The organism is Mesorhizobium sp. M1006 (assembly GCF_040318825.1).
Taxonomy (GTDB): domain Bacteria; phylum Pseudomonadota; class Alphaproteobacteria; order Rhizobiales; family Rhizobiaceae; genus Mesorhizobium.
The window spans coordinates 1-45,199 of sequence record NZ_JAMYMZ010000042.1; the positions used below are offsets into that span (position 1 = coordinate 1).

Below are 45,199 nucleotides of genomic sequence, written 5' to 3' on the forward strand. Positions count from 1 at the left end.
GACCACCAAGACGACCTGCACGGGCGTCGAGATGTTCCGCAAGCTGCTCGACCAGGGCCAGGCCGGCGACAACATCGGCGCGCTGCTGCGCGGTGTCGACCGTGAAGGCGTCGAGCGCGGCCAGGTCCTGGCCAAGCCCGGCACCGTCAAGCCGCACAAGAAGTTCGTCGCCGAAGCCTACATCCTGACCAAGGACGAGGGCGGCCGCCACACGCCGTTCTTCACCAACTACCGTCCGCAGTTCTATTTCCGCACGACGGACGTGACCGGCATCGTGTCGCTGCCGGAAGGCACCGAGATGGTGATGCCGGGCGACAACATCACCGTCGACGTCGAGCTGATCGTGCCGATCGCCATGGAAGAGAAGCTGCGCTTCGCCATCCGTGAAGGCGGCCGCACCGTCGGTGCCGGCATCGTCGTCACCATCACAGAGTAATTTGGACTTAAATCGATCTGTCGCGGGCGCTGCCCGCGCCGCGCCAGAACAAGGAAGTGACGCATGAACGGACAGAATATCCGCATCCGCCTGAAGGCGTTTGATCACCGGGTGCTCGACGCCTCGACACGGGAAATCGTGTCGACCGCCAAGCGCACCGGCGCCAACGTCCGCGGCCCCATTCCGCTGCCGACGCGGATCGAAAAGTTCACGGTCAACCGGTCGCCTCACGTCGACAAGAAGAGCCGCGAGCAGTTCGAGATGCGCACGCACAAGCGTCTGCTCGACATTGTCGACCCGACCCCGCAGACAGTCGATGCTTTGATGAAGCTCGACCTGGCCGCCGGTGTCGACGTCGAGATCAAGCTGTAAGGAACCAGAGGTCAGCGGGGCGACCCGGAACTCTGAAGGAACAAGAGGCGTGGAGGGGCGACAGCCCCGACAGGGAACTCTAAAGGAATTGAACCGATGCGTTCAGGTGTGATTGCAAAGAAGGTGGGAATGACCCGCATCTACAACGATGCCGGGGAACATGTTCCCGTCACTGTTCTCCAGATGGAGAACTGCCAGGTCGTGGCGCAGCGCACGCAGGAGAAGAACGGCTATACCGCCGTCCAGCTCGGCGTTGGCCTTGCCAAGGTGAAGAACACGTCGAAGGCGATGCGCGGCCATTTCGCGACCGCTTCCGTCGAGCCCAAGGCCAAGGTTGCCGAGTTTCGCGTCTCTGCCGACAACATGATCGATGTTGGCGCCGAGATCACCGTCGAGCACTTCGTCGTCGGCCAGAAGGTCGATGTGACGGGCACCACGATCGGCAAGGGTTTCCAGGGCGTCATCAAGCGGCACCACATGGGTGGCGGCCGCGCAACGCACGGCAACTCGGTGTCGCACCGTACACACGGCTCGACCGGCCAGCGCCAGGATCCGGGCAAGGTGTTCAAGGGCAAGCATATGGCCGGCCACATGGGCGACACCCGCGTCACCACGCAGAATGTCGAGGTCGTCTCGACCGACGCCGATCGCGGCCTGATCCTGATCCGCGGTGCGGTCCCGGGTTCGAAGGGTGCATGGATCCTGGTCCGCGACGCGGCCAAGGTGGCGCTTCCGGCCAATGCGCCGAAGCCCGCCGCGATCCGCGCCCTTGCGACTGACGGTGCCGCCACGAACGAGGCCCCGGCCACAGAGGGAGCGGAATAATGGACCTCAAGATTACAACGCTTGGCGGCAAGGACGCCGGCAAGCTGAAGCTCTCCGAAGAGATTTTCGGCCTCGATCCGCGCGAGGACATCCTGCAGCGCGTCGTGCGCTGGCAGCTTGCCAAGAAGCAGCAGGGCACGCACAAGGCCAAGGGTCGCGCGGAAATCGCCCGCACCGGCGCCAAGATGTACAAGCAGAAGGGTACGGGCCGCGCCCGTCACCATTCGGCTCGCGCTCCGCAGTTCCGCGGCGGCGGCAAGGCCCACGGCCCGGTCGTGCGCAGCCACGAGCACGATCTGCCTAAGAAGGTGCGTGCGCTCGGCCTGAAGCATGCGCTTTCGGCCAAGGCCAAGAGCGCGTCGATCATCATCATCGACGAGCTGAAGCTGACCGAGGCCAAGACCAAGGCGCTGATCGCGAATTTCGCGACGCTGGGCCTGAGCAACGCCCTGGTGATTGGCGGCGCCGAGCTTGACAAGAACTTCAAGCTGGCAGCGACCAACATCCCGAACATCGACGTGCTGCCCATCCAGGGCATCAACGTCTACGACATTCTGCGCCGCGGCACGCTGGTCCTTTCCAAGGCCGCCGTCGAGGCTCTCGAGGAGCGCTTCAAATGACCGACCTTCGTCATTACGACGTGATCGTCTCGCCGGCGATCACCGAAAAGTCGACCATGGCTTCCGAGCAGAACCAGGTCGTCTTCAACGTCGCCAAGAAGGCGTCGAAGCCGGAAATCAAGGCCGCCGTCGAAGCGCTGTTCGGCGTCAAGGTGATGGCCGTGAACACGCTTGTCCGCAAGGGCAAGATCAAGCGCTTCCGCGGCACGATCGGCCGCCAGAGCGACGTCAAGAAGGCGGTTGTGACGCTGGCCGAAGGCCAGTCGATCGACGTCGCGACGGGTCTCTGAGCAAGGTCGCGAGGACAGAACAATGGCACTGAAAAAATTCAACCCGGTAACGCCGAGCACCCGTCAGCTGGTCATCGTCGATCGGTCGGGCCTCTACAAGGGCAAGCCCGTCAAGGGCCTGACCGAAGGCCTGACCAAGTCGGGCGGCCGCAACAATTACGGCCGCATCACAGCCCGCTTCATCGGCGGCGGTCACAAGCGCACCTACCGCATCATCGACTTCAAGCGCCGCAAGTTCGACGTCGTCGGCACGGTCGAGCGCATCGAGTACGATCCGAACCGCACCGCCTTCATCGCGCTGATCAAGTATGACGATGGCGAGCTGTCCTACATCATCGCCCCGCAGCGTCTGGCTCCCGGCGACAAGATCGTGGCCGGTGAATCGGTCGACGTGAAGCCGGGCAACGCGATGCCGCTGGCCTCGATGCCGGTCGGTACGATCGTCCACAATATCGAGCTGAAGCCCGGCAAGGGCGCTCAGGTCGCCCGTTCGGCCGGCGGTTATGGCCAGCTCGTCGGCCGCGACCAGGGCATGGCGATCCTGCGCCTCAATTCGGGCGAGCAGCGTGTCGTCCACGGCTCCTGCATGGCCACTGTCGGCGCCGTGTCTAACCCGGACCATGGCAACATCAATGACGGCAAGGCAGGCCGCACCGTGTGGCGCGGCAAACGTCCGCACAATCGCGGCGTGACCATGAACCCGGTCGACCATCCACATGGCGGCGGCGAAGGCCGCACCTCGGGTGGCCGCCATCCGGTTTCGCCCTGGGGCAAGCCGACCAAGGGCAAGAAGACGCGGTCCAACAAGGCGACCGACAAGTTCATCCTGCGCTCGCGCCATCAGCGCAAGAGCTAAGAAGAGGTAACGCCAAGTGACTCGTTCGATTTGGAAAGGCCCCTTCATCGACGGCTACCTTCTGAAGAAGGTGGACAAGGTTCGTGAAGGTGGTCGCAATGAGGTGATCAAGATGTGGAGCCGCCGCTCCACCATCCTGCCGCAGTTCGTCGGCTTCACCTTCGGTGTCTACAACGGCCAGAAGCACGTTCCCGTCTCGGTGAACGAGGACATGGTCGGTCACAAGTTCGGTGAATTCGCTCCGACCCGGACCTATTACGGTCACGGCGCGGATAAGAAGGCGAAGAGGAAATAATCATGGGCAAGGCCAAAGCTCCGCGCAGGCTTGCTGACAACGAAGCGCGCGCCGTGTTGCGCACGATCCGTATCAGCCCGCAGAAGCTGAACCTGGTTGCCGCGCTGATCCGCGGCAAGAAGGTCGCGACAGCGCTTTCCGACCTCGAATTCTCGGCCAAGCGGATTTCCGGCACGGTCAAGAAGACGCTGGAATCGGCGATCGCCAACGCGGAAAACAACCACGACCTCGACGTCGATGCGCTGATCGTGGCGGAAGCCTATGTCGGCAAGTCGATCGTCATGAAGCGGTTCCATGCCCGTGGCCGTGGGCGCGCCAGCCGTATCGAGAAGCCGTTCTCGCACCTCACGATCGTCGTTCGTGAAGTCGAAGAAAAAGGGGAGGCCGCATAATGGGCCAGAAAGTCAATCCGATCGGTCTGCGTCTCGGCATCAACCGCACCTGGGATTCGCGCTGGTTCGCGAACACCGGCGAGTACGGCAAGCTGCTGCACGAGGACATCAAGATCCGCAAATATCTTGAGAAGGAACTCAAGCAGGCTGCAATCTCGAAAGTCGTGATCGAGCGTCCGCACAAGAAGTGCCGCGTCACCATCCATGCGGCGCGTCCGGGCCTGATCATCGGCAAGAAGGGCGCCGACATCGAGAAGCTTCGCAAGAAGCTCATGGAGATGACCAAGTCCGAGACGCATCTGAACATCGTCGAAGTGCGCAAGCCGGAGATCGACGCGACCTTGGTCGCCCAGTCGATCGCCCAGCAGCTCGAGCGCCGCATCGCGTTCCGCCGCGCCATGAAGCGTGCCGTGCAGTCGGCGATGCGCCTCGGTGCCGAAGGCATCCGCATCAACTGCGCCGGCCGTCTCGGCGGCGCCGAGATCGCGCGCATGGAATGGTATCGCGAAGGCCGCGTGCCGCTGCATACGCTGCGTGCCGACGTCGACTACGGCACGGCCGAGGCGAATACGGCCTACGGCATCTGCGGCGTCAAGGTCTGGGTGTTCAAGGGCGAAATCCTCGAGCACGACCCGATGGCTTCGGAGCGCCGCGCCACCGAGGGCGATCATGCGCATGGCGGTGGTGGTGAGCGCGAACGCGGTCGCCGTCGCGAAAACGCGTAAGACATTTAGGAATTTGGAGTTAGAACGATGCTGCAGCCAAAGCGCACAAAGTTCCGCAAGCAGTTCAAGGGCCGCATCCACGGTACCGCCAAGGGCGGCACCAACCTGGATTTCGGCGGTTTCGGGCTGAAGGCGCTTGAGCCGAACCGCGTCACCGCGCGTGAGATCGAGGCGGCCCGCCGCGCGATCACCCGCGAGATGAAGCGTGCCGGCCGCGTGTGGATCCGTATCTTCCCGGACGTGCCGGTGACGTCGAAGCCGACCGAAGTCCGTATGGGTAAGGGCAAGGGCGCGGTCGACTACTGGGCGGCACGCGTCAAGCCGGGCCGCATCATGTTCGAGATCGACGGCGTCAACGAGGAAACCGCCCGTGAGGCGCTGCGTCTCGGCGCGGCCAAGCTCTCGGTCAGGACGCGCTTCGTACAGCGCATCGCAGAATAAGGACGGGCTGATCATGAAAGCCGAAGACATCCGGACCAAGACCCAGGACCAGCTGACCGACGACCTGGCCAGCCTGAAGAAGGAGCAGTTCAACCTGCGCTTCCAGAAGGCCACCGGCCAGCTTGAGAAGACCGCGCGCGTGAGGCAGGTCCGCAAGGACATTGCGCGTATCAAGACCATCGCTGCGGAAAAGTCCGCGGCCAAGAAGGCTTAAGGACGAAAACCATGCCAAAGCGCATTCTGCAGGGCACCGTCGTCAGCGACAAGAACGAGAAGACGGTTGTCGTCAAGGTCGAACGGCGCTTCACGCATCCCGTGATGAAGAAGACCGTGCGCATGACCAAGAAGTACAAGGCGCACGACGAGAACAACGCCCACAAGGTCGGCGATCAGGTGTTCATCCAGGAATCGAAGCCGATTTCCAAGGACAAGCGCTGGGTCGTGGTGTCTTCGGACCAGGCCTGATCAGGGCCAACGAAACGAATTTTGGACAGACCGGGGAGGGGTGAGAAACCCGTCCCGTTAGAAAAGAAGAAGGCGGCCAGTCATGATTCAGATGCAAACAAACCTCGACGTCGCGGATAATTCCGGCGCCCGTCGTGTCATGTGCATCAAGGTGCTGGGCGGCTCGAAGCGGAAATACGCTTCCGTGGGCGACATCATCGTGGTGTCGATCAAGGAAGCCATCCCGCGCGGCCGCGTCAAGAAGGGCGATGTGATGAAGGCGGTCGTGGTTCGCACGGCCAAGGACATCCGCCGCCCGGACGGCAGCGTGATCCGTTTCGACAAGAACGCAGCCGTTCTCGTCGACAACAAGAAAGAGCCGATCGGCACGCGTATCTTCGGACCGGTTCCGCGCGAACTCCGCGCCAAGAACCACATGAAGATCATCTCGCTCGCGCCTGAAGTGCTGTAAGGAGCCGGACCAATGCAGAAGATTAGAAAAGGCGACAAGGTCGTCGTGCTGGCCGGCAAGGACAAGGGCCGTTCGGGCGAAGTCCTCTCGGTACAGCCGAAGGACGACACCGCGCTGGTGCGCGGCGTCAACCTGATCCGTCGTCACCAGAAGCAGTCCCAGTCCCAAGAGGGCGGGATCATCACCAAGGAAGCGCCGATCCAGCTGTCGAACATCGCGCTGGCCGACCCCAAGGATGGCAAGCCGACCCGCGTCGGCTTCATCTTCCAGAAGGACGGCAAGAAGGTGCGCGTCGCCAAGCGCTCGGGAGAAGTCATCAATGGCTAAGGCTCAAACCAAGCAGGCAACTGCCCAGAACACGCCGCGCCTCAAGCAGGTCTACAACGAGACCATCCGCAAGGCGCTGCAGGAGCAGTTCGGCTACGAGAACGAGATGCAGGTTCCGCGCATCGACAAGATCGTGCTGAACATGGGCGTCGGCGAGGCGACCGGCGATTCGAAGAAGCCTTCGATCGCGGCGGAAGACCTTGCGATGATCGCCGGCCAGAAGGCCGTCGTCACCCGCGCCCGCAACTCGATCGCCGGCTTCAAGGTCCGCGAGAAGATGCCGATCGGCGCCAAGGTCACGCTGCGCAAGGAACGCATGTACGAGTTCCTCGACCGCCTCGTGAACATCGCACTGCCGCGCGTCCGCGACTTCCGCGGACTTAATCCGAAGAGCTTCGATGGCCGTGGCAACTATGCCATGGGCATCAAGGAACACATCGTGTTTCCGGAGATCAACTACGACAAGGTTGATCAGATCTGGGGCATGGACGTCATCGTTTGTACGACTGCGAAGACGGACGACGAAGCCAGGGCATTGCTCAAGGCCTTCAACTTCCCCTTCCGCCAGTAACGGCAGCGAGAAAAGGAAAAATCTGAAATGGCAAAGACCAGCTCAGTCGAGAAGAACAACAGGCGCCGCAAGCTTGCGGACCAGTTCGCTGCCAAGCGCGAGGTGCTCAAGGCGATCATCATGGATCAGTCCAAGCCGATGGAAGAGCGCTTCCGCGCCCAGCTGAAGCTTTCGGCGCTGCCGCGCAACTCGGCCAAGACCCGCATCCGCAACCGCTGCGAAGTCACCGGACGTCCGCGTGCCTATTATCGCAAGCTCAAAGTATCGCGTATCGCGCTTCGTGATCTCGGCAATAACGGCCAGATCCCGGGCCTGGTCAAGTCGAGCTGGTAAGGAGGACATAACATGTCATTGAGCGATCCTCTCGGCGATATGCTGACCCGCATCCGCAACGCATATGGCCGCAAGAAGTCGAGCGTTTCGACGCCGGCCTCGCGCCTGCGTACCCGCGTCCTCGACGTGCTGAAGGCGGAAGGCTATATCCGCGACTACAGCCAGACCGACTTCGACAACGGCAAGTCCGAAATCGAGATCGAGCTGAAGTATTTCGATGGTGCGCCGGTGGTGCGCGAAATCGCTCGGGTCTCGAAGCCCGGCCGCCGCGTCTACGTTTCGGCCAAGTCGATACCGCACGTCGCCAACGGCCTCGGCATCGCCATCCTTTCGACGCCGAAGGGCGTGATGGCCGACCACGAAGCGCGTGAACAGAATGTCGGCGGGGAAATCCTCTGCCAGATCTTCTGATCTGGTATGTGACCCGGTTGGAAACAGGTTTTCGGGATCTAGTCCCGAAAGCCGAGACCTGAAACAAGAGAAGTGACGAGGACAACAAAATGTCTCGTATTGGAAAGAAACCCGTTTCGCTGCCGCAGGGCGTGACCGCCACCGTCAACGGCCAGACCGTGACGGCGAAGGGTCCGAAGGGCGAGCTGAAGTTCGTGGTGAACGACGAAGTGCTGGTCAAGATGGAAGGCAGCGAGATCGCTGTCCAGCCGCGCGACCAGACCAAGACTGCCCGTTCCAAGTGGGGCATGTCACGCACGCAGATCGTCAACATCCTGCAGGGCGTCAAGGACGGCTTCGAAAAGAAGCTCGAGATCACCGGCGTCGGCTATCGTGCCGCCATGCAGGGCAAGAACCTGCAGCTGGCGCTCGGCTTCAGCCATGACGTCGTCTACGAGACGCCGCAGGGCGTGACGATTTCGGTGCCGAAGCCGACGGAAATCACGGTGACCGGCATCGATAAGCAGCAGGTCGGCCAGGTTGCCGCCGAGATCCGCGAGTATCGCAGCCCCGAGCCCTACAAGGGCAAGGGTGTCCGCTATGCCGGCGAGAAGATCGTCCGCAAGGAAGGCAAGAAGAAGTAATTTTAACGCCGCGGGGAGCGGTCGCGGGAGGCTCGTCCTACCGCATATGGTTGCCCCCGTTTTTTTGAAGGCAAGGAACTGATATCATGGGCTCGAAAGAATCCACCCAACGCCGCGCCCAGCGCGTCCGCCGCCAGATCAAGAAGGTTGCCGGCGAACGTCCGCGCTTGTCGGTCCATCGCACGTCGAAGAACATCTATGTCCAGGTGATCGACGACGCCAAGGGCCACACCATCGCGGCTGCTTCGACGCTCGAGAAGGAGCTCAAGGGCTCGCTCAAGACCGGCGCCGACACGGCGGCCGCCGCTGCCATCGGCAAGCTGATCGCCGAGCGTGCCTCGAAGGCCGGCGTCAAGGAAGTCGTCTTCGACCGCGGCGCCTACATCTACCACGGCCGTGTCAAGGCGCTTGCCGAGGCTGCCCGTGAAGGTGGTCTGAGCTTCTAAAAACGAAATTCGCCCCCGGCGACCCACAGAGGCGCCGGATATCATCATCAACCGTGCTTCCGGAAAAAAACAAGGAACAGGATATGGCACAGGAACGTAGGGATGGCGGCCGCGGCCGTGATCGCGAAGAGCGCGACGACGGCATGGTCGACAAGCTCGTCCACATCAACCGTGTCGCCAAAGTCGTCAAGGGCGGCCGGCGCTTCGGCTTTGCGGCACTTGTTGTCGTCGGCGACCAGAAGGGCCGCGTCGGCTTCGGCCACGGCAAGGCGCGCGAAGTGCCGGAGGCGATCCGCAAGGCGACCGAATCGGCCAAGCGCGACATGATCTTCGTGCCGCTGCGCTCAGGCCGCACGCTGCACCACGACGTCGAGGGACGCTGGGGTGCGGGACGCGTTCTGCTGCGCGCCGCCAAGCAAGGTACCGGCATCATCGCCGGCGGCCCGATGCGCGCCGTTTTCGAAACGCTCGGCATGCATGACGTGGTCGCCAAGTCGATGGGTTCTTCGAACCCCTACAACATGGTTCGTGCCACGTTCGACGCGCTGAAGAGCCAGATGCATCCGAAGGATGTGGCTGCCGCGCGCGGCATCAAGTATTCGACCCTTCAGGCCCGCCGCGGCACCGCCGTTGCGGCTGAAGAATAGTCGACGCTGACCAGGGATTTGACCATGGCCAAGAAAGCAACCAAGACCATCACCGTCGAGCAGATCGGTTCGCCGATCCGCCGGCCGAAGGAGCAGCGCGCAACGCTGGTCGGCCTCGGCCTCAACAAGATGCACAAGCAGCGCACGCTGGAGGATACGCCCTCGGTGCGCGGCATGATCGCTGCCGTCCAGCATCTCGTCCGCGTCGTGGACGAGGGCTGAACCAGAGCGCAGGAGAACCCAGATGAAACTCAATGATCTGCGTGACAAGGACGGCGCGACGCACTCCAAGAAGCGTCTCGGCCGTGGCATCGGCTCCGGTTCGGGCAAGACCGCCGGTCGCGGCGTCAAGGGCCAGAAGGCGCGCTCCGGCGTCGCCGTCAACGGCTTCGAGGGTGGCCAGATGCCGCTCTACCGCCGCCTGCCGAAGCGCGGCTTCAACAATATCTTCGCCAAGAGCTTCACCGTCGTGTCGCTGGCCCGCATCCAGGCGGCGCTCGATGCCAAGAAGCTCGACGCCAAGACAGTTGTAACGGCCGAGGCGCTGGTTGCGGCTGGCGTCATCCGTCGCGTCAAGGACGGCGTGCGCATCCTTTCAGACGGCGACATCAAGGCCAAGCTTGCCTTCGACGTGGCCGGAGCCTCCAAGGCCGCGATCGAGAAGATCGAAAAGGCCGGCGGCTCGGTGAAGCTGCCTGAGAAGGCAGCCGCCGAGTAACGGCAATTTGAAGCACGGCCGGCAAAGGTGGAATTCGGTTTTGCCTGCGGTTGTGCTTTGATCCGACAGATGTGACGGCCGCATCAACGCGGCCGCTTGCATGTTTGCAGTCCGGAGCTTATCTCGTGAGTTTCGGTGACACGCGCCGCCTGAGCTGCGGGCATCGAGCGTGACCAAGCGGAGAATCAGGCATGGCTTCGGCTGCTGAACAACTAGCCTCGAATCTGAATTTCTCGGCCTTCGCCAAGGCCGAGGATCTGAAGAAGCGCATCTGGTTCACCATCGGCGCGCTGCTCGTCTACCGTCTTGGCACCTATATCCCGCTGCCCGGCATCAATCCGGACGCCTTTGCCCACGCCTTCTCGTCGCAGAGCAAGGGCGTGCTTGGCATGTTCAATATGTTTGCAGGCGGTGCCGTGCAGCGCATGGCGATCTTTGCCCTCGGCATCATGCCCTATATCTCCGCCTCCATCATCATGCAGCTGATGACCTCGGTCATTCCGTCGCTGGAAGCGCTGAAGAAGGAAGGCGAGCAGGGCCGCAAGATTATCAACCAGTATACGCGCTACGGGACCGTGCTTCTGGCGCTGGTCCAGGCCTACGGCATTTCGGTCGGGCTCGAGGGCGGAAACGGCATCGTCAACGATCCCGGCATCTTTTTCCGCATCTCGACCGTCGTCACGCTGGTCGGCGGCACCATGTTCCTGATGTGGCTCGGCGAGCAGATCACCGCCCGCGGCATCGGCAACGGCATTTCGCTGATCATCTTCTCCGGCATTGTCGCCGGCCTGCCGCGCGCCATCTCCGGTACCTTGGAGCTAGGCCGCACCGGAGCGCTGTCGACCGGCCTGATCCTGGCGATCATCGTGCTCGCCATTATCGTTATCGGCCTGATCGTCTTTTTCGAGCGCGCCCAGCGCCGCTTGCTGATTCAGTACCCCAAGCGCCAGGTCGGCAATCGCATGTTCCAGGGCGATACCTCGCATCTGCCGCTGAAGCTCAACACATCCGGCGTCATTCCGCCGATCTTCGCTTCGTCGCTATTGCTGCTGCCGGCGACCGTCGCCGGTTTCTCGCAGACGACGAACATGCCCGCTTGGGCCAGCACCATCCTGGCGTCGCTCGGTCATGGCCAGCCGCTCTACATGGCCTTCTACGCGGCGATGATCGTGTTCTTCGCCTTCTTCTACACGGCGATCGTCTTCAACCCGAAGGACACCGCCGACCAATTGAAGAAGCATTCGGGCTTCATCCCGGGCTATCGCCCGGGCGAGCGCACCGCGGACTATATTGACTATGTGCTCACCCGCATCACCGTCGTCGGCGCCATCTATCTGGTGCTGGTGTGTCTGCTGCCCGAGTTCCTGATTTCAGCGACTGGCGTACCGTTCTACCTTGGTGGCACTTCGCTCCTGATCGTGGTCAGTGTAACGCTCGATACGGTGGCGCAGATTCAGGGTCACCTGATCGCGCACCAGTATGAGGGCCTGATCAAGAAGTCGAAGCTGCGCGGGGGGAAAAAGGCCAGATGAGGTTGATATTGCTTGGACCGCCGGGGGCGGGCAAGGGGACACAAGCACTGAGACTGGTAGAACGACACGGCATCCCACAGCTTTCCACGGGGGACATGCTGCGTGCTGCTGTCCAGGCCGGCACCGAAGTCGGCAAGCGCGCCAAAGCGGTGATGGACGCTGGCGAACTGGTGTCAGACGCTATCGTCAACGCCATCGTAGCAGAGCGCATCGATCAAGCTGATTGCGCAAACGGCTTCATCCTTGACGGGTATCCCCGAACTCTGGTGCAAGCGGACGCCGTTGAGGAAATGCTGTCGGATCGCGGACTGGAGCTAGACGCGGTCATCGAATTTGTCGTCGACGACAAGGCGCTGGTTGGCCGAATCGTCAAGCGAGCCGAAGAAGCCAAGGCCGCAGGCCTGCCGGTGCGCAAAGACGACAGTCCAGCGGTGTTCGAAGAACGCTTGAGGGAATATTACAAGAAAACCTCGCCGCTGATCGGCTACTACTACGCCAAGGGTAAACTCAGGGGCGTCGATGGCATGGCCGACATCGATGCGGTGACGCAGCAGATCGAGGCGGTGCTCAGGGCGACGACCCGGCGGGTTGGCCAGGCGGCCGGCTAGAGAATCGAACGATTGCGCTTGACTGGAGCGGTCCGCTGGGGTATGGCGGCCCGTCTTCCTATCAGGCATGAGGCTTGCTTGTCCGCAAGGGCAAGGCAGGCCGCTTTGAACTGGAAACTCCCGCAAGGGCCGGCCTCCACCGGACGCGGGGCAACTTGAAGCGCCGGCTCGCCCGGCCTATATGGAGAAGAGAAGAACATGGCTCGTATAGCCGGCGTCAACATTCCGACCAACAAGCGCGTTGTCATTGCGCTTCAATACATTCACGGCATTGGCAAGAAGTTCGCCCAGGAGATCGTCGACAAGGTCGGCATCCCGGCCGAGCGCCGCGTCAACCAACTGACCGACGCGGAAGTGCTGCAGATCCGCGAGACCATCGACCGCGACTACCAGGTCGAGGGCGACCTGCGCCGCGAAGTGTCGATGAACATCAAGCGGCTCATGGACCTCGGCTGCTACCGCGGCCTGCGTCACCGCCGCTCGCTGCCGGTTCGTGGTCAGCGCACGCATACCAATGCGCGCACCCGCAAGGGCCCGGCCAAGTCGATTGCCGGAAAGAAGAAGTAATTTAGGGCAGTAAGGGAGTAGGGCAGTAAGGCAATAGGGACGGCAGACATACTGCCCTACTGCCATATTCCCCTACTGCCTTCTCCCTGGTGGAGCCGCTGGCATTACGGCGGTGTAGAGATCAACTGAAAGGACCATCATGGCCAAGGAAGCCGCTCGTGTTCGCCGTCGCGAACGCAAGAACATCTCGTCGGGCGTTGCCCACGTCAATTCGACCTTCAACAACACGATGATCACCATCACCGACGCGCAGGGTAACTCGATTGCCTGGTCGTCGGCCGGAGCCCAGGGCTTCAAGGGATCGCGCAAGTCGACCCCGTTCGCTGCCCAGATGGCCGCAGAAGATGTTGCCAAGAAGGCCCAGGAACACGGCATGCGCATGCTCGAGGTCGAGGTCTGTGGACCCGGCTCCGGTCGTGAATCGGCGCTGCGCGCGCTGCAGGCTGCCGGCTTCACCATCACCTCGATTCGTGATGTGACGCCGATCCCGCACAATGGCTGCCGCCCGCGCAAGAAGCGCCGCGTCTAAAGAATTTACCGAACGCCGCGCGAGCGCCTCAAGGGCGCTCCTCCACGGCATTCCAGGTCGCCCGCCACGATTGGATGGTGGCGGGACAACGGAAGGAAAGCACTATGATCCAGAAAAATTGGCAAGAACTGATCAAGCCGAACAAGATCGAGTTCTCGTCGAAGAAGAAGACGCTGACCACGCTGGTCGCCGAGCCGCTCGAGCGCGGCTTCGGCCTCACCCTAGGCAACGCGCTGCGCCGCGTGCTTCTGTCTTCGCTGCGTGGCGCGGCTGTAACCGCCGTGCAGATCGACGGCGTTCTGCATGAATTCTCGTCCATCGCCGGCGTCCGCGAGGACGTGACCGACATCGTTTTGAACATCAAGGAAATCGCCATCCGCATGGAAGGCGACGGCCCCAAGCGCATGGTCGTCCGCAAGCAGGGACCGGGCGCGGTTCTCGCCGGCGACATCCAGACGGTCGGCGACGTCGAGATCCTCAATCCCGACCACGTCATCTGCACGTTGGACGAAGGCGCTGAAATCCGCATGGAATTCACCGTCGATACCGGCAAGGGCTATGTGCCGGCCGACCGTAACCGCGCCGAGGACGCGCCGATCGGGCTGATCCCCGTCGACAGCCTGTATTCGCCGGTCAAGAAGGTCTCGTACAAGGTCGAGAACACCCGCGAGGGCCAGGTTCTCGACTATGACAAGCTGACCATGACCATCGAGACCGACGGTTCGATTTCGGGCGAGGACGCGGTGGCCTTCGCCGCTCGCATCCTGCAGGACCAGCTCGGCCTGTTCGTCAATTTCGACGAGCCGCAGAAGGAAGTCGCTGCCGAACAGGTTACCGAGCTTGCCTTCAACCCGGCGCTGCTCAAGAAGGTCGACGAACTCGAGCTTTCGGTGCGTTCGGCCAACTGCCTGAAGAACGATAACATCGTCTATATCGGCGATCTGATCCAGAAGACCGAAGCCGAGATGCTGCGCACCCCGAACTTCGGCCGCAAATCGCTGAACGAGATCAAGGAAGTCCTGGCGGCGATGGGCCTTCATCTCGGCATGGAAGTGCCGGACTGGCCGCCGGAAAACATCGAAGACCTCGCCAAGCGTTACGAAGATCAATATTGAGGCTTGAGAGAGCCTCTTGAACCCGCAATGAAGGAGAAGAGCCATGCGCCACGGATTTAAAGGCCGCCGGTTCGCCCGCAGCATAAGCCATCGCAAGTCGATGTTTGCCAACCTTGCCGTGTCGCTTATCGAGCACGAGCAGATTCTCACCACGCTGCCGAAGGCGAAGGATTTGCGTCCGATCGTCGAGAAGCTGGTGACGCTCGGCAAGCGCGGCGACCTGCACGCTCGCCGCCAGGTGATTGCCCAGATCGGCAATGAAGGCGTCGTCAAGCGCCTGTTCGATACCATCGCGCCGCGCTACGCCACCCGCAATGGCGGCTATCTGCGCATCATGAAGGCGGGCTTCCGCCACGGTGACAATGCCGCAATGGCCGTCATCGAATTCGTCGACCGCGACACCTCGGCCAAGGGCGCCGGCGACCGTGCCCGCATCGAGGCCGAAGGCACCGAAGAGGAAGCCGCAGCCGCATAAGGCTCGGTTTTTCTGAGAAGTTCAAAAGGGGCCTCCGGGCCCCTTTTTCTGTTTCCGAAGGTACCGGGCAGGGCTGGTAGGGGTTTTGTCACCGGTTTTTGCGACGACTACCCAAAATAATCGGATTTCAGCGGCTTAGCCTTTCATTTTGCACAATCGTCAGGACAATGGCGCCCGACTTGGAGGATTCGGAATGCGCGTTAAACGGCTGTCCCTTGTTCTGATCTGCGCCTTGATGGCGCTGGCCATCGTGCCGGCGGCCAGGCACGCGCTGGCGGAGGAGAACAAGCCAGACCCCGGTTTGTCCGACGTGCTGACGGATCTATTGCATGGCGTCGAAGGCGAAAACGCCACTTCCGGCCCCGACAAGCGCGTGCCGTTCGGCCGCGAGGAGGTGCAACTGTCCTTCGCGCCGCTGGTCAAGCAGACAGCGCCGGCCGTGGTCAATGTCTACGCCTCGCAAACCGCCAAGGTGACGTCGCCCTTCGACGGCGATCCGTTCTTCGAGGAGTTCTTCGGCCGCTCGCAGCCGCGCGCGCAGTCTTCGCTCGGTTCGGGGGTGCTGGTCGATCCCACCGGCGTCGTGGTCACCAATTTCCACGTCGTCAAGAACGCTGACCAGGTCAAGGTAGCGACCGCCGACGGGCGCGAATTCGACAGCAAGGTGCTGCTCAAGGATGAGACGCTCGACCTCGCCGTGCTCAAGATTTCTTCTGACAAGCCGTTCCCGGTGATCGCTATCGGCGATTCCGACGCGCTCGAGGTCGGCGATCTGGTGCTGGCGATCGGCAATCCGTTCGGTGTCGGCCAGACCACCACCAGCGGCATCATTTCGGCGGTGGCGCGCAGCCATATCGGCGTCTCCGATTCCAGCTTCTTCATCCAGACCGACGCCGCCATCAACCCCGGCAATTCCGGTGGCGCGCTGGTCAACATGGGAGGGCAGCTGATCGGCATCAACACGGCGATCTATAGCCGTAGCGGCGGCTCGATCGGCATCGGCTTTGCCATCCCTTCGAACATGGTTCGCGCCTTCGCCGACGCGGCCAAGGCCGGGCTCGACTTCTTCGAGCGGCCGTATGCCGGTGCCGAGTTCGAGGCGGTGACGCCGCAGATTGCCGAATCGCTCGGCATTGACAAACCGACCGGTGCGCTGGTTTCTTCGGTCGAAGAGGCGGGACCCGCCGCCAAGGCAGGGCTCAAGCCTGGCGACGTGGTGCTGTCGCTCAACGGCAAGCCGGTCGAGAGCGTCGGGGCGCTGGACTACCGCATGGCGACGCTGTCGATTGGTACGAATGCCAGCTTCGGCGTCCTGAGCAAGGGTCAGCAGGCGACGATGGACATCGCCCTGGAACGACCGCCCGAAGGCGCCAAGGCTGCGGAGCTCACATTGCGCGGGCGTAGCCCGTTTTCGGGTGCCAAAGTCGCTGAACTGTCGCCACGGCTTGCCCAACGGCTCGGTCTGCGCACCGATGTCAAAGGCGTCACCGTGGTCGACATCAACCGCGATTCGCCCGCTGCCGATTTTGGCTTCCAGCCAGGGGACATCGTGCGTGAGGTCAATGGCCTGACGATCGACAAGGCGGCGACCTTGGAGCAGGTAGCCCAGCAGGATACGCGCTGGTGGCGCTTTACCGTCGAGCGGGGCGGGCAGATACTGCGCCAGGTGTTGCGTTACTGAGCCCGACCGTCAGCATGATCGGGCTCCAGGCAGAAGAAGTTGCATGGCCGATCTGTTCAGTGTCGATGACCCGGAAAAGACGCCGCCCGGCAGGCCGCTGGCGGATCGTCTGCGCCCGAAGAACCTCGGCGAGGTCGTCGGCCAGGAGCATCTGACCGGACCCGACGGCGCGCTGACGCGGCTGATCGGTTCCGGCTCGCTGGGCTCGATGATCTTCTGGGGCCCGCCCGGCACTGGCAAGACCACGGTCGCACGGCTGCTTGCCGGCGAGACAAGCCTCGCCTTCGAACAGATCTCGGCGGTGTTTTCCGGCGTTGCCGACCTGAAGAAAGTGTTCGAGGCAGCGAAGCTGCGCCGCTCGAACGGCCGCCAGACACTGCTGTTCGTCGACGAGATCCATCGCTTCAACCGCGCCCAGCAGGACAGTTTTCTGCCCGTGATGGAAGACGGCACCGTCGTGCTGGTCGGCGCCACCACGGAGAATCCATCCTTCGAGCTAAACGCCGCGCTTTTGTCGCGCGCGCGTGTGCTGGTCTTTCACTCACTCGGCGAGGACAGTATCGCCAAGCTGCTGGCGCGGGCCGAGGAGGCAGAGGGCAGGGCGCTGCCGCTCGATGAAGACGCGCGGGCGATGCTCATTCGCATGAGCGACGGCGACGGCCGCGCGGCATTGACGCTCGCCGAAGAGGTCTGGCGCGCAGCGAAATCAAAGGAGGTGTTCGGCGCCGAAGCTCTGCAGCGCATCGTCCAGCGCCGCGCGCCGATCTACGACAAGGGACAGGACGGCCACTACAATTTGATCTCCGCCTTGCACAAATCGGTGCGCGGCTCCGACCCCGACGCGGCACTCTACTATCTCGCCCGCATGTTCGACGCCGGCGAAGATCCGCTTTATCTCGGGCGCCGGTTGGTGCGCATGGCGATGGAGGATATCGGGCTGGCCGACCCGCAGGCGCTCGTCGTCGCTAACGCCGCCAAGGACGCCTATGACTATCTGGGCTCGCCCGAGGGCGAACTGGCCTTCGCTGAGGCGACCGTCTATCTCGCCACCGCGCCGAAATCCAATGCAGTTTATACCGCGTTCAAGGCCGCCACACAGGCGGCGAAGGAATTCGGTTCGCTGCTGCCGCCCAAGCACATTCTCAATGCTCCGACCAAGCTGATGAAACAGGAAGATTACGGCGCCGGCTATCGCTACGACCACGACGAGCCGGACGCTTTTTCCGGCCAGGACTATTTTCCGGAGAAGATGGGAAGGCAGACATTCTACGACCCGCCCGAGCGCGGCTTCGAGCGCGATATCAGGAAGCGGCTGGATTATTGGGCGAAGCTGCGCAGCGAGCGGGAAAAGTAGCTGCCAGTCGCACACTGGTGTGATCGCCGTTGTCTGGCGGGATAAAAAACCCTATCAAGGTGCGCCTTCGGCCGGCGGACAGGCCAGAAACGTACCAACGATATTCAGAACGGAATCGCGCCTGGCGCGTGGAAAAATGACAAAAAGAACTCGTAAGACCCTCCGGAAATTCGCCATAGCGATCCCGCTGCTGGCGCTCGGCTTCTATTTCATTCCCATCCTGACGACAATTTTCATTGTCCTCGGCCTGATCGACGTGTTGCGCAACGACAACAAGAGCTGGGCCCTGTTCAGTGGTTATTTCCTCGGCAACGGCATCTTCACCTGGCTGCTTTCGCCCTTCAATCTGCTGGTCGATCTGCTGTGCTACAGAAACCGCGGTGTCTGGAAACTGGACCAGTTTCCTCCGGACTATCAGCGTGAGGTCAACGAGGTTCTGGACGTCTTCAAAGCGCGCAAGGACGAGATCATCGCCGATATCGACGCCAATTTCGGCAGCGGCCGGCGCGGCATGTATGTCTACCAGTGGTATGGCAAGCACAAAATCGACAACGTTGCCGAATTCAACAAGGATTTCAAATACATCAAGACCATCGCCGTGTCGGTGTTCAGGGGCAGGGAATCGACCTCCTGGCATTTCGGACCGCTGCGGCTCAGCCTGCGCATTCTCTACAATCTTCTCCCGGTGAAGGCCGAGGTTTTCGTCGAGTGCAACAACGCCAGGAACTACTGGCACGACAATCCGCTCTATATTTTCGACGACACGCTGCTGCACCGATCGGTCAACGAATATGATGGGCGCCGCTACTGCGTGTTCATGGACATCATCCGGCCATCGCCATTTCCCGGCCTGATTGCCGCTCTTCTCGCCATCGTTTCGGTCAACGTCGAGCGCATCAATGCCATGTTCTACAAGAACTGGAAGATGATCGGTTCCAGCAAGCCGAAGAAGGCCGGAGCCGCCTGACACCATGGTGTGACCGGCGCGAGGGAGCACGATGTATCATCTGTTGCTTGTCTGCCTTGGTGGCGCGATCGGTGCAATGGGCCGCTTCTTCCTGTCCGGCTTCGTCGCCCGCCGGGTCGGCGAGACCTTTCCCTGGGGCACTATGGCCGTCAATGTCTCGGGAGCGTTTGCAATCGGCGTCGTTGCGCATGCGGTGGCGCGCGACGGCATGCCCGCCATCTGGGCCTTTACCGTTACCGGCGGCCTCGGCTGCTATACCACGGTTTCTTCCTTCAGCGTGCAGACGCTGGCGCTGGCGCGCGAGGGCGAATGGCGGCGCGCCGGCGGAAATGTGCTGCTTTCGGTTTTTCTGAGCCTCGGCGGCGTGACGCTGGGCTTTGCCGCCGGAAGTCTTCTGATTGGCGGCGGGGCGCGGTGAGCGGCCCGCGGAAGCTCCGCCACGACGGGACGGACACTGCCGCGGCAGGGCATGCGGCGCGCCTCATTGGCCGTCGCAGAACCAACGAAACGGTTCGGCTCTATGCGACCGTGGCCGCAGGCAGCATGATCGGCGGTGTGTTGCGGGCGCTTGCCTCATCGACGAGCACTGCCCTGTGGGGCGCTGGATTTCCCTTCGGCACGCTCCTCGTCAATATTGTTGGCTCGTTCCTCATCGGCTTCTACGCGACATTGACGGGACCGGATGGTCGCGTCTTCGCCGGTCCGCTGCAACGTCAATTCTTCATGGCCGGCTTCTGCGGCGGCCTGACGACCTTCTCCGCTTTCAGCCTTGAAACACTCATCCTCGCGCAAGGCGGGAGGTTTGTGGCCGCGGGACTCAATATCGCGATCTCCGTGGTGGCCTGGCTTGCCGCCGTCTGGCTTGGCCACATCTTTGCAGTTCGGCTCAACCGGCTGAGAGGGTCCAGGCAATGAAGATACCAACACAGGCACAATTGCTGCGCATCTTTATCGGCGAAAACGACAGGGCAGATGGCCGTCCGCTGTATGAGGTTATTGTGCTGAGGGCCCGCGAAATGCAGATAGCCGGCGCGACCGTCCTGCGCGGCGCGATGGGGTTCGGCCATTCCAGCCGGCTTCACACCACGAAGATCCTCCGCCTATCGGAGGATCTGCCACTCGTCATCGAGATCGTCGATGACGAGGAAAAATTGGCCGCTTTCCTGCCCGTGCTTGAAACAATCATGACAAGTGGTTTGATTACGCTGGAGAAAGTTCAGGTTCTGCAATATGGAACCGACAACGAATAAGCGAGTGAGATTGCGGGTACCGGCGAATGCCGTTGCATGCCTGCAAAACGGCGATTGGAATCATGGCAGGCGTTGAACAGATCACAGTGGACGCCGGCGAGGCGGGCATGCGGCTCGACCGCTGGTTCAAGAGCCATTTCCCCGGTCTCGGTTTCGGTCATCTGCAGAAGCTGCTGCGTTCCGGCCAGATCCGCGTCGACGGCGGCAGGGTGAAGGCCGATACCCGCGTCGAAGCCGGCCAGACGGTGCGTGTGCCGCCGCTCGAAGTCGACAAGAAAGGTGAAAGCCCGCTCACCGGTCATTCGATCCGCAACCAGGGCGACGCCGACGTTTTGGCAAAGATGCTGATCCATGAGGACCCGAAGGTCTTCGTCTTCAACAAGCCGGCCGGCCTGGCAGTGCAGGGCGGCTCGGGCGTCACCCGCAATGTCGACGACATGCTGGAAGCCTGGCGCAACCAGAAGGGCGAGAAGCCGCGCCTGGTGCACCGGCTCGACCGCGATACGTCGGGTGTGCTGGTTGTCGCCCGTACAAGGCTCGCCGCCATGAAGCTCGCCGAAGCGTTCCGGGCGCGTGAGACGAAGAAAACCTACTGGGCACTGGTCAAGGGCGTGCCGCCGAAGCGCGAGGACAAGATCTCGACCTGGCTGATCAAAGAACCGACGCCCGACGGCGATCGTGTGCGTATCGCCAAGCATGGCGAAAAGGGCGCCGATCACGCCGTCTCCTATTACCGCATAGTCGAGCAGGCGGCGCAGACGCTGTCCTGGCTGGAAATGGAACCCTATACCGGGCGCACCCACCAGCTTCGCGTCCATGCCGCCCATATCGGTTGCCCGATCATCGGCGACCCCAAATATTTCGAGGCCGACACCAATTGGGATTTTCCAGGCGGCATGCAGAACCGGCTGCATCTGCACGCGCGCCGCATCGTTATCCCGCATCCCGACAAGGGCTTTGTCGACGTCACCGCACCGATGCCGCCGCATATGCGCCAGAGCTGGAACCTGCTCGGTTTCGACGAGCAGAGTGCCGAGGACTAGCGCTGGTGGGCGTCGCCACAGAAACCCTCGACCGCCGTGACGCGGTCGATCTGGCGGCAGCCGCCATCATGTTTGGGCTGACTTTTTCCTGGGGGCTGAACTACGTCGCCGCCAAGATCTCCTATGCCGGCTACGATCCCGTTTTCCTGTCGATCGCCCGCTCGGTGATCGGCGGCTTGTGTGTTTTCGGCTGGTGCCGCTGGCGCGGCATTGCGCTGTTCACGCCCGACAAGACCCTCGTCGCCGGCATTCTGGCAGGCGCGCTTTTCGGTCTCGAGTTCCTGTTTCTCTATGTCGGGCTCGAGCATACCACTGTCGTGCGCAACACTTTGCTGGTCAACACCATGCCGTTCTGGATGTTGGTCGGCGGTCATTTCCTGCTGGGCGAAAGCATCACGGCACGCAAGCTCGTTGGTCTTCTGCTCGCTTTCGCTGGATTGATCGCGGTGTTTTCGGATAAACTGAGCGCCAATGGCGGCGCAACATTGGGTGGCGATTTGCTCAGTCTCGGTGCCGGCATTCTGTGGGCCGTGACCAATATCGTCATCAAGCGGTCGAAGCTGGTGACGGCCAGCGCCGAAAAGCTGCTGCTCTATCAGCTGGCCGGAGCCGCTGTCGTCGGCATTTTGGTGATGCCCTTTGCCGGGCCGCCCGTCCGCAACTTTACTCTTCTGCCGACCTTGGCTCTGCTGTTCCAGGCCGTCTATGTCGTCGCCTTCACCTATGTGCTGTGGTTCTGGCTGCTGCGGCGCTACCCTGCATCTGGACTGTCGAGCTTCACTTTCCTGTCGCCGGTATTTGGTGTGCTGTGCGGCGCCGTGTTCTTGAACGAGCCGCTGACCGTTCGTATCTTCCTGGCACTCGCCCTGATCGCCGCCGGACTCATCATCGTCAACCGGCCGGCCCGAAAACAAAGTCCCGGATGAGCATGCGCGATATATTGAACGATCTCGAAGCTGGAAAGCTGCTCTCTGATCCGGACCCGGTGCGTCGCGCCCAGATCCAGATGAAGACGCCGCTGCCGAAGCGCTTCTACAAGACCGTCGCGGTAGCACCGGTCGAAGACGGTTTTGCCGTCCATCTCGATGGCAAGCCCGTCCGCACGCCGGCCAAGGCGCTGCTGGAGCTGCCGACCGAAAAGGCGGCTGCTCTCGTCGCCGAGGAATTCGCCGCACAGGAGGAGACCATCAACCCGGTGACGATGCCGGTGATGCGTCTGGTCAATACGGCAATCGATGGCGTCGCCAGTGATCCCCAGGCCGTGCTGGAGGACATCCTGCGCTTTGCCTCGTCCGATCTGCTCTGCTACCGCGCCGATGCGCCCAAAGGACTCGTCGACCGGCAGAACGAGCATTGGGATCCGGTCATCGACTGGGTGCGCAGCGCGCTCGGCGCCCGGTTCCATCTTGCCGAAGGCGTGATCCATGTCGAACAGCCGCGCGAGAGTATCGCGCTGCTTGGCCAGCATCTTGCCCAACGTGCCGATCCGCTGCGCCTTGCCGCCATCCACGTCATGACGTCGCTGACCGGATCGGCGCTGCTGGCGCTGGCCGTCGACTTCGGCGAGCTCGACGGCGAGGCGGCCTGGGCTGCCGGTCATGTCGACGAGGACTGGCAGGCCGAGCAATGGGGCCATGATGCCGAGGCCGTCGCGCACCGCGCGGCCCGCAAGCGCGACATGATGGCGGCAGTCACGCTGCTCGAAGCTCTCAAAGGCTGACCGCACCGTCGTTTCTATTTCGCACTGCACATTAGACCAAAGTCATAATCCCAAAGACGGTCTGCCTCTGGACGGCGCTTTCTGTCATTTTTTGTACTGGTGGCTGCACTGAGTCTGCGTTCCGAGGAAACGCGGACGATGACGCGCAGCATCGAGGACTGACGGAATCACACGGGAGGATACGCTCATGGCAATGGCATCGACCGCCGGCAAAACAAGCCGCGGCATGACGCGCGAGGAGAAGAAGGTCATCTTCGCTTCCTCGCTCGGCACCGTTTTCGAATGGTACGATTTTTATCTCTACGGCTCGCTGGCAGTGTTCATTGGTTCGACTTTTTTCAGTCCAACCATTCCGGAAGCGACGCGCAATATTTTCGCGCTGCTGGCGTTTGCCGCTGGCTTCCTCGTGCGCCCGTTCGGCGCACTGCTGTTCGGCCGCATCGGCGACCTTGTCGGCCGTAAATACACTTTCCTTGTCACCATGACGATCATGGGCCTGTCGACCTTCCTGGTCGGCTTGCTGCCTGGCTATGCGACTTTGGGCATCGCCGCTCCCGGGATCCTGATCATCTTGCGCATGTTGCAAGGCCTGGCGCTCGGTGGCGAGTATGGCGGTGCCGCCACCTATGTTGCCGAGCATGCACCCGACGATCGCCGCGGCTACTACACGTCGTGGATACAGACGACGGCAACGCTCGGCCTGTTCCTGTCGCTGATCGTCATCCTGATCGTCCAGGGGTCGATGACCAAGGAAACCTACGCCGCCTGGGGCTGGCGCATTCCGTTCATCGTTTCCTTCCTCCTCCTCGGCATTTCGATCTGGATCCGGCTGTCGCTTTCTGAATCGCCGACCTTCCAGCGCATGAAGGACGAAGGCAAAGGCTCCAAGGCGCCGCTGTCAGAAGCCTTCGGTCAGTGGAAGAACGCCAAGATCGCGCTGCTGGCGCTGCTCGGCCTCACGGCCGGTCAGGCCGTAGTTTGGTACAATGGCCAGTTCTACGCGCTGTTCTTCTTGCAGAACGTGCTCAAGGTCGATCCGCAATCGGTCAACATCATGATCGCGATTGCTCTGGCTGTTGGCTCGATCTTCTTCGTCGTGTTCGGCTGGCTCTCCGACAAGATCGGCCGCAAGCCGATTATCATGGCCGGCCTTGCACTGGCGATCGTCTGCACCTTCCCGTTGTTCAAGGCGCTGACCTGGGCAGCCAACCCGGCGCTCGCCACAGCGCAGCAGAACACCCGTGCGACGGTGACCGCGGCACCGGGAGACTGCAAGTTCCAGTTCAACCCGGTGGGCACGGCGAAGTTCACCACGTCCTGCGATATCGCCACCTCGTTTCTGACCAAGAACTCGGTGCCTTATGACGTAGTGGCCACGGCAGCGCCCGGCACTGCTGCGTCGGTCAAAATCGGCAACGAGACGGTTGAGTCGTATGACGCCACCGCAGCCGGCGATCAAGCCAAGGCCAAGGACGCTGTTTTCGCCAAGGCGGTAAACACGGCGCTTCAGGACGGCGGCTATCCGCTGAAACGGGCAGCGGCGAAGGTGCCGGATCAGAAGCTCGAAGCCTTCATCGCGGCCAATCCCGAACTGAAGCTCGATGCGGCCGCGATCCGCGCCGGCGAGAAGGCGATGGTTCCGACCGACCAGGCGGTCAAGGACAAGCTGCTGACTGCCGATGAGGCTGCGGGAGCTCCCGAGGTCACCGTCTACACCGTACCGGGCGGCGGTCCCTTCGCCATGTTCGCCGACCCGGCGGCGGTCAACTGGCCGATGACGATCGGTATCCTGCTCATCCTCGTGATCTTCGTCACGATGGTCTACGGGCCGATCGCCGCGATCCTGGTCGAGATGTTCCCGACCCGCATCCGCTACACCGGCATGTCGCTGCCCTACCATATCGGCAATGGCTGGTTCGGCGGGCTGCTGCCGGCGACGGTGTTCGCGCTCAGCGCCTACAAGGGCGATATCTACTACGGACTCTGGTACCCGGTGGTGATCGCGGCGATGTCGCTGATCATCGGCATGATCTTTGTCAGGGATACGCTCGGAACGGACCTGCACACCAAACAGTAGCCGGCCTGTCCGGTTCAAAGCAAAGCCCGGCGCGAGCGATCGCGCCGGGCTTTTTCAATTTATCGAGCGCAGGGCTTAGCTCTTCCGATCCTGGTACGCTTCCTCGATCGCTGCCTCATGATACCAGGCACTTCCGAAATCCGTGCGGTTGCGCAACGAAGCAAGTTCTGCCGCGAACTTAGCCTTTCCGCTTAAATTTGAGGCAGAAGCGCGCGCTGCCACCGGGAACATCAGGATTTTGGCCGACTGACGAGTGGAAGTGATTTCCATTGTCGGTTTCCTTTCTTCGACAGAACCTTGCCGATTCAACCTTTCCCCAACATAGGTTCAGCAATCGAAATAGGCAATATGATTACGAAAAGATCAGTACTTGCATATTATTTGTGCAAAATGTGCTTGTGGATGATCCGAACGCAGCATGACCGCGGACCAGCGTTTTTGGGCGGATACAACCTCACTTTTGCCGCATCCATCGCCGGCGAGAATGGCACACGAATTGCATTTTAGTAATCCGGCAGGTCGGCTGCTGGATAGGCCGGCTCGCCCCGGCGCCATCCAGGGTTCGGTGATCAAGCAACGAGAGGCTAGAATGACGAAATACAAGCTCGAGTACATTTGGCTCGATGGATACACCCCGGTTCCCAATCTTCGCGGAAAGACGCAGGTCAAGGACTATGCCGAGTTTCCGACGCTCGACCAGCTTCCGCTGTGGGGCTTCGACGGTTCTTCGACCATGCAGGCCGAGGGCCACAGCTCCGACTGCGTTTTGAAGCCGGTCGCCGTGTATCCCGATCCCGCCCGCACCAATGGTGCTCTCGTCATGTGCGAGGTCATGATGCCGGACGGCGTGACGCCGCATGCGTCCAACAAGCGCGCCACCATTCTCGACGACGAGGGCGCCTGGTTCGGCTTCGAGCAGGAATATTTCTTCTACAAGGACGGCCGTCCGCTCGGCTTCCCCGAGAGTGGCTATCCGGCGCCGCAAGGCCCGTACTACACCGGCGTCGGCTACAGCAATGTCGGCTCCGTCGCCAGGCAGATCGTCGAGGAGCATCTCGACCTTTGCCTTGCCGCCGGCATCAACCATGAAGGCATCAACGCCGAAGTGGCCAAAGGCCAGTGGGAATTCCAGATCTTCGGCAAGGGCTCCAAGAAGGCCGCCGACCAGATGTGGATGGCACGCTATTTGATGCAGCGCCTGACCGAGAAATACGGCATCGACATCGAATATCACTGCAAGCCCCTCGGCGACACCGACTGGAACGGCTCGGGCATGCATGCCAACTTCTCGACAGCCTATATGCGCGAAGTCGGCGGCAAGGCGTATTTCGAAGCGCTGATGGCGGCTTTCGACAAGAACCTGATGGATCACATCGCCGTCTACGGGCCGGACAACGACAAGCGTTTGACCGGCAAGCACGAGACCGCGCCGTGGAACAGGTTCAGCTACGGCATCGCCGACCGCGGCGCCTCGATCCGCGTGCCGCACTCCTTCATCAACAACGGCTACAAGGGCTATCTCGAAGATCGCCGGCCGAACTCGCAGGGCGACCCCTACCAGATCGCCTCGCAGATATTGAAGACGATCGCCTCCGTCCCGACCAGCGCCGAGGTTTCGGCAGCGGCTTGAGCATTCGTCATGGCGTGGACCTCAGGTCTGCGCTGTGACTTTCTCTCCAATCGCATCACAATAAAAAACCCCGGCGTCTCTGCCGGGGTTTTTTCTATTGGCTGCAACGATCCGGATCACACCGAATAATACATATCGTATTCGACCGGATGCGGGGTCATTTCGAAGCGCATTACCTCGGCCATCTTGAGCTCGATATAGCTGTCGATCTGGTCGTCATCGAATACGCCGCCGGCCTTCAGGAAGCCGCGGTCCTTGTCGAGGCTCTGCAAAGCCTCGCGCAGCGAGCCGCAGACGGTCGGGATTTTCTTCAATTCCTTCGGCGGCAGGTCGTAGAGATCCTTGTCCATCGGCTGTCCCGGGTGGATCTTGTTCTTGATGCCGTCAAGGCCGGCCATCAGCATGGCGGCGAAGGCAAGATAGGGGTTCGCGCCCGGATCGGGGAAGCGGACCTCGACGCGCTTGGCCTTCGGCGACGAGCCGAACGGAATGCGGCACGAGGCCGAGCGGTTGCGTGCCGAATAGGCGAGCAGCACCGGCGCTTCATAACCCGGCACCAGGCGCTTGTAGGAGTTGGTCAGCGGGTTGGTAAAGGCGTTGATCGCCTTGGCATGCTTGATGATACCACCGATGTAGAACAGGCAGCTCTCGGACAGGCCGGCATATTCGTTGCCGGCGAAGGTCGGCTTGCCTTCCTTCCAGATCGACTGGTGGACATGCATGCCCGAGCCATTGTCGCCGAACACCGGCTTCGGCATGAAGGTGGCCGTCTTGCCATAGGCGTTGGCAACCTGGTGCACGACATATTTGTAGATCAGCATCTTGTCGGCGTTGCGGACCAGCGTGTCGAACTTGATGCCGAGCTCGTGCTGTGCGGCGGCCACTTCGTGGTGGTGCTTTTCGACGCGCACGCCCATCTCGGCGAGCACGGTGAGCATTTCCGAGCGCATGTCCTGCGCTGAATCGACCGGCGGCACCGGGAAATAGCCGCCCTTGATGCGCGGCCGATGACCGAGGTTGCCGGTCTCGTAGTCGGTGTCGTCATTGGACGGCAGTTCGGTCGAATCCAGCCTGAAGCCGGTGTTGTAGGGATCGGCCTTGTACTTGACGTCGTCGAACACGAAGAACTCGGCTTCAGGACCGACGAAGATCTGGTCGCCGATGCCTTCGGCCTTCATGTAGGCCTCGGCTTTTTTAGCGGTGCCGCGCGGGTCGCGGTTGTAGGATTCGCCCGAGATCGGATCGAGGATGTCGCACAGGATGACCATGGTCGACTGCGCGAAGAACGGGTCCATATGCACCGTATCGGAATCCGGCATCAGCACCATGTCGGACTCGTTGATCGCCTTCCAGCCGGCGATCGAGGAACCGTCGAACATGACGCCATCGGCAAACATGTCTTCCTCGACCTCGACGACATCCATCGTAACGTGCTGCAGTTTGCCCTTCGGATCGGTGAAGCGCAGATCAACGAACTTCACGTCGTTGTCCTTGATCTGCTTCATGATGTCTTTGGCTGTCGTCATGTCCCTGCTTCCCTATGTGATGACGTTTTGAACACGGCCTTTTAACGGGAAAATTCAGACGGCGTCCATGCCGGTTTCGCCGGTGCGGATGCGCACCACTTCCTCGATGTTGGAGACGAAGATCTTGCCGTCGCCGATACGGCCAGTCTGGGCCGCCTTGCGGATGGCTTCGATCGCTGCTTCGACCGCATCGTCGCCGAGCACGACTTCGATTTTCACCTTCGGCAGGAAGTCGACGACATATTCGGCGCCGCGATAAAGCTCGGTATGGCCCTTCTGGCGGCCAAACCCTTTGGCCTCGGTAACGGTGATACCTTGCAGGCCGGCCTCCTGAAGCGCTTCCTTCACTTCGTCTAGCTTGAACGGCTTGATGATCGCTTCGATCTTTTTCATGTAAAAAGTGGCCTCCACTGCCAAAAAAGACGGGTTGTGAGCCCCGCTTGCGCCTCAATCAAGCACGAACTGTGCCAATTGATGGGGCGCCGAACGGCCTCACATGATTTGGATACCATGCCACGCGGGAATGTACATTCGCGTCATTCGCAGCGTTGGATGCGCCATGAATGCCGCGAGCCTACACGCCGCCGGTCCTGCCGTCCGCACAAAAATTGGGCAGATCGGGTATTTCATGGGCAGCTGCGCGCCGTCGTCCCGAACGATGTACGCCGCCAAATTGCTTGGGGACCTTCGTGGTTTGCGTCGGATCAAAAACTGGACAATGCTTGGGGAAATGATGTGCATGTCGCCCGCATGAGCAATGAACTTCTGTCTCCGTCCGAAATGGCTGAGGCCGACCGGCTGGCGATTGCCGCTGGTCCATTCGACGGCATCGGCCTGATGCGCAATGCCGGTGCTGCGGTTGCTGCCGTAGTACTCAAGCGCTACCCGAACGCAACGCGCGTCCATGTGCTTTGCGGCCCCGGCAACAATGGCGGCGACGGCTATGTCGTGGCGCGCATCCTTCGGGAGAGCGCCGTCGATGTCTCGGTATGGGCGTCCGGATCGCCTAAAGGCGGCAGCGATGCGGCAGTCGCTGCCTCGGAGTGCCCGGTTGAAGCTCGGCCGCTGTCGGATTTCGTTGCCGAGACGGGCTCGATCGTGGTCGATGCGCTTTACGGGGCGGGGCTGTCCAAGCCGCTATCCGGCGACCCCGCCAAGGCGATCGATAATGTGGCGGAGTTGAATTCGCCGGTCGTCGCGGTCGACCTGCCGTCGGGCGTCTCCGGTGAGAGCGGCAATGTCCTCGGTCAGGCTTTCCACGCCCGAATCACCGTGACCTTTGCGCGAAAAAAGCCAGGCCATCTTTTGTTACCGGGGCGCGAGCTGTGCGGCGAAATCGTGCTCGCTGATATCGGCATAAGCGACAGTGTTGTTGCGCAGCTTGAACCACGAACATTCGAGAACATTCCGGCGCTCTGGCTTGGCCGCTTTCCGGTTCCGGCCGTCGACGCCCATAAGTATAAACGCGGCCATGTCGGCGTCTTTTCCGGCGGGCCGTCGGCGACGGGTGCTGCGCGGCTGTCGGCGCTTGCCGCGGCCAGGAGCGGGGCAGGGGCCGTCACCTTGCTGTCGCCGGCGAACGCCATCCATGTGAACGCGGCGCATCTGACCTCGATCATGCTGCGCAAGCTAGACACTGTCGCGGATGTGGACGAATTCGTCGGCAGCCGCCGGCCATCGGCCTTCGTGCTCGGCCCAGGATTTGGCATTGGTGAGAAGACGCGCGAATTCGCCCTGGCCGTGCTGAATGGCGCTCGTGGGCAAGACGGTGGGATCGACGGACTGGTGCTCGACGCCGACGGCGTCACCTCGTTTCGCGACGCGACGGATGCCCTGTTCGAAGCCGCCAGCCGGCCGAGCGCGCCGGCTCTGGTGATGACGCCGCATGACGGCGAATTCGTCAGGCTTTTTTCAGATATCGCCGAGGACAAGGACCTGTCCAAACTGGCCAAGGCACGCGCCGCAGCCGAACGGGCCAACGCCACTCTCGTCTACAAGGGTGCCGACACTGTGATTGCGGCCCCCGATGGCCGGGCAGCGATCAACGACAATGGCGCGCCTTGGCTGGCCACCGCCGGTTCGGGCGACGTGCTGTCGGGTATCATCGCCGCGCTGCTGGCGCAGGGCATGCCGGCCTTTGAAGCGGCCTGTGCGGCAGTCTGGATCCATGCCGAGGCCGGCAGCCGTTTCGGACCGGGGCTGATCGCCGAGGACCTGCCGCTGGCGCTGGTGCCGGTCCTGCGCGAGCTCGTTGAAAGCCGCGGGAAGGCTGCCGAATGAACCGCCTGATTGCGCTGCTCGTTGCGATCATTAGTGCCATATCCATGGCGCAGGCCGCGAACGCCGGAACTCCGCTGACCATCGTCGACGACCCGGCCGTTCTCGCCCAGCTTGACGCCAAGGGCTTTGGCCTCGCCGGCATTTTCGGCGTCGATGGCAAGGGCGATTTGAAGACGCTTTACGACAAGGCGCCGGCCTATCACGCGATCGTCGAAACGATTGCAAGCGACGTCGCGGCATTGCGGGCCGAGATGAAGGCCGGCGGGCGCACGCTCTACGAGGTGACCGACGGCAATGTCGGCCGCATCATGGACATGCGCTGGCTGAAGACCGAGGCGGCGCGCTTCCGGCTAGTCGGTATCGTCAACAGGCTCGACCGGCGCGATTTCACCGCGCTGAAAGGTGACGGAAGTTGCGGCGAGGTGCGCCTCATCTATCGCCTAGCTTACAGTTTCCGCAAAAACGGCAAGGTTCTGGCCTCGCGTCTGCCATTCAACTTCAACGCCGTCTACAGCGTGGCGCCCGATGTCGACGGCGGTTGTGTCGGCGTCGCGGGACGCTGGGCACCACAACTCGACGAGAGCGTCGATGCCGGCTGGCTGACCGGTGGGCCGCTGGAAAGGACGGCGCTCACCTTCAAGCAGCTCGAGCTCAATGCGCAAGTGGTGCGCTTCCCCTCCGGCCAGGAGACCGAATTCGGCGGGCAGGCTGCCTATCTCATGCGTATCTTCGGCATCGACGGAGCGGCTGTCAGCGAAAAGCCGCTGGAAAACACGCCCGACACGGCACGTCTCGCCGAAGACGCTGCGCTGAAAGCAAGACTTGCCAACTATGTCCGCCCCAATGTCGCGGCGGTCGATCTCGGCGTCTACCAAATCCCCGATGAATTCTTGGCAAGGAAGGTCATTTCGTGGTCGACCTTCGGCAGTGCAAGGCAGGCCAACCACCCGTTCACGCCACTGTTCCAGCCCGCGGATTTCGCTGGTGTCGATTTCTCCGCGCTGAAGCTGGTGCGCACGCCGGAGGCACTGGCCGAGCGGCTGGACAACGGCGCCTGCCAGGGCTGCCATCAGGCGGGCTCGACCGCCGGCTTCCATTTTATCGGACTTGACGACAAGACAACCTCGCCGCTCAACCGCATCGAGGTCGGCATCTCGCCGCATCTCCACGCCGACATCCCGCGCCGCGTCGCCTGGCTGCACGCGACTGCCGACGGCAAGGAACCGAACCGCTTCCGCCCGCTGTCCTTCGCGCCGCCGGCGACATGGAACGATGCCGGCGAAATTGCCTATTCGCCGGCCGAAATGGCGATGCCGTGCTTCATGCCGGAAGATGCGGCCCGCTTCGGCGCGACATGGCAATGCGGTGGCGGCACCGTCTGCACGCCGTTGACCACCGCGTCCGGCGTGCGCACCAAGCTGGCGCAATGCCTGTTGCCCAAGGACAGCGAAGACATGTTTTCCGGCCACCCTTGTTTAACGGGATCCATCGCCAGCAACCCGGCACGGCCTTTCAATGACCGGTATACCATCACCGGTCAGTTCGCCGCGTTCGCGCCAGGCATTTCGCGCGTCGCCTACACCTGCCGACCGCCGAAGATCGGTGTGCCGGCGGGTATCGCCTATCGCGGCTGCGATGACCGGGATCGCAGCTTTGCCGCCTTCAAGACGGGCAAGCCGATGCCGAACGAGATTTGCGGGCTGGTTGGCGGCAAGAAATTCGACACCTGCGTGGCGACCAATAATTTCGACCAGTGCCTGGGCGGCGCCGTCAATCGCGGCAATCGTCCTGCCTGCTCGGCCGACCATTTCTGCCGAGAGGATTACATGTGTCAGTCGCTGCCGCCGGATACACCCGGTATCGGCAAAGTGAAGGGCATCGGCTTCTGCTCGCCGACTTATTTTATCTTCCAGATGCGCATCGACAATCACGCCACGCCATGGTCGGGCGCTGTCCGCGCGACGAGGGGGGGCGGGTTCGGAGCGGCGGAAGCGGAATAGCCTGCGCCGACTGGGCATTAGCCGCTATAGTTTCAGGTGGATAGCTATCGATCGAGATAGTCGGCGATCTTCGATGTCCATTCGCCGTCGAAATGCCGGACATGTTCGGCGACGATCTCATCGCTCAGCAGGCTCGACAAGGCGGAAACCAGAATTGGTTCTATCTCTGGAGCCGAGCTAAATCCAAGAGCAGTCAAACGTTCGGACCAGGGCGGATGATCCGCGCTTTCGTTATCTGGCGCGTCCCAGGCCTTTTGCGCATATTCTTGCAGGATGGGAAGGCTCGACAGGTGACTGGCGGCCGCCAGAATTCTTTCGAGTGGTGGACGAGGCGGTACCATGGTGCCAAGCAGTTCACGTTTAAGCGGAATATACACTTGGTCATCGAAGAACGCACTGGCGGCACCGACCAGCAGCAGGGCGCGGGCCGCTTCATATGCATCGCCGGACATCGCTGCATGACGATCCGCGTCAATTTCCGCCCGCCGCGACAACCGTATTTCTTCGCGCTCCAGCGTGCGCGACAGCGGGCCAAGCATCCAGTAGAACAGGCTGCCCGAAACTGTTTTTCCCGGTGGGGCGAAGTCAAAGATTAGATCGAAGCTCTTTTCGAGTTCGGCCAGGTTGAGCCCGCCATTTGTATCTTTATTTTTCAGATGGGCGTCCTCATGGGCCAAGATCGCCGCAAACCCCTTTTGGTCGGTCACTGCGAGCAGCGGCAGGCCCACGGTGAGAATTGCCCTGCGACCAAGCAGGCCCACAAACGGCCGCTCTTCACCGATGCTAGCGTTGAGATCGGGGCTCAGCACGATGGTAGTCCGGCTGGCGCGGTGTTTGCCGGCAATACTCTCCCAGATGGCCCATAATTTCGGGGCTGATTCCCGAGTGATCCCGTCCACCTTGCTGGGTCGAAAACCGGCGAACAATGTCCCGATCAACAGAACCATGCCCAGCATCGCAGCTGGGATCGCAACAACGCCAGCCGCGATGACGGCGAGCGGATGCCGGTCGAGAAACCAGAACCATAAGACTGTTGGGCAGAACAGCGGCAGAGCGAAAAGCAGGACGGCAAACCTGCCGAAGCGCGCTCCCATGTAGAAGACCAGGCGCGACATCAACCCCTCACAGCGGAATGTTGTCGTGCTTCTTCCAGGGGTTTTGCATATCCTTGTTGCGCAGCATCCTGAGCGCGCGGGCGATGCGGCGGCGGGTTGAATGCGGCATGATCACCTCGTCGACATAGCCACGCTCGGCGGCAACGAAGGGGGACAGGAAGCGATCCTCGTAAGCTTTTGTGTGCGCTGCAATTTTCTCCGCGTCGCCGATATCCTTGCGATAGATGATCTCGACTGCGCCCCTGGCGCCCATCACCGCAATCTGCGCCGTTGGCCACGCATAGTTCATGTCACCGCGCAAATGCTTTGACGCCATGACGTCATAGGCACCGCCATAGGCCTTTCTGGTGATGACGGTGATCTTTGGCACGGTCGCTTCGGCATAGGCGAACAGAAGCTTGGCGCCGTGCTTGATCAACCCGCCATATTCCTGCGCGGGGCGGGGCAGGATGCCCGGCACGTCGACGAAGGTGACGATCGGGATCGAGAAGCAGTCGCAGAAGCGCACGAAACGAGCCGCCTTGCGGCTGGCATCCGAATCGAGCACGCCGGCCAGCACCATCGGCTGGTTGGCGACGAAGCCGACGGTGCGGCCCTCGATACGGCCGAAGCCGGTGACGATGTTTTTCGCAAAATTCTGCTGGATCTCGAAGAAGTCACCCTCGTCGGCAACTTTAAGGATCAACTCTTTGATGTCGTAGGGTTTGTTGGCATTGTCGGGGATCAGCCTGTCGAGCGACAGATCGTGATCGGTGACCGACTGGTAGCATTCGATCTCGGGAATTTCCGCCGTGTTGGAAGCGGGCAGCAGATCGACCAGCCGGCGCATCTGCAGCAGCGCCTCGACGTCATTGTCGTAGGCTCCGTCGGCGATCGAGGACTTCGTCGTGTGGATAGAAGCGCCGCCGAGGCTTTCGGCGGTGACCGTCTCGTTGGTTACGGTCTTCACCACATCCGGCCCGGTGACGAACATGTAGGAGGTTTCGCGAACCATGAAGATGAAGTCGGTCATCGCCGGCGAATAGACATCGCCGCCGGCGCAGGGGCCCATGATCAGTGAAATCTGCGGGATGACGCCGGAGGCCAGTACATTGCGCTGGAAGATCTCGGCATAGCCGCCGAGCGCCGCCACGCCTTCCTGGATGCGGGCGCCGCCGGCGTCGTAAAGGCCGATGATCGGCGCGCGATTGCGCAGCGCCATCTCCTGGACCTTGACCACCTTTTCGGCATGGGCCTCGGACAGCGAGCCGCCGAACACGGTGAAATCCTTGGCGAAAAGATAGACCGGGCGACCGTTGACGGTGCCCCAGCCGGTAACGACGCCGTCGCCGGCGATCTTGGTTTTCTCCATGCCGAAATCGGTCGAGCGGTGCTCGACATACATGTCGAACTCCTCGAACGAGCCCTCGTCGAGAAAGACGTCTATGCGTTCGCGGGCGGTCAGCTTGCCCTTCTTGTGCTGGGCGTCGATGCGGGCCTGGCCGCCGCCCATGCGGGCGATCTCGCGGCGGCGCTCGAGTTCCTTCAGCACGTCCTTCATGACCGGTCCCCGAAACGGAAAGCTGCATTGTGGTAATCATGCCCGCGAGAGAGCGCAAGCGCCGCTTCCTCATGGCTTTTGCTGCGCTGCAACATCAGGCCCCTTGCATTTCGATGCGAACTGGGCCATATGCGGCGGCATAGGCGCTTGGGCCGGGATAGTCCGGCCTTCTCGATGAATGAGACTGGTTGCGTCTGTTTTCCCTCTTCCCGACATATCGGCAAGGTGGCGAAAAAGCCCCGTGGCATGAAGCCTGCGGGCACGACAGCGCAGCCGTGCGGACGATGACGTCCGCCCGCCTTGTCGTTTCATGACAATTTTCGACGGCAGGTTGCGCCCTGCCGCCATCGATGTTTGCGGCCAGGAGCCGCATGAAAGAAGAATATTTTGACCAATGAAAACACTTTGACCGGTAAGGACACTGCGGAACCGAACGGTTTCGCCGCACTTGGAATCACCGGCGCACTGCTCAAGGCCACCAATGCCGCCGGTTTTACCGATCCGAAGCCGATCCAGGCCCAGGCGATCCCGCCGCAGCTCGAAGGCCGCGACATTTTCGGCATCGCCCAGACCGGCTCGGGCAAGACGGCGGCGTTCGCGCTGCCGATCCTGTCGAAGATCATCGCACTTGGTACCAAGCGCCGGCCGAAGACGGCCCGAGCGCTGATCCTGGCGCCGACACGTGAACTTGCGGTGCAGATCGAGGAGATGATCAAGCTGCTCGCCAAGGGCGCGCATGTATCGACCGCGCTCGTGCTGGGCGGCGTCTCGCGCTTCAGCCAGGTGAAGAAGGTCGCGCCCGGCGTCGACATCCTGATCGCAACGCCCGGTCGGCTGACCGACCTTGTGCGTGAAGGCGACCTGATGCTTGCCGACACCAAATGGCTGGTGCTCGATGAAGGCGACCGCATGCTCGACATGGGCTTCATCAACGACGTGAAGCGCATCGCCAAGGCGACGGCGCCGGACCGTCAGACGGTGCTGTTCTCGGCGACCATGCCGGCCGAGATCGCCGAACTGGCGAAAGGCCTGCTGAAGAACCCGATCCGCGTCGAAGTCGCTCCTCACAGCACCGCGGCAGCCGAGATCGTGCAGGGTGTCGTCTTTGCCCGCACCAAGCAGAAGCGCCAGGTGCTGGCCCAGATGCTCGCCGACGAGGCGATGAAGTCCGTCATCATCTTCTCGCGCACCAAGCATGGCGCCGACAGGGTGACCAAGGATCTCGAGCGCGACGGCTTCAAGGCCGCCGTCATCCACGGCAACAAGTCGCAGAATGCCCGTCAGAAGGCACTCAACGATTTCCGTGAGGGTTCGGTGCGCATTCTCGTGGCGACCGACATTGCGGCACGCGGCATCGACGTGCCCGGCATCAGCCATGTGGTGAATTTCGACCTGCCGGACGAGGCGGAGAGCTATGTCCACCGGATCGGCCGCACCGGCCGCAACGGCATGGACGGCATCGCCATCACACTCTGCGACCCGTCTGAAAACAGCAAGCTGCGTCAGGTCGAGCGCATCATCCGCACCAAGCTGCCGATCATTGCCGACCATCTCGGCAGCCCCGATCCGCAGCGCAATCCCGCCGAGAAGAATGAGCGCAGCTTCGAACCGGCCAATGATCGCAACGACCACAATGGCCGTCGCGACGGCAGGCGGCCCAGCGGCGCAAACAACGGCTTCGGCAAGAAGCGGTTCGGCGACAAGCCGGCCTTTGCGGGCGAGCGCAAGCCGGAAGGCGCCAAGCCCTTCAAGGGCAATAACAAACGCCGCTTCGGCGGCAAGCGGCCAGCAGCGCGGGCCGCATAATCTGACCGTGTTGCGGTCAGCCAAGCCTGGCTTGGTCGAATACGATTGAAGAGGGCGACCGGAGCGATGCTTCGGTCGCCCTCTTGCTTGGGGCTTTGGTTCACTTACCACCGCCTCGACCCACACGACGATCCGCTGCGCGAGGAAAGCCGTGGTCGATGGCGACAGCGCGTCGCCGGCAATGACGTGGTTGTCCGGGTCGCCGGTATCGTCGACCGGCACCAATTCATGTGCGGCGCCCCAGCGACCCGCAAGCACGATCGCTCGCCCATCACCGATCCTACTCGACTGGCGGCTTGCGGTCGAAATTCAGCGGCCGCGCGTTCCAGCGGGTGACCGTGCTGATCACCCATCGGCAGAACGGCCTCGGCAGCATCCTGAGCAGTTTCAGCGTCCAACTCAGGCGGCGTGGGAAAGTGACTTCGAAGCCGCCGTATTCGATGCCTTGCGCGATGCGGCGCGAGGCCAGATTGACCGGCATCAAGCCCGGCATCGGCAGGAAGTTCTTTTCGGTCAGCCGCGTGTCGACAAAGCCTGGATTAATCACCTGGATACGGACGTTCATCTTGTCGAAATCGTATTTCAGCGACTCGGCCAGGATATTGACCGCCGCCTTGGTGCCGCCATAGGCGGCGGTGGTGGGCCAGCCGAAATAGGCGGTGACCGAACCGATCAGCACGACGTGGCCGCGCGAGCGCACGCGCATGCGTTCGATGACCGGCAGCAGGCCGTTGATGATGCCGAAATAATTGACTTCGAAAGACCGACGAAAATTGCGCGCGACAAGATCCTCGCCCGGCGTTGCGATATAGCTTCCCGCGTTGAACACTGCCAACACGATCGGACCGAGATCTTTCTCGATCGCCGCAACCGTCTTTGCCATGCGTTTTTCGTCGGTCACGTCGCAGGGAAAGGCTGCGACGCGGCCCGCCATCTGCGCCGTTTCGACGATGAGCGTATCGATCGGATGGTCATCTGGCGCAGTCACCGCGACGACATAGCCCCGAGTGGCAAGATCCTTGGCCAGTGAACGGCCGATACCGCTGCTGCCGCCCGTAATCCAGGCGACGCCATGCTTCGGATTGGCCCGATAGAGTGTCATGTTGCGCCCCGCCGGCTCTTCTTAGCCTGTGCTCTACCGGTGAAGAAATCGAATGAAAAGAGTGCTTTTCGGTACATGGTTGAAATGAATACCGATCGGGCGCTCCTGGCTGCAGGAATTGCAGTGTGCGAAATGCGACTGGACCAGGCAAATTCTTGCCTTGAAACCGAAGCTTCGGGTTTCTAGGGTTTCGCCGCACCCACAAAGGAATCTCCATGCCCCGTTCTGTGATCGACGTGATCGGCAACACGCCCCTGATCCGCCTCAACAAGGCCTCGGAAGCAACCGGCTGCGAGATCCTGGGCAAGGCCGAATTCATGAATCCCGGGCAGTCGGTAAAGGACCGCGCCGGCCTGTTCATCATCCGCGATGCCGAACAGCGCGGGCTGCTGCGGCCCGGCGGCGTCATCGTCGAGGGGACGGCCGGCAACACCGGCATCGGATTGACACTGGTTGCCAAGGCGCTTGGCTACCGCACCGTGATCGTCATTCCTGACACCCAGAGCCAGGAGAAGAAGGATACCATCAAACTGCTCGGCGCAGAGCTGATCGAAGTGCCCGCCGTGCCTTACAAGAACCCGAACAACTACGTGAAGCTGTCGGGCCGGCTGGCCGAGCAGATGGCCAAGAGCGAGCCGAACGGCGCGATCTGGGCCAACCAGTTCGACAATGTCGCCAACCGTGACGGCCATATCCGCACCACGGCCGAAGAAATCTGGAACCAGACCGACGGCAAGGTGGATGGTTTCGTGTCGGCGGTCGGTTCCGGCGGCACTCTGGCAGGCGTCGGTTTCGGGCTGAAGGCCAAAAACAACCAGGTCAAGATCGCGCTGGCCGATCCGCTGGGGGCAGCGCTCTATTCCTTCTACACCAGCGGCGAGCTGAAATCCGAGGGCAGTTCGATCACCGAAGGCATCGGGCAGGGGCGGATCACCGCCAACCTCCAAGGCTTTACACCCGATTTTGCGTTCCAGATCCCCGACGAGGACGCGCTGCCGATCGTATTCGACCTGATCCAGGAGGAGGGGCTTTGCGTTGGCGGTTCGACGGGCATCAACATTGCCGGCGCCATTCGCCTGGCGCGCGAGCTAGGCCCCGGCCACACTATCGTGACCATGCTTTGCGACTACGGCACGCGCTACCAGTCGAAGCTGTTCAATCCTGAATTCCTGCGCGAAAAGAAGCTGCCGGTGCCGGGGTGGATGGAGCAACAGAGCACGATTTCAGTACCGTTCGAAAGGGTTGCGTGATGGCGCACAAGACCGAAGCGCTGTTTCGTGACGACGCCTATCTGGGGACGGCCGACGCCACCGTCGTCGCAGTCAATGATCGCGGCGGCATCATTCTGGACCGGACGGTGTTTTACGCCACATCGGGCGGGCAGCCGGGCGACACCGGCAGCCTCGAACGCGCCGACGGCACCGGCATAGCGATTGCCGCTACGATCACCGGCGAAACCAAGGACGAGATCATCCATGTGCCGGCGCCGGAGCAGGCAGTTCCAAAGGTGGGCGAGCGCATGAGGCTCGCCATCGACTGGCCGCGGCGGCAGTTGCTGATGCGCATGCATTCTGCCTGCCACCTGCTTACCGTCGTCTGTCCGTTCCCGATCACCGGCGCCGCGGTTTCCGAGGACGACAGCCGTATCGATTTCGACATCCCGGATGCCGGCTTTACCAAGGAAGACGTGACGGCCAGACTGATGGAACTGGTGCGAGCCGACCACCCGATCTTCACCCGGCTCATTTCCGACGAGGAACTGGCATCCAATCCGGGCTTGGTGAAATCCAAGAATGTGCGGCCCCCGGCCGGCACGGGAAGGATCCGATTGGTCTGCATCGGCGAGAACGCTTCGATCGACAGCCAGCCTTGCGGCGGCACCCATGTAAAGAGCACCAGCGAAATCGGCGAGATCCATATCGGCAAGATCGAGAAGAAGGGCCGCGAGAACCGGCGCTTCCGCATTCGCTTTGGTCCTATGCCGCCAGCCTGATATAGGACTGCGACGGGCGGGACAGGAGAGAAAAGATGGCCGACGACAGTCCTTTCACCATCGATGCCGATTGGTTACAGAAGCGGCTCGGCGAACCCGGCCTGACGATTGTCGACGCGTCCTGGTATCTGCCGGCGCAAAAGCGTGACGCGCGCGCCGAGTACGACGTAGCGCATATTCCAGGCGCCCGCTTCCTCGACCAGGATGCGGTTTCGGACCCCGACGCGGCTCTGCCGCACACGCTGCCGTCGCCGCAGCATTTCGCGCAATATGTCGGCGCGATGGGTATTTCGGCCGATGACACGATTGTTGTCTATGACGGGCCAGGGTTCTTTTCTGCACCGCGCGCCTGGTGGTTGTTTCGCGTCATGGGCGTGTTCCAGGTCTATATACTCGACGGCGGGTTCGATCGTTGGAAAGCCGCCGGACGGCCGGTGACGGCGGAGCCGACGAAGATCGCGCCTTGCGTGTTTTATGCCAACTTCGATGCCGCCCGCGTCGCCAGCCTTGCCGACATGCGCCGGATCGTCGAGACGGGGGAGAGCCAGATCGCCGACGCGCGCTCGCCTGGCCGTTTTGCCGGCACCGAGCCGGAGCCGCGCCCCGGCATCCGCTCCGGCCATATGCCGGGCGCGCACAACGTGCCATTTTCGGCGCTTTCGGAAAACGGCGAATTGTTGCCGAAGGACAGGCTGCGCAAAGTGATCGAAGGAGCCGGCATCGACCTGTCGAAGCCGGTCGTCACCTCCTGCGGGTCGGGCGTCACCGCGGCAGCTGTCACGCTGGCTTTGGAGACGCTTGGCCATGCCGACAACAGGCTTTATGACGGTTCATGGACCGAATGGGGCGGGCTTTCCGACACGCCCGTCGTGACGGGCAAGGACTGACGGGGATGGAAGACGGATCGCTGGAAGACATCGACGTCACCGTGACGTTTCTCGAAATGCATGTGCCGCCTGCGTATTCGCCGCCGCTGCCGTACAACCGCCAGATCGCGCTGCTCAAGACCAAAGACATTCCGCTGCATTTCTACCGCTATTTGATGGATCGGGTGGGCCGCAAATGGCACTGGGTCAATGTGCTGAGGCTGAGCGACGAGGAGCTTGCGGCGGGCATCCACCGCGAGGACCGCGACATCAGGGTGCTTTATCTGGATGGTGCGCCGGCCGGCTTCTTCGACCTCAAGCCGCATTTGCCGGAGGAAGTGGAACTCGCTTATTTCGGAATGATGGAGCACGCGACCGGGCAAGGCATCGGCCGCTGGTTCCTTGGTGCGGCAATCGCCGCGGCATGGTCGCACGGGCCAAAGCGGGTGACGGTGCAGACCTGCACCCTCGATCACCCAGCAGCACTGCCGCTCTATCAAAAACTCGGCTTTACGCCAGTGGCGCAAAAAAAGGAGGTCGTACATCCGATGTCTTTTGCCGAGCGCGCGGCCAGCGTCATGCGGCCCTGATTTTCAGGCCCGTTCATCTGCGCTTCAGCTTGTCTTGCAATGTCCCAGAGTCTCTGGATCAACACTCAAAGGCGAGCCCGACTTGAATGAGCTTGGCTCTTTCCATATCGCTATCGTCTAAAAACCGATGGGTGATGGAGGATCGCACGATGGCAATACGCGTGGTAATGGCCGGCGCGACCGGCTGGGTCGGCAAAGCGCTGGTTCCGGCGATCGGGGCGCAGGGCGACATGGCGCTGGCCGGGGCTGTATCACGCAGCGGCGCGGGGCAGGATTCCGGTCTGCTGGTTGGTATGCCGGCTAATGGTATTGCCGTTTCGGCCTCGCTGGCCGAGGCGCTGGAGGCGCCGTCGGACGTGCTGGTCGACTTCACCAAGCCGCATGTCGTGAAAGACCATGTGCTGCTCGCCATCGACAACGGACGGCATACGGTGATCGGCACGTCGGGACTGGGAGCTGCCGATTATGCCGAGATCGACGCCGCGGCGCGCGCTAATGGCGTCGGCGTCGTTGCCGCCGGCAACTTTTCCATCACCGCCACGCTGATGAAGCGGTTTGCACTTATGGCGGCAAAATACGTGCCGGATGTCGAGGTCATCGATTATGCTAGTGCAAAGAAGCCCGACGCGCCCTCCGGAACCGCACGAGAGCTTGCTGAAGCGCTGGCCGACATCCGCAAGGCCTCAACGGCAAAGCCGGTCTCCGAGGTCTCCGGCGTGCCGGCCACACGCGGTGGTGCGGTCGGCGCAGGCGAGGGGGTGCAAGTGCACGCGCTTCGCCTGCCGTCCTACATCCTGTCCTGCGAGGCGCTGTTCGGTCTGCCAGACGAGCGGCTGACCATACGCCACGACGCCGGCTCGTCCGCGGCGCCTTACGTGGCGGGCACGCTGCTCGCCATCAGACGGGTACAGCAGATCAAAGGTCTGGTTCGTGGTCTCGACGCGCTGATGGATTGATCCATTTCGGCAGGAATCGGGTGGGAAACGCTGTCTTGCGAGCATAATTTCCGGTCGACGACACCGGAGATTTTGCCATGACGCTAAAATTCAAAGCCTTGCCAACCAATGCTGTCCGGGCACTTCAGCGCGGCGGGCCGGATGCTTATGGCTTGAAGCCAGAGCGGCAAATTTCGGATGGCGACGGCGTGCCTTGCCGTCATTGCTTGAAAAATATTGCTTTGGGAGAAGCCTATCTTGTTTTGGCCTATCGACCTTTTCCGGAGCTGCAGCCTTATGCCGAAACGGGGCCGATCTTTCTGCATGCGAAAGAATGCGAACGCGCCGCCGAGGGGAAAATGCTTCCCGAAATGCTCGAAAGCAGCGATTACATTGTGCGCGGTTATGGCAAGGACGACCGCATCGTTTACGGCAGCGGCGGCGTCATTCCGACCGACGCCATTGCCGCACGGGCAGAGACGTTGTTCGAACGCGACGACATCGCTTACGTCCACATCCGCTCGGCGCGCAACAATTGCTATCAGTGCCGGATCGACCGCGCGTAACCGGACAGGCTGCACCGGCTTGGCTGTCGTACTCCCGTCGCATACCAGCGGTAGAAAGAGACTGTCGATCGATTTGCCGACCGCGGATGAACCGGCGGGAATTTTCGACAACCGAGGAAGCGGGGCTTTGGCTCCGCTTTTTTGTTGTCCGGTTATTCTGCGCGCCCGACACTTTTCCGTTTTTCGACATAAGAAAAACCCGTCGGACGAATCCGACGGGCACTGGAGAGGCAGATTCGGAAGCTCAGGCGGCGAGAACGGCCTTCGGCTCGACCAGCTCGTAACCGAGCGCTTCGGCCACCGCGCGATTCGTGATCTTGCCCTTGTGGACGTTCAGCCCGTTGCGCAGATGGTGGTCGTCTACCAGCGCCTTGAGGCCCTTGTCGGCGAGCTGCAGGCCATAATGCAGCGTCGCATTATTGAGTGCGTGGGCCGAGGTGACCGGCACCGCACCCGGCATGTTGGCGACGCAATAGTGGATGACGCCGTCGACCTCATAGGTCGGCTCGGCATGGGTGGTGGCGTGCGAGGTCTCGAAGCAGCCGCCCTGGTCGATGGCGACGTCGACCAGCACGGCGCCTTTCTTCATGCCCGACAGCATCTCGCGCGTCACCAGCTTGGGCGCTGCTGCCCCCGGGATCAGCACGGCGCCGACGACGATGTCAGCCGAAAAACATTCTTCTTCCAGCGCCTCGACGGTCGAGTAGCGGGTGTGGACGCGGCCGCCAAAGATGTCGTCGAGCTGACGCAGGCGCGGGATCGAGCGGTCAATGATGGTGACGTCGGCGCCAAGGCCGGCGGCCATCCGTGCAGCATGCAGGCCGACGACGCCGCCGCCGAGCACGGTTACCTTGCCGGGGAGCACGCCGGGCACGCCGCCAAGCAGCACCCCGCGGCCGCCATTGGCCTTTTGCAGCGCCGTTGCACCCGCCTGGATCGACAGGCGGCCGGCAACTTCCGACATCGGCGCCAAGAGCGGCAGACCGCCGCGCTCGTCGGTGACGGTCTCGTAGGCTATCGCGGTCACGCCGGAGGCCAGCAGGCCCTTGGTCTGCTCCGGATCCGGGGCAAGATGCAGATAGGTATAGAGGATCTGGCCGTCGCGGAGCTGAACCCATTCGTTGGGCTGCGGCTCCTTGACCTTCACGATCATGTCGGACTTGGCAAAAACGTCGGCTGCCGTCTTGGCGATCGTGGCGCCGGCGGCACGATACGCGTTGTCGTCGGCGCCGATGCCGGCGCCGGCGCCGGTCTCGATCAGCACTTCATGGCCATGCGCGACATATTCGCGGACCGAACCCGGCGTCAGGCCGACGCGATATTCGTGATTCTTGATTTCCCGGGGGCAGCCGATGCGCATCGTTCTTCTCCTGATCCGGCCCTTTGGGGCTCGTTCCCTGTCTAGAGATAGTGAACCACGAATCGTTCGGTAAGTGTTTGCGAATGCGCTTGCCTGAGAAGCCACTGTTCGATAATCGTTGCGCGAAACATTAGAATTGTCGCAGGAACCCGCAAAAATGCCGCTCGACAGGATTGATATCGCCATTCTCGAGACGTTGCAGAAGGATGGGCGGATACCCAACGCAGCGCTCGCCGAGAAGGTCGGCCTGTCCCAGTCGGCCTGCTCGCGGCGGCTGGACAATCTGGAGAAATCCGGAACCATCCGCGGCTATCACGCCCGGCTGTCCAACGCTGCACTTGGGCACCAGATGACGGCGATCGTGCATATATCGCTGTCCGGGCAATTCGAGAAGACGTTGTCGGATTTCGAGGCAGCGATAAAGCGCTGCCCGAACGTCTTGTCCTGCCATTTGATGTCGGGCGAATATGACTACATCCTGCGCATAGCGGCAAAGGATCTCGTCGACTACGAACGTATCCACAAGGAGTGGCTGTCGGCAATGCCGCATGTGACGAAGATCAATTCGTCCTTTGCCTTGCGCGAAATCGTCGATCGCACAGCCGTGGGAATGAAGCCTGAACTCGCCTAGGCCCCGAACTCGCCTAGGTCGTGTGGACACTTATCTGATCCAGAGGACGGTTGCGGCGATGGTGACGATGGCGAGGTAGTTTCGGGCTGTCTTCTCG

General features: G+C 61.9%; 56 protein-coding genes and 1 pseudogene. 49 read left to right on the top strand and 8 right to left on the bottom strand.

Annotated elements, in window-relative coordinates:
* The 38 genes from NKH60_RS27275 to NKH60_RS27460 all read left to right on the top strand — a co-directional run.
* On the top strand, positions 1 to 436 hold a 436-nt coding region (locus NKH60_RS27275), incomplete at its 5' end, for an EF-Tu C-terminal domain-related protein (protein WP_352502959.1).
* 63 nt (positions 437 to 499) lie between these two features.
* Positions 500 to 808, top strand: coding sequence for a 30S ribosomal protein S10 (gene rpsJ, locus NKH60_RS27280; protein ID WP_006205468.1), 309 nt, complete (start codon positions 500 to 502; stop codon positions 806 to 808).
* A gap of 96 nt (positions 809 to 904) precedes the next feature.
* Positions 905 to 1,633, top strand: a complete 729-nt coding sequence (gene rplC, locus NKH60_RS27285) for a 50S ribosomal protein L3 (protein WP_352451050.1) — start codon at positions 905 to 907, stop codon at positions 1,631 to 1,633.
* Positions 1,633 to 2,253: a 50S ribosomal protein L4 gene (gene rplD / locus NKH60_RS27290; protein ID WP_023675140.1), complete on the top strand. Its 621-nt coding sequence runs from the start codon at positions 1,633 to 1,635 to the stop codon at positions 2,251 to 2,253. Before rplC ends, rplD begins: the two co-directional genes overlap by 1 nt.
* The gene (locus NKH60_RS27295) at positions 2,250 to 2,543 is read left to right on the top strand and encodes a 50S ribosomal protein L23 (RefSeq protein ID WP_023675139.1); all 294 of its coding nucleotides are present in this window, start codon (positions 2,250 to 2,252) and stop codon (positions 2,541 to 2,543) included. The genes rplD and NKH60_RS27295 overlap by 4 nt, the downstream gene beginning before the upstream one ends.
* A 22-nt stretch (positions 2,544 to 2,565) precedes the next feature.
* On the top strand, positions 2,566 to 3,399 hold the full coding sequence (gene rplB, locus NKH60_RS27300; RefSeq protein ID WP_023675138.1) for a 50S ribosomal protein L2: 834 nt from the start codon (positions 2,566 to 2,568) through the stop codon (positions 3,397 to 3,399).
* 16 nt (positions 3,400 to 3,415) lie between these two features.
* Positions 3,416 to 3,694 (top strand): 30S ribosomal protein S19, encoded by a 279-nt coding sequence (rpsS, locus tag NKH60_RS27305; protein ID WP_006205463.1) that lies wholly within the window; start codon positions 3,416 to 3,418, stop codon positions 3,692 to 3,694.
* Positions 3,695 to 3,696: 2 nt separating this feature from the next.
* Positions 3,697 to 4,086 carry a 50S ribosomal protein L22 gene (gene rplV, locus NKH60_RS27310; RefSeq protein ID WP_006205462.1) on the top strand — a complete coding sequence of 130 codons (390 nt, stop codon included), beginning with the start codon at positions 3,697 to 3,699 and terminating at the stop codon, positions 4,084 to 4,086.
* Entirely contained in the window at positions 4,086 to 4,811 is a 726-nt protein-coding gene (rpsC, locus tag NKH60_RS27315; RefSeq protein WP_023675137.1) for a 30S ribosomal protein S3, read from the top strand. Before rplV ends, rpsC begins: the two co-directional genes overlap by 1 nt.
* Before the next feature lie 27 nt (positions 4,812 to 4,838).
* A complete protein-coding gene (rplP, locus tag NKH60_RS27320; RefSeq protein WP_006205460.1) occupies positions 4,839 to 5,252 on the top strand; it encodes a 50S ribosomal protein L16 in 414 nt (137 codons plus the stop codon).
* A gap of 13 nt (positions 5,253 to 5,265) precedes the next feature.
* Positions 5,266 to 5,466, top strand: a complete 201-nt coding sequence (rpmC, locus tag NKH60_RS27325; protein WP_006205459.1) for a 50S ribosomal protein L29 — start codon at positions 5,266 to 5,268, stop codon at positions 5,464 to 5,466.
* An 11-nt stretch (positions 5,467 to 5,477) separates the two neighbouring features.
* The gene (rpsQ, locus tag NKH60_RS27330; protein WP_023675136.1) at positions 5,478 to 5,717 is read left to right on the top strand and encodes a 30S ribosomal protein S17; all 240 of its coding nucleotides are present in this window, start codon (positions 5,478 to 5,480) and stop codon (positions 5,715 to 5,717) included.
* 82 nt (positions 5,718 to 5,799) lie between these two features.
* The gene (gene rplN / locus NKH60_RS27335) at positions 5,800 to 6,168 is read left to right on the top strand and encodes a 50S ribosomal protein L14 (protein WP_006205457.1); all 369 of its coding nucleotides are present in this window, start codon (positions 5,800 to 5,802) and stop codon (positions 6,166 to 6,168) included.
* Between the two features lie 12 nt (positions 6,169 to 6,180).
* Entirely contained in the window at positions 6,181 to 6,495 is a 315-nt protein-coding gene (gene rplX / locus NKH60_RS27340; protein ID WP_254817150.1) for a 50S ribosomal protein L24, read from the top strand.
* Positions 6,488 to 7,066, top strand: coding sequence for a 50S ribosomal protein L5 (rplE, locus tag NKH60_RS27345; RefSeq protein ID WP_008875670.1), 579 nt, complete (start codon positions 6,488 to 6,490; stop codon positions 7,064 to 7,066). Before rplX ends, rplE begins: the two co-directional genes overlap by 8 nt.
* Positions 7,067 to 7,093: 27 nt before the next feature.
* On the top strand, positions 7,094 to 7,399 hold the full coding sequence (rpsN, locus tag NKH60_RS27350) for a 30S ribosomal protein S14 (protein WP_352451046.1): 306 nt from the start codon (positions 7,094 to 7,096) through the stop codon (positions 7,397 to 7,399).
* Positions 7,400 to 7,411: 12 nt separating this feature from the next.
* The gene (gene rpsH / locus NKH60_RS27355) at positions 7,412 to 7,810 is read left to right on the top strand and encodes a 30S ribosomal protein S8 (protein WP_006205453.1); all 399 of its coding nucleotides are present in this window, start codon (positions 7,412 to 7,414) and stop codon (positions 7,808 to 7,810) included.
* A gap of 89 nt (positions 7,811 to 7,899) precedes the next feature.
* Complete coding sequence (gene rplF, locus NKH60_RS27360) at positions 7,900 to 8,433, top strand: 50S ribosomal protein L6 (RefSeq protein ID WP_023675133.1); 534 nt, start codon at positions 7,900 to 7,902, stop codon at positions 8,431 to 8,433.
* Positions 8,434 to 8,519: 86 nt separating this feature from the next.
* Positions 8,520 to 8,879: a 50S ribosomal protein L18 gene (rplR, locus tag NKH60_RS27365; protein WP_352682670.1), complete on the top strand. Its 360-nt coding sequence runs from the start codon at positions 8,520 to 8,522 to the stop codon at positions 8,877 to 8,879.
* 83 nt (positions 8,880 to 8,962) lie between these two features.
* Complete coding sequence (gene rpsE, locus NKH60_RS27370) at positions 8,963 to 9,526, top strand: 30S ribosomal protein S5 (RefSeq protein WP_006333394.1); 564 nt, start codon at positions 8,963 to 8,965, stop codon at positions 9,524 to 9,526.
* A 24-nt stretch (positions 9,527 to 9,550) separates the two neighbouring features.
* Entirely contained in the window at positions 9,551 to 9,748 is a 198-nt protein-coding gene (rpmD, locus tag NKH60_RS27375) for a 50S ribosomal protein L30 (protein WP_006205449.1), read from the top strand.
* 22 nt (positions 9,749 to 9,770) lie between these two features.
* Positions 9,771 to 10,244 (top strand): 50S ribosomal protein L15, encoded by a 474-nt coding sequence (gene rplO, locus NKH60_RS27380; protein WP_292660428.1) that lies wholly within the window; start codon positions 9,771 to 9,773, stop codon positions 10,242 to 10,244.
* A 191-nt stretch (positions 10,245 to 10,435) separates the two neighbouring features.
* A complete protein-coding gene (gene secY, locus NKH60_RS27385; protein WP_352471807.1) occupies positions 10,436 to 11,776 on the top strand; it encodes a preprotein translocase subunit SecY in 1,341 nt (446 codons plus the stop codon).
* Positions 11,773 to 12,384 (top strand): adenylate kinase, encoded by a 612-nt coding sequence (locus NKH60_RS27390; RefSeq protein ID WP_352471809.1) that lies wholly within the window; start codon positions 11,773 to 11,775, stop codon positions 12,382 to 12,384. Before secY ends, NKH60_RS27390 begins: the two co-directional genes overlap by 4 nt.
* Before the next feature lie 198 nt (positions 12,385 to 12,582).
* Positions 12,583 to 12,951, top strand: coding sequence for a 30S ribosomal protein S13 (rpsM, locus tag NKH60_RS27395; protein WP_006205445.1), 369 nt, complete (start codon positions 12,583 to 12,585; stop codon positions 12,949 to 12,951).
* A gap of 139 nt (positions 12,952 to 13,090) precedes the next feature.
* The gene (rpsK, locus tag NKH60_RS27400; protein ID WP_006205444.1) at positions 13,091 to 13,480 is read left to right on the top strand and encodes a 30S ribosomal protein S11; all 390 of its coding nucleotides are present in this window, start codon (positions 13,091 to 13,093) and stop codon (positions 13,478 to 13,480) included.
* A gap of 104 nt (positions 13,481 to 13,584) precedes the next feature.
* The gene (locus tag NKH60_RS27405) at positions 13,585 to 14,595 is read left to right on the top strand and encodes a DNA-directed RNA polymerase subunit alpha (RefSeq protein ID WP_023675128.1); all 1,011 of its coding nucleotides are present in this window, start codon (positions 13,585 to 13,587) and stop codon (positions 14,593 to 14,595) included.
* 43 nt (positions 14,596 to 14,638) lie between these two features.
* Positions 14,639 to 15,070 (top strand): 50S ribosomal protein L17, encoded by a 432-nt coding sequence (rplQ, locus tag NKH60_RS27410; RefSeq protein ID WP_023675127.1) that lies wholly within the window; start codon positions 14,639 to 14,641, stop codon positions 15,068 to 15,070.
* A gap of 193 nt (positions 15,071 to 15,263) precedes the next feature.
* The gene (locus NKH60_RS27415) at positions 15,264 to 16,751 is read left to right on the top strand and encodes a DegQ family serine endoprotease (RefSeq protein WP_352502954.1); all 1,488 of its coding nucleotides are present in this window, start codon (positions 15,264 to 15,266) and stop codon (positions 16,749 to 16,751) included.
* Between the two features lie 43 nt (positions 16,752 to 16,794).
* Positions 16,795 to 18,105, top strand: coding sequence for a replication-associated recombination protein A (locus NKH60_RS27420; protein ID WP_352682673.1), 1,311 nt, complete (start codon positions 16,795 to 16,797; stop codon positions 18,103 to 18,105).
* 136 nt (positions 18,106 to 18,241) lie between these two features.
* The gene (locus tag NKH60_RS27425; protein WP_352682675.1) at positions 18,242 to 19,072 is read left to right on the top strand and encodes an aspartyl/asparaginyl beta-hydroxylase domain-containing protein; all 831 of its coding nucleotides are present in this window, start codon (positions 18,242 to 18,244) and stop codon (positions 19,070 to 19,072) included.
* A 31-nt stretch (positions 19,073 to 19,103) separates the two neighbouring features.
* Positions 19,104 to 19,490 (top strand): fluoride efflux transporter CrcB, encoded by a 387-nt coding sequence (gene crcB / locus NKH60_RS27430; protein WP_352682677.1) that lies wholly within the window; start codon positions 19,104 to 19,106, stop codon positions 19,488 to 19,490.
* Positions 19,487 to 19,987, top strand: coding sequence for a fluoride efflux transporter CrcB (crcB, locus tag NKH60_RS27435; protein WP_502907782.1), 501 nt, complete (start codon positions 19,487 to 19,489; stop codon positions 19,985 to 19,987). Before crcB (NKH60_RS27430) ends, crcB (NKH60_RS27435) begins: the two co-directional genes overlap by 4 nt.
* Entirely contained in the window at positions 19,984 to 20,322 is a 339-nt protein-coding gene (locus NKH60_RS27440; RefSeq protein ID WP_352451038.1) for a DUF190 domain-containing protein, read from the top strand. The genes crcB (NKH60_RS27435) and NKH60_RS27440 overlap by 4 nt, the downstream gene beginning before the upstream one ends.
* Before the next feature lie 62 nt (positions 20,323 to 20,384).
* Positions 20,385 to 21,365 (top strand): RluA family pseudouridine synthase, encoded by a 981-nt coding sequence (locus NKH60_RS27445; RefSeq protein ID WP_352451037.1) that lies wholly within the window; start codon positions 20,385 to 20,387, stop codon positions 21,363 to 21,365.
* Between the two features lie 68 nt (positions 21,366 to 21,433).
* A complete protein-coding gene (locus NKH60_RS27450; RefSeq protein WP_502893808.1) occupies positions 21,434 to 22,291 on the top strand; it encodes a DMT family transporter in 858 nt (285 codons plus the stop codon).
* A gap of 2 nt (positions 22,292 to 22,293) precedes the next feature.
* A complete protein-coding gene (locus tag NKH60_RS27455; RefSeq protein WP_352451034.1) occupies positions 22,294 to 23,085 on the top strand; it encodes an ATP12 family chaperone protein in 792 nt (263 codons plus the stop codon).
* 187 nt (positions 23,086 to 23,272) lie between these two features.
* A complete protein-coding gene (locus NKH60_RS27460; protein WP_352682681.1) occupies positions 23,273 to 25,162 on the top strand; it encodes an MFS transporter in 1,890 nt (629 codons plus the stop codon).
* A 75-nt stretch (positions 25,163 to 25,237) separates the two neighbouring features.
* Here the strand turns inward: NKH60_RS27460 and NKH60_RS27465 are convergent, their stop codons facing one another.
* Positions 25,238 to 25,432: a DUF2735 domain-containing protein gene (locus tag NKH60_RS27465; RefSeq protein ID WP_352682683.1), complete on the bottom strand. Its 195-nt coding sequence runs from the start codon at positions 25,430 to 25,432 to the stop codon at positions 25,238 to 25,240.
* A gap of 319 nt (positions 25,433 to 25,751) precedes the next feature.
* Here NKH60_RS27465 and NKH60_RS27470 point away from each other — a divergent pair, with 319 nt between their 5' ends.
* Positions 25,752 to 26,792 carry a glutamine synthetase beta-grasp domain-containing protein gene (locus NKH60_RS27470; RefSeq protein ID WP_023717535.1) on the top strand — a complete coding sequence of 347 codons (1,041 nt, stop codon included), beginning with the start codon at positions 25,752 to 25,754 and terminating at the stop codon, positions 26,790 to 26,792.
* Between the two features lie 116 nt (positions 26,793 to 26,908).
* Here NKH60_RS27470 and glnA read toward each other — a convergent pair whose 3' ends face one another.
* On the bottom strand, positions 26,909 to 28,318 hold the full coding sequence (gene glnA, locus NKH60_RS27475) for a type I glutamate--ammonia ligase (protein ID WP_023675115.1): 1,410 nt from the start codon (positions 28,316 to 28,318) through the stop codon (positions 26,909 to 26,911).
* Positions 28,319 to 28,372: 54 nt separating this feature from the next.
* A complete protein-coding gene (locus NKH60_RS27480) occupies positions 28,373 to 28,711 on the bottom strand; it encodes a P-II family nitrogen regulator (RefSeq protein ID WP_019857988.1) in 339 nt (112 codons plus the stop codon).
* Between the two features lie 357 nt (positions 28,712 to 29,068).
* Here NKH60_RS27480 and NKH60_RS27485 point away from each other — a divergent pair, with 357 nt between their 5' ends.
* Entirely contained in the window at positions 29,069 to 30,598 is a 1,530-nt protein-coding gene (locus NKH60_RS27485; protein WP_352682685.1) for an NAD(P)H-hydrate dehydratase, read from the top strand.
* Positions 30,595 to 32,598 carry a hypothetical protein gene (locus NKH60_RS27490; RefSeq protein ID WP_352682687.1) on the top strand — a complete coding sequence of 668 codons (2,004 nt, stop codon included), beginning with the start codon at positions 30,595 to 30,597 and terminating at the stop codon, positions 32,596 to 32,598. The genes NKH60_RS27485 and NKH60_RS27490 overlap by 4 nt, the downstream gene beginning before the upstream one ends.
* Positions 32,599 to 32,642: 44 nt before the next feature.
* Here NKH60_RS27490 and NKH60_RS27495 read toward each other — a convergent pair whose 3' ends face one another.
* On the bottom strand, positions 32,643 to 33,713 hold the full coding sequence (locus tag NKH60_RS27495; protein WP_352682689.1) for a M48 family metallopeptidase: 1,071 nt from the start codon (positions 33,711 to 33,713) through the stop codon (positions 32,643 to 32,645).
* 7 nt (positions 33,714 to 33,720) lie between these two features.
* A complete protein-coding gene (locus tag NKH60_RS27500; protein ID WP_352874081.1) occupies positions 33,721 to 35,253 on the bottom strand; it encodes an acyl-CoA carboxylase subunit beta in 1,533 nt (510 codons plus the stop codon).
* Between the two features lie 387 nt (positions 35,254 to 35,640).
* Between NKH60_RS27500 and NKH60_RS27505 the strand changes: the two genes are divergently transcribed.
* Entirely contained in the window at positions 35,641 to 37,059 is a 1,419-nt protein-coding gene (locus NKH60_RS27505) for a DEAD/DEAH box helicase (RefSeq protein ID WP_352471825.1), read from the top strand.
* A 108-nt stretch (positions 37,060 to 37,167) separates the two neighbouring features.
* Here the strand turns inward: NKH60_RS27505 and NKH60_RS27510 are convergent.
* Positions 37,168 to 37,314: pseudogene (locus tag NKH60_RS27510) on the bottom strand (alpha/beta hydrolase); the annotation flags it as partial.
* 25 nt (positions 37,315 to 37,339) lie between these two features.
* Positions 37,340 to 38,161, bottom strand: coding sequence for an SDR family oxidoreductase (locus NKH60_RS27515; protein WP_352682693.1), 822 nt, complete (start codon positions 38,159 to 38,161; stop codon positions 37,340 to 37,342).
* Between the two features lie 215 nt (positions 38,162 to 38,376).
* On the opposite strand from NKH60_RS27515, the gene NKH60_RS27520 reads away from it, so the two are divergent.
* From NKH60_RS27520 to NKH60_RS27545, 6 genes are all read left to right on the top strand, one after another.
* On the top strand, positions 38,377 to 39,411 hold the full coding sequence (locus NKH60_RS27520; protein WP_023675106.1) for a cysteine synthase A: 1,035 nt from the start codon (positions 38,377 to 38,379) through the stop codon (positions 39,409 to 39,411).
* Positions 39,411 to 40,154: an alanyl-tRNA editing protein gene (locus tag NKH60_RS27525; RefSeq protein ID WP_023675105.1), complete on the top strand. Its 744-nt coding sequence runs from the start codon at positions 39,411 to 39,413 to the stop codon at positions 40,152 to 40,154. Before NKH60_RS27520 ends, NKH60_RS27525 begins: the two co-directional genes overlap by 1 nt.
* Positions 40,155 to 40,189: 35 nt before the next feature.
* Positions 40,190 to 41,041, top strand: coding sequence for a 3-mercaptopyruvate sulfurtransferase (sseA, locus tag NKH60_RS27530; protein WP_023675104.1), 852 nt, complete (start codon positions 40,190 to 40,192; stop codon positions 41,039 to 41,041).
* 5 nt (positions 41,042 to 41,046) lie between these two features.
* Entirely contained in the window at positions 41,047 to 41,610 is a 564-nt protein-coding gene (locus NKH60_RS27535; protein ID WP_352448953.1) for a GNAT family N-acetyltransferase, read from the top strand.
* A gap of 149 nt (positions 41,611 to 41,759) precedes the next feature.
* The gene (gene dapB, locus NKH60_RS27540; protein ID WP_352448952.1) at positions 41,760 to 42,566 is read left to right on the top strand and encodes a 4-hydroxy-tetrahydrodipicolinate reductase; all 807 of its coding nucleotides are present in this window, start codon (positions 41,760 to 41,762) and stop codon (positions 42,564 to 42,566) included.
* A gap of 77 nt (positions 42,567 to 42,643) precedes the next feature.
* The gene (locus NKH60_RS27545) at positions 42,644 to 43,111 is read left to right on the top strand and encodes a DUF1203 domain-containing protein (protein ID WP_352471826.1); all 468 of its coding nucleotides are present in this window, start codon (positions 42,644 to 42,646) and stop codon (positions 43,109 to 43,111) included.
* A gap of 244 nt (positions 43,112 to 43,355) precedes the next feature.
* On the opposite strand, the gene ald is transcribed toward NKH60_RS27545, so the two are convergent.
* Positions 43,356 to 44,471, bottom strand: a complete 1,116-nt coding sequence (ald, locus tag NKH60_RS27550; RefSeq protein WP_352502940.1) for an alanine dehydrogenase — start codon at positions 44,469 to 44,471, stop codon at positions 43,356 to 43,358.
* A 157-nt stretch (positions 44,472 to 44,628) separates the two neighbouring features.
* Between ald and NKH60_RS27555 the strand changes: the two genes are divergently transcribed.
* A complete protein-coding gene (locus NKH60_RS27555; RefSeq protein WP_023675099.1) occupies positions 44,629 to 45,102 on the top strand; it encodes an Lrp/AsnC family transcriptional regulator in 474 nt (157 codons plus the stop codon).
* Positions 45,103 to 45,199: the final 97 nt, after the last annotated feature.

Bases quoted from the DNA above. Each gene is read 5' to 3' on its own strand.
- rpsJ (WP_006205468.1), top strand. From the start codon at position 500: ATGAACGGACAGAATATCCGCATCCGCCTGAAGGCGTTTGATCACCGG.
- rplC (WP_352451050.1), top strand. From the start codon at position 905: ATGCGTTCAGGTGTGATTGCAAAGAAGGTGGGAATGACCCGCATCTAC.
- rplD (WP_023675140.1), top strand. From the start codon at position 1,633: ATGGACCTCAAGATTACAACGCTTGGCGGCAAGGACGCCGGCAAGCTG.
- NKH60_RS27295 (WP_023675139.1), top strand. From the start codon at position 2,250: ATGACCGACCTTCGTCATTACGACGTGATCGTCTCGCCGGCGATCACC.
- rplB (WP_023675138.1), top strand. From the start codon at position 2,566: ATGGCACTGAAAAAATTCAACCCGGTAACGCCGAGCACCCGTCAGCTG.
- rplV (WP_006205462.1), top strand. From the start codon at position 3,697: ATGGGCAAGGCCAAAGCTCCGCGCAGGCTTGCTGACAACGAAGCGCGC.
- rpsC (WP_023675137.1), top strand. From the start codon at position 4,086: ATGGGCCAGAAAGTCAATCCGATCGGTCTGCGTCTCGGCATCAACCGC.
- rplP (WP_006205460.1), top strand. From the start codon at position 4,839: ATGCTGCAGCCAAAGCGCACAAAGTTCCGCAAGCAGTTCAAGGGCCGC.
- rpmC (WP_006205459.1), top strand. From the start codon at position 5,266: ATGAAAGCCGAAGACATCCGGACCAAGACCCAGGACCAGCTGACCGAC.
- rpsQ (WP_023675136.1), top strand. From the start codon at position 5,478: ATGCCAAAGCGCATTCTGCAGGGCACCGTCGTCAGCGACAAGAACGAG.
- rplN (WP_006205457.1), top strand. From the start codon at position 5,800: ATGATTCAGATGCAAACAAACCTCGACGTCGCGGATAATTCCGGCGCC.
- rplX (WP_254817150.1), top strand. From the start codon at position 6,181: ATGCAGAAGATTAGAAAAGGCGACAAGGTCGTCGTGCTGGCCGGCAAG.
- rplE (WP_008875670.1), top strand. From the start codon at position 6,488: ATGGCTAAGGCTCAAACCAAGCAGGCAACTGCCCAGAACACGCCGCGC.
- rpsN (WP_352451046.1), top strand. From the start codon at position 7,094: ATGGCAAAGACCAGCTCAGTCGAGAAGAACAACAGGCGCCGCAAGCTT.
- rpsH (WP_006205453.1), top strand. From the start codon at position 7,412: ATGTCATTGAGCGATCCTCTCGGCGATATGCTGACCCGCATCCGCAAC.
- rplF (WP_023675133.1), top strand. From the start codon at position 7,900: ATGTCTCGTATTGGAAAGAAACCCGTTTCGCTGCCGCAGGGCGTGACC.
- rplR (WP_352682670.1), top strand. From the start codon at position 8,520: ATGGGCTCGAAAGAATCCACCCAACGCCGCGCCCAGCGCGTCCGCCGC.
- rpsE (WP_006333394.1), top strand. From the start codon at position 8,963: ATGGCACAGGAACGTAGGGATGGCGGCCGCGGCCGTGATCGCGAAGAG.
- rpmD (WP_006205449.1), top strand. From the start codon at position 9,551: ATGGCCAAGAAAGCAACCAAGACCATCACCGTCGAGCAGATCGGTTCG.
- rplO (WP_292660428.1), top strand. From the start codon at position 9,771: ATGAAACTCAATGATCTGCGTGACAAGGACGGCGCGACGCACTCCAAG.
- secY (WP_352471807.1), top strand. From the start codon at position 10,436: ATGGCTTCGGCTGCTGAACAACTAGCCTCGAATCTGAATTTCTCGGCC.
- NKH60_RS27390 (WP_352471809.1), top strand. From the start codon at position 11,773: ATGAGGTTGATATTGCTTGGACCGCCGGGGGCGGGCAAGGGGACACAA.
- rpsM (WP_006205445.1), top strand. From the start codon at position 12,583: ATGGCTCGTATAGCCGGCGTCAACATTCCGACCAACAAGCGCGTTGTC.
- rpsK (WP_006205444.1), top strand. From the start codon at position 13,091: ATGGCCAAGGAAGCCGCTCGTGTTCGCCGTCGCGAACGCAAGAACATC.
- NKH60_RS27405 (WP_023675128.1), top strand. From the start codon at position 13,585: ATGATCCAGAAAAATTGGCAAGAACTGATCAAGCCGAACAAGATCGAG.
- rplQ (WP_023675127.1), top strand. From the start codon at position 14,639: ATGCGCCACGGATTTAAAGGCCGCCGGTTCGCCCGCAGCATAAGCCAT.
- NKH60_RS27415 (WP_352502954.1), top strand. From the start codon at position 15,264: ATGCGCGTTAAACGGCTGTCCCTTGTTCTGATCTGCGCCTTGATGGCG.
- NKH60_RS27420 (WP_352682673.1), top strand. From the start codon at position 16,795: ATGGCCGATCTGTTCAGTGTCGATGACCCGGAAAAGACGCCGCCCGGC.
- NKH60_RS27425 (WP_352682675.1), top strand. From the start codon at position 18,242: ATGACAAAAAGAACTCGTAAGACCCTCCGGAAATTCGCCATAGCGATC.
- crcB (WP_352682677.1), top strand. From the start codon at position 19,104: ATGTATCATCTGTTGCTTGTCTGCCTTGGTGGCGCGATCGGTGCAATG.
- NKH60_RS27440 (WP_352451038.1), top strand. From the start codon at position 19,984: ATGAAGATACCAACACAGGCACAATTGCTGCGCATCTTTATCGGCGAA.
- NKH60_RS27445 (WP_352451037.1), top strand. From the start codon at position 20,385: ATGGCAGGCGTTGAACAGATCACAGTGGACGCCGGCGAGGCGGGCATG.
- NKH60_RS27450 (WP_502893808.1), top strand. From the start codon at position 21,434: ATGTTTGGGCTGACTTTTTCCTGGGGGCTGAACTACGTCGCCGCCAAG.
- NKH60_RS27455 (WP_352451034.1), top strand. From the start codon at position 22,294: ATGCGCGATATATTGAACGATCTCGAAGCTGGAAAGCTGCTCTCTGAT.
- NKH60_RS27460 (WP_352682681.1), top strand. From the start codon at position 23,273: ATGGCAATGGCATCGACCGCCGGCAAAACAAGCCGCGGCATGACGCGC.
- NKH60_RS27465 (WP_352682683.1), bottom strand. From the start codon at position 25,432: ATGGAAATCACTTCCACTCGTCAGTCGGCCAAAATCCTGATGTTCCCG.
- NKH60_RS27470 (WP_023717535.1), top strand. From the start codon at position 25,752: ATGACGAAATACAAGCTCGAGTACATTTGGCTCGATGGATACACCCCG.
- glnA (WP_023675115.1), bottom strand. From the start codon at position 28,318: ATGACGACAGCCAAAGACATCATGAAGCAGATCAAGGACAACGACGTG.
- NKH60_RS27480 (WP_019857988.1), bottom strand. From the start codon at position 28,711: ATGAAAAAGATCGAAGCGATCATCAAGCCGTTCAAGCTAGACGAAGTG.
- NKH60_RS27485 (WP_352682685.1), top strand. From the start codon at position 29,069: ATGAGCAATGAACTTCTGTCTCCGTCCGAAATGGCTGAGGCCGACCGG.
- NKH60_RS27490 (WP_352682687.1), top strand. From the start codon at position 30,595: ATGAACCGCCTGATTGCGCTGCTCGTTGCGATCATTAGTGCCATATCC.
- NKH60_RS27495 (WP_352682689.1), bottom strand. From the start codon at position 33,713: ATGTCGCGCCTGGTCTTCTACATGGGAGCGCGCTTCGGCAGGTTTGCC.
- NKH60_RS27500 (WP_352874081.1), bottom strand. From the start codon at position 35,253: ATGAAGGACGTGCTGAAGGAACTCGAGCGCCGCCGCGAGATCGCCCGC.
- NKH60_RS27515 (WP_352682693.1), bottom strand. From the start codon at position 38,161: ATGACACTCTATCGGGCCAATCCGAAGCATGGCGTCGCCTGGATTACG.
- NKH60_RS27520 (WP_023675106.1), top strand. From the start codon at position 38,377: ATGCCCCGTTCTGTGATCGACGTGATCGGCAACACGCCCCTGATCCGC.
- NKH60_RS27525 (WP_023675105.1), top strand. From the start codon at position 39,411: ATGGCGCACAAGACCGAAGCGCTGTTTCGTGACGACGCCTATCTGGGG.
- sseA (WP_023675104.1), top strand. From the start codon at position 40,190: ATGGCCGACGACAGTCCTTTCACCATCGATGCCGATTGGTTACAGAAG.
- NKH60_RS27535 (WP_352448953.1), top strand. From the start codon at position 41,047: ATGGAAGACGGATCGCTGGAAGACATCGACGTCACCGTGACGTTTCTC.
- dapB (WP_352448952.1), top strand. From the start codon at position 41,760: ATGGCAATACGCGTGGTAATGGCCGGCGCGACCGGCTGGGTCGGCAAA.
- NKH60_RS27545 (WP_352471826.1), top strand. From the start codon at position 42,644: ATGACGCTAAAATTCAAAGCCTTGCCAACCAATGCTGTCCGGGCACTT.
- ald (WP_352502940.1), bottom strand. From the start codon at position 44,471: ATGCGCATCGGCTGCCCCCGGGAAATCAAGAATCACGAATATCGCGTC.
- NKH60_RS27555 (WP_023675099.1), top strand. From the start codon at position 44,629: ATGCCGCTCGACAGGATTGATATCGCCATTCTCGAGACGTTGCAGAAG.